Genomic DNA, 41,510 nt, shown 5'->3' on the forward strand with positions numbered 1-41,510 from the left:
GAACAGCGAGGCTGCGGTGACGAAGCGGACCTTGTTGGCCAGGCGTGGCTGCTCGGGCAGGTCGAGCTGCGCCGCGGGAGTGATGTCGTTCATGAGGGCAGGGTCCTTGTAGGCGGTGAGGACGGGTATGCCGGTACGGTATATGACGTTAACGTTAACGTCAAGGCTGTGGCGAAGCAGTGCGATGCGTTCGACCCATTTTTCAATTTGTATCCACGAAGCAACATTGAGTTCAAAGAATCAATCTACTTGATATACTCGAGCATTAGTGGCGCGGGGCGCCGGAATCCCATTCAGAAAGAGATACAAATGCTGAAGAAAGTGGATTCTTCACAGCTCAAGGTGGGCATGTTCATCCACGACCTCGATTGTGGATGGATGGAGCATCCCTTCGTGCGCAATCGCTTCCTGCTCACGGACGAGGAAGAGATCGGCAAGATCGTCGCGGCAGGCATTCGCGGCGTCGTGATCGATTGCAGCCGCGGCCTGGACGTCGAGGCGCCGACCCTGGCCGAAGCGGATGCCGCGACCGAGGCCGAAGTGGCGGCGCTGGCGTCCAGCGTGATCAGCCAGGTCCGCGTGCCGCTGGGCGAAGAGCTGCAGCGCGCTGCCAACGTGCGGCGCCAGGCCGTGGAACTGGTGCGCAGCGTGATGCAGGATGCGCGCCTGGGCAAGGCGGTCGAGCTGGGCGAGGTCGGCCCGGTCGTGCAGAACGTGACCGAATCGATCCTGCGCAATCCCGGGGCCTTGCTGAGCCTCCTGCAGATCAAGAACAAGGACGACTATACCTTCCTGCACTCAGTCAGCGTGTGCGCGCTGCTGGTCGCCTTCTGCCGCTCGCGCAGCATGGACGAGAACGTCATCTACCAGGCCGGGCTGGGCGGCCTGCTGCACGATACCGGCAAGGCGCTGGTGCCGGACGCCATCCTGAACAAGCAGGGACGCCTGAGCGACGAGGAATTCGACATCGTCAAGCGCCATCCGCGCGACGGCCACGACATCCTCATTCGCACACCAGGCATTGGACCGATCCCGCTCGACATTACCCTGCACCACCACGAGCGGCGCGACGGCAGCGGCTATCCGGACCGCCAGGGCGGGGACGCCATCAGCGAGCTTGCGCAGATGGCGGCCATTGTCGACGTCTATGACGCGATTACCTCCGACCGCTGCTACCACAAGGGCATCGCGCCGGCCGAGGCACTGCGCAAGATGTACGAGTGGAGCAAGTTTCATTTCAATCCCGCGCTGGCGCAGGAATTCATGCGTTGCGTCGGCATCTACCCGGTCGGCACCCTGGTGCTGCTGGAGTCCGGCCGGCTGGGCGTGGTGATCGAGCCTCACGAATCGAGCCTGCTCACGCCCAAGGTCAACGTGTTCTTCCACGCAAGGAAGCAGGTGTACATCCGGCCCGAGACGGTCGACCTGTCGCGCGGCCTGGGCTTCGGCGGCGGCGACAAGATCGTGCGCCACGAGTCGGCCGCCAGGTGGCGGGTCGAGCCGCAGCGCTTCATGCAGCTGGCAGGAGCCTGACTACAAGCCGCCGGCGCAGCGCAAGGCGGCGCGGTGACGTAGCTCGCCTGCGGTGACGGCAGCCACAGCACCGGTTCCGTGATTTCTTCCGGCGTCGTCAGGGGCCCATCGGGATCGTCGGCGCGACCCGTGCAGGGCTCCGGTTCGCTGGCCTGGACGTGGATGCCGGTCAGGGTCGGTCCGGGCGCCAGCGCGCGCTCGTGGACCGGGCCGGCGGCGAGGCCGCCAGGACCGCCCTGCGCGAGCAGACCGCGCCGGCGCGCCGGCTCGGCATCTTCGGCGGTCCCGGCGTCATCGTGGACGGCGAACTTTTCCGGGGCGACGACCGGCTCGAGGACGCGCTCGAGACGGCGCTGGCGGCGAGCGGGCGATGCGCCTGAACGCACTGGCGCCGCTCGACGCCCTGAACGCCTCGACCCCAGCGGCGACCCAGGGTGCGGTCGGGGCCTATGGCGTGTCGAGCGCTCTCTCGATGGCGGCCGGGATCGCTCCTGTGCGTGTGCGCGTTGGCGCCGACAATGTTCGGGCTGGTGTTCCCGGGTCACCAGGCAAGCAGCTTTTGCGAGTATGGCTGGGCGGCTGGTGTTCGACGCCACTGGTTCTGACGACCTGGTGCGGGGCGCTACCATCGCCATCAGGATGGCGGCGCTGCTGCACTGGCCGCTCGCGCGCATGCTTCGTCCCGAACCCGCCCTCAAGCTGCTCGGATGTTCGCGCTGTGCTAGCTTCAGCTTAAAAGAATTCGGCGGTGTCGTTGACCGCCACGGTCTGCAGCAGCCCGCCCTCGACCAGCTCTTCATAGTGGCACACGCGGTTGCGGCCATGAGCCTTGGCGTAATACAGGGCCTGGTCGGCTTGGCCCAGCGTGGCCACCGGTGAGTCGGCCGCGCTGACGCTGGTGAAGCCGATGCTGACTGTGACCTGGCCCACTTGCGGAAAATCGTGGTGCTCGACGTCGGCCCGGAACCGATCGATGATGCGGTGCGCATTGTCCAGGTTCGTCGAGCGCAGCAGCACCACGAATTCCTCGCCGCCGAAGCGGAACACCCGGTCCTGGGCGCGGAAAGATGATTGCAGCAGGTTGGCGATCAGGATCAGCACCTCGTCGCCGTACAGGTGGCCGAAGCGGTCGTTGACGCCCTTGAAATGGTCGACGTCGACCACCGCAAGCCATTGTTTATCCTCGCCGTTCGGATGGCGCCGCTCGGTCTCGCCGGGGGGTGACGTGTCGGTTTCGGACGCGTGCAGCATGCGCGCCAGCTGGTCGTCGAAGGTCTTGCGATTGAGCAGGCCCGTGAGCGAGTCGCGCTCGCTGTAGTCGAGCAGGTTCTGGAAGTTGCGGTAGACGCTGACGATCCCGTTGACCATGTACAGCGCTTCCGGCGTGAACGGGTTGGCATGCACGATCTCGAGGCAGGTGTCGGCCTTGTCGCCGAACCAGATCGGCAACCACAGGCGGCGCAGGCCGTCGGCGCCGGTGCTTTCGGCGCGCGCATCATGGCGCCGCAGGCTCGCCTCGAGTTCAGGATAGAGCGCGATCGGTTCGCCCGGACCGCTGTCTTGCGGCTCTTCGGGACAGGCCGCGCCGCCGGCGAGGATACAGGCGCGCGAGCGCACGAAGTACTGGGCGCCGACCTGCGCGATGGTGAGCACCCGGGTGCGGGCCGCGCCCGACAATTCCTGGACTGCCGAAATCACGGAGATGTCCAGCATGGTGTGATCGCGGTGGCCGGTCATGTCCACCATGTGTCGCAGCAGGGAATCCATGTCGTCGTTGTCAGGCCATGCAAGAAGGGTAACCGGAGAGAACAAGTGGACCGCACGGGGGGCGGACCGCGCCGAACGGAGCTGCAGCGCGCCAGTGGCGGCGGTGCCGTATTTTTCAGCGGTCAAGCAAAACAGCATAATGCTTTTTTGTATTAGCGGCAACTATTCTTAACAATATTTATGCATGCTTGCACGCCGTGTGACACATCCGCCGGAAGAGGTTTTTCCGCATCGGGACAGGAAGTTTCTCAATGGAAACTTGTGGGCGGTCAACTTGCTATTCGGCGCGATCGGTACAGTCAACCCACTGGCAAACGCAACACAGCAGTGGCGACTGGGCCCAGTCGCAGCCAGTATTTCCTCAACCATCAATAAGGAGTTTGTCATGAGCACGATTACCTCCGCCATCAAAGCCTTTCTGGCCGACGAAAACGGTGTGACTGCCATCGAGTATGGCCTGATCGCCGCGCTCATCGGTGTCGTGATGGCCGGTGTCGCTACCGAAGTGGGTGAAAACATCGAGGCGGCATTCGCCTACATCCGCGATCAGTTGGTCGTCCCGGCGTAATCTGCCTGGCCCCCCGCGACGCGCTTCGGTCCCGGGGGGCTTTTTCGTGGAGTCCGATCATGGCTGTCGCAACTTACCTCGATATGCTCCTGCTGCTGATGGTGACGGCGGCCGCGGTCAAGGACCTGGAGAGCCGGCGCATCCCCAACCGGCTGCTGGCCGCCGGCATGGCGCTCGCCCTGGTCCTGCACCTGCTGTCGCCGCGACCCCTGGCGGGGCTGCTCGCCTGGCTGGGCGGGGCGGCGACCGGTTTCGCGATCTTTCTACCCTTTTACCTGGTCCGCGGCATGGCCGCCGGGGACGTCAAGATGATGGCGGCGGTCGGCGCCTTCGCCGGTCCCGGCGACGCGCTGCGCATCGCCATCCTGGCCTGGTGCGCGGGCGGCGTGATGGCGCTTGTCGTCATCGTCGTCAAGGGGCGCCTGCGCATGGCGTTGTCCAATATGTGGTCGATCCTGAAACCCATGCTGCTGCGCCTGCCGCGCGGGCCTGAGCCCGCGATCGGCGATGCCGGCGGCCAGCCCAGCGCGGGATCGATTCCGTATGGCGTAGCGATCGCCGCCGGCGCCATTGCACTGCTGGCCGGCCGCTACGCCGACCGGCCGCTATTGTGAACCGCCGGTCGGGTCCTTGTCAGGCATCAAGTGCCTGATGAAGGACGCTCGTTAGAATCAAATCAAGGTTTTCCGAACCATTTTTCATGGGCAGGAGGCTTCATGATGGGAATGTTGTCGGCCACCACCGCTACGGCCGGAACGGATGCGCTGGCGTCCATGTCCGGCGCTGGAGCAGCCGCGACGGAGGGCGACGTAGCCGCCGTGCTGCCGCGCCAGCCGCGCACCGTGCGCGACACCGGGCTCGAATCACGCCTGGTGACGGCGCTGGTGCTCAAGGTCCTGCATGCGGGTGGCAAGACGCCGTTGTCGCTGCTCACCGGTCGCCTGCGCTTGGCGGTGGGCGTGGTGCGCGAAGTGCTGCAGGGCCTGGTCGCCGGCCAGCAGGCCGAAGTCGCCTGGTCGGGCGAGACCGATCTGGACGTGCACTACCAGCTGACCGCCGCCGGCCAGCGCGCGGCCGCTGAACACCTGGCCGAGTCGCGCTACGCCGGCCCGGCGCCGGTGACCCTGGCGGCCTGGCGTGCGGTGGTCGCCCACCAGTCGCAGCGCCGGCCTGACGCGCCGCGCCTGGCGCGCGCCGAACTGGAGGCGGTGCTCGATGGCGACGGCCTGGACGCCCCGCTGCGCGAACTGATCGGCGCGGCGCTGTATTCGGGCCGGCCGCTGTTGCTGTACGGCCCGTCCGGCAGCGGCAAGACCACCCTGGCGCGCAAGTTCGCGCGGCTGCGCCAGGATCCGATCGCGGTGCCGTACGCGGTGCTGGTCAACCACGAGATCGTCCAGCTGCATGACCCGGCCCTGCATCCATCGCCGCTGCAGCTGCGCGGCCTGGACGAACGCAGGAGTGTCGATGCGCGCTGGCTGCTGTCGCAGCGGCCGCTGGTGCACGTGGGCGCCGAGCTGGCGCGCGACATGCTGGAGCTGCGCGTGGACGCCGCCAGCGGCGTGCTGCGCGCGCCGCCCCACATCCTGGCCAATAACGGCCTGCTGGTGCTGGACGACCTGGGACGCCAGCGGGTGCCCGCCGGCGAGCTGCTGCACCGCTGGCTGGGCGCCCTGGCGGCGGGCCAGGACCATGTGGCGGTGCCGCACGGCCCGAGCCACGCGTTGCCGTTCGATGTCGACCTGGTGCTGGCCACCAGCCTGGCGCCCGAATCGGTGCTGGACGACGCCTGCCTGCGCCGCATCGGCTACCGGATTGCGGTCGGGCCGCTGTCCGAAACGAGCTACCGCGCGCTGCTGCGGCGCCAGGCGCGGCTGCGCCGAATCGATGTCGACGAGGCCGCGCTCGACTATCTGATCTGCGAACTGCATCGCCGTACCCGCCGTCCGCTGCTGGCCGCCTGGCCGCACGAGCTGCTGGGCCGGATCGCCGATTTCGCCGGCTTCGCCGGCCGCACGCCGCGCTGCGACGTGGATGGCCTGGTCCAGGCCTGGACCAGCCTGTTCGGAACCAGCGCCCTGCCGCCCGCGCTGCCTGCATCGACTCCATCGGCGGCGGACAGGGAAGTCAAGGGGGGAGAAGCGCGATGAAGAACAAGCGTGCCGTGATCATGATGGCACTGGCGGTGGCGCTGGGCCTGCTCGCAGTGGCGCTGGCCGCAAGCTGGCTGCTCAATGCGCCGAACGCGAGCGCCGGCCGGATCGTCGTCGCCAGGTCCGACGTCGACATCGGCCGGCGCCTGGCGCCCGAGATGTTCAAGCTGGTCGACTGGCCGGCCGGCAGCGTGCCCAAGGGCGCTTTCACCGATCCCTTGCCGCTGGGCGGACGGGTCCTGAAGACCAGCCTGCTGGCGGGCGAACCGATCAGCGAAGCCAAGCTGGCCCCGGCCGGCACCCTGGGCGGTTTGTCGGCCCTGATCGCCGAGGGCAAGCGCGCGATCACGGTGCGCGTCAACGACGTGGTCGGGGTCGCCGGCTTCACCCTGCCGGGCAACTATGTCGACATCATCGTCAGCACCGAGACCATGCCGGATCCGGACACGGCGGCGCGCGCACGCGCGCAGAGCATCTCGAAGATCGTGCTGGAAAGGATCCTGGTGCTGGCGGTGGCCCAGGAAGTCAGCCGCGACGAGACCAAGCCCAAGGTGGTCAATGCCGTCACGCTCGAGGTCACCCCGGCCGAAGCCGAAAAGCTGGACCTGGCGCGCAGCGTCGGCACCCTGTCGCTGGCGCTGCGCAACCAGGTCGACCCGGCCGCCGCCGCCACCCTCGGCGCGACCAAGGAAAACCTGCTGCCGCCACCGGCCGCCGCGCCGCTGCAGGTGGTGCGCGCTGCGCCGCGCCCACGGGTGCATCAGGTGCGCGCGCCGGCGCCGCCGAAGCGCGATTGCATCAGCGTCATCAACGGCCTGCACGCGTCGCAGGAATGCTTCTGACCACCGACAGGATCGATCATGAAACGACGTCTTCCGATCGCATTGCGCGCCGCCTGTTCCGCCTTGTTCGCGGCCGCCCTGGGCAGCGCCATGGCGGCGCCCGTCGCCGCGCCACAGCCGGCGCAGCCGACGCCGGCGGCGAAGAAACCCGCGGCCAGGAAACCGGCGCCGCTGCGGCCTGAATCCGAACCGACCGCACGCGCCATGGAAGGCTGCAGCGGCGAGGCGGCGCGGCCGGCCGCGATGGCGCTCCAGATGGGCAAGTCGACCATGCTGCGCCTGCCCGAGAAAGTAGTCCGGCGCAGCGTCGGCAATCCGGCCGTGGTGCAGGCCATGCTGGTCGCGCCCGATACCCTGTACATCGCCGGCGTCGACGTCGGCAGCACCAATATGATCGTGCAGGGTCGCAGTGGCTTGTGCAGCGTGATCGACATCACGATCGCGATGGACCCGGGCGGCCTGGAAGCCACGCTCAAGGCGGCGATGCCGGACGAGCAGGACATCCGGGTGTTGGCCGCCAACGACAGCCTGGTCCTGACCGGCAGCGTCAGCGACGCCGGCGCCGTGCAGCGCGCCGTGGAACTGGCCGGGGCCTATGTGCGCCGGCCCTTGCGCCAGCTGCCGGCGGCCGACCAGGACAACGAGACCGACGGCGTGATCGCGCTCGGCCGGAATGGCACGGGCGGCGCCGGTGGTGGTGGCGGGACCAATGCCGGGGCCCGGGTGGTGAACCTGCTGTCGGTCAGCGCGCCGCAGCAGGTGCAGCTCGAGGTCAAGGTGGCCGAGGTCTCGCGCACCCTGCTCGAGCGGCTCGAGACCGGCACCCGCTTCAGCTTCGGTTCCGGTAGCTGGACCACCACCCTGGCCACCGATTTCCTGACCGGCCTGGCGCGCGGCGGCCTGTCGGGTGTGAAGGCCAACGGCAACCGCTTCGGCATCGAGGCCGACAAGCTCGATGGGCTGGTGCGTATCCTGGCCGAGCCGAACGTGCTGGCCATCAGCGGCCAGGAAGGCTCGTTCCTGGCCGGCGGCAAGTTCTACATCCCGGTGTCGCAGGACGATGATCGCGTGACCTTGGAAGAAAAGGAATTCGGGGTCGGTGTGCGCTTCACCCCGACCGTGCTGTCGGGCGGTCGCATCAACCTGAAGGTGGCGCCCGAGGTGTCCGAGCTGTCGCGCGAAGGCATCGGCATCACCGCCAACGGCATCAGCGGCACCGCGATCATGCCGCTGGTGACCACGCGCCGCGCCAGCACCACGGTGCAGCTGTACGACGGCCAGAGCTTCGCGATCGGCGGCCTGGTGCGCAACAACCTGGTCGCCAACCTGAAAGGCTTGCCTGGCCTTGGCGAAGTGCCGGTGCTGGGCGCGCTGTTTCGCAGCACCGACTACCAGCAGGACCGCACCGAGCTGGTCTTCGTGATCACGGCGCGCCTGGTCAAGCCGCTGGCGGCCGGCAGCCACGCGCTGCCCACCGATGGCCACGTCATGCCGTCGCGCGCCGGACTGATGCTGGGCGGGCGGCTGGAAGGGGAGCGTTCCGCCATCGGCCCCGCCGCGGCGGGGCCGGCCGCCACACCACCCGCCGCGGTGCAGACAGCCAATGGATACGAACTGCAATAGGGGAAGAGCGATGCGAACCTACCTCACACGCCCGGCGGCGCTGGCGCTGCTCGCCTGCGGCGCAGCCGGATGCGTCTCGACCACGCCCGACTGGGACAACCATTTCGGCGCCGCCACCCGCGGCAACCTGGCGGCGCAGGTGCTCGACCCGGGCACCTGGGCCAACCGCAATCCCGCCCTGGGCCTCGATGGCCGCGCCGCGCGCTCGGCCATCGACAACTACCAGCGCTCGTTCGCCCGGCCCGAAGACCAGCCGGCGGCGATGGTGGACCAGTGATGGACGCGCGCGCAGCGATCATCGATTACCCGGGGCTGCCATGAGAGCGCTCCTGATCAGCCGCGACAGCCACCTGTACGCGGAACTGGCCTCGCAAGGCACCGCGCGCGTGCCGCCCCTGCACCTGGCCGCGACCCGCGCGAGCCTGCGCGAAGCGCTCGACCGCCCCGAGCCGGACACGCCGCACCTGGTGATCGTCGACGCCAGCGGCCTGGAGTCGTCGGAGGCCGCCCTGCTCGAACGCCTGGGCCGCCAGTATCCGGGTTCGCAGCTGATGCTGCTGACCAACCAGCACCAGCCCGACCTTTTGATCACCGCCATGCGGGCCGGCGTGCGCGAGCTGCTGCAACTGCCGTTGGTGCACCGCGCCTTCCATGAGGCGATGGACCGGATCGCCACCGCCGCCGGGATGTCCAGCCTGCGTGAAGGCAAGGTGCTGACCTTCATTGCCTGCAAGGGCGGCAGCGGAGCCACCTTCATCTCGGCCAATTTTGGTTATGCGCTGGCCACGCTGGCGGGCAAGAAGGTCTTACTCATCGACCTGCACGGCCAGTTCGGCGACGCCGCCCTGTACGTGTCGGACCAGAAGCCGGCCATGACGATGTCCGACGTGTGCGCCCAGATCGCGCGCGTCGACGGGCCTTTCCTCGAATCCTGCCTGGTGCACGTCACCCCGGGCTTCGGCGTGCTGGCCGCGGCCGACGACCCTGGGCACGCCAGGGAGGCCAAGCCGGAACACATCGACACCATTCTGCGCGTGGCGCGCCAGAACTACGACTACGTGCTGCTCGACGTCGGGCGCCAGATCGACGCGGTATCGCTGCGCGCGCTGGACGTAACCGACACCATCTATCCGGTGCTGCAGCTGGCGCTGCCCGACATCCGCGATGCGCGGCGTTTGCTGGATATCTTCCGCTCGCTCGGCTATGTGCTGGACAACATACGCCTGATCGTCAACCGCTATGAAAAGGGTGGCAAGCTGCGCCTGCAAGACCTGCACGCGGCGCTCGGCTGCGAGGTAGTGCATACCTTCCCCAACGACTATATCGCGGTGACCGATTCAGTGAACCAGGGCGTGCCGGTGTTGCAGCTGTCGCGCGCGAGCTCCGCCGCGCGCAGCCTGGCCGAGATGGTCGAGCTGGTGACCGCGCAGCGGATCCAGGAAAGCCGCGGCCTGCTGGACCGCCTGTTCGGGCGCCAGGACGCGGATTATTAGGTCAACCCACGCTGGAGCCGCCCATGTCCCTTCGCGAACGACTTGCGCTCACCGGCCAGGAGTCCATCCATGGCGCCGCCAGCGGCGCCGAGCTGCAGGATGCGCCGAACCAGGTCTACCAGGAACTCAAGAAGCTGATGCACCAGATGATCCTCGACCGGATCGACCTGGAGCGCCTGAAGCGCCTGACCGCCGAGCAGTTCAAGCACGAGCTGGCGCTGCTGGTCCAACGCATCATCGAGGACGAGCGCATCGTCCTCAACCAGCACGAGCGGCACCACCTGGTGCTCGACATCCAGCACGAGATGCTGGGCTTCGGCCCGCTCGAGCCGCTGCTGGCCGACCCCTCGATCTCGGACATCCTGGTCAATACCTTCAACAAGGTCTATGTCGAACGCCGCGGCCGGCTCGAGCTGACCGAGATTACCTTCCACGACAACGCGCACCTGATGAAGATCATCGAGAAGATCGTCTCGCGCGTGGGCCGCCGGGTCGACGAATCGAGCCCGATGGTCGACGCCCGGCTGCCGGACGGCTCGCGCGTGAACGCAATCATCCCGCCGCTGGCGGTCGACGGGCCGATCCTGTCGATCCGGCGCTTCGGCGGCAGCCCGCTGACGGTGCAGAACCTGCTCGACTACAAGAGCATGACCGCGCCCATGATCCGGGTGCTGGAAAGCCTGGGCACGGCCAAGGTCAACATCCTGATCTCGGGCGGCACTGGCAGCGGCAAGACCACCTTGCTCAACCTGATCTCGGGCTTCATCCCGGCCAGCGAGCGGGTGGTGACGATCGAGGACGCGGCCGAGCTGCAGCTGCGCCAGCCGCACGTGGTGCGCCTGGAGACGCGCCCGGCCAACATCGAAGGCAAGGGCGAGGTGCCGCAGCGCGCGCTGGTGCGCAACGCACTGCGCATGCGCCCCGACCGCATCATCCTGGGCGAGGTGCGCGGCCCGGAAGCGCTTGACATGCTGCAGGCGATGAATACCGGTCACGAGGGCTCGCTGGCCACGATCCACTCGAACACGCCGCGCGACGCGCTGTCACGGCTGGAAAACATGGTCAGCATGGCGGCGGTGAACCTGACGCCGCGCGCCATCCGCCAGCAGATCGTGTCGGCGGTGACGGTGGTGGTGCAGGTCTCGCGCCTGACAGACGGCACGCGCAAGCTGGTCAGCCTGCAGGAAATCACCGGCATGGAGGGCGAGATCATCTCGATGCAGGAGATCTTCCGCTTCGAGCAGCGCGGGGTCGACGTCGACGGCAAGGTATTCGGCCAGTTCAGCGCCACCGGCGTGCGCCCGCGCTTCGCCGACCGCCTCAAGCTGTTCGGGGTGCCGGTGCCGGACGACTCGTTCGACCCCGACCGCCGATATGACTGACCTGAGCGACTGAGCGACCGGAGCGCGCATATGGATGGCTTGTTCTATGGTTTCGTGGTGCTGGTGTTCGCGGCCGTGATCCTGGCGGTCGAGGGCTTCTACCTGTGGTGGATGAGCACCCACGGTGCAGCGGCGCGCCGTATCGCGCGCCGCCTGCAGATCATGTCCGGCGGCCTGCACAGCCGCGGCGGCGAACGGATCTCGATCCTCAAGCAGCGTCGCTACAGCCGCTTCCCGACACTCGACCGCCTGCTGCACGGCGCCCCGCTGACGCACCGCATCGATGCGCTGCTGGTGCAGGCCGGCGCTACCTGGTCGGTCGGCCAGTTCCTGGCCGTCTCGCTGGGTTGCATGGTACTGGCGCTGGTGCTCACTTCCGGCGTGGCGAGCGCGGTCGCGGTGCCGCCGCCGGCGCGCCTGCTGGCCTGCGCGGGCGGCCTTGGCCTGCCGTGGTGGTGGCTGCAGCGCATGCGCTTGCGGCGCCTGGTGCGCATCGAGCACCAGCTTCCCGAGGCGGCCGACTTCATCGCGCGGGCGCTGCGCGCCGGCCACTCGTTTATCAATGTGCTGCAAATCGTCGGCAGCGAGCTGCCCGAGCCGCTGGCCGGCGAGTTCCGCATCACGCGCGAGGAGATCAACTATGGCGTACCAATGAACGAAGCCCTGCACGGCCTGGCCGAGCGCATTCCGCTGACCGACCTGCGCTACCTGATCATCGCGGTGCTGATCCAGCGCGAATCGGGCGGCAACCTGGCCGAGATCCTCGGCAGCATCAGCCAGATCATCCGCGCCCGCCTGAAGCTGGTGGCGCACGTGCGCGTGCTGTCGGCCGAAGGCCGCATGTCGGCCTGGATCCTGGGTCTGCTGCCGTTCGGGGTGATGGGCGTGATGTTGATGAGCAGCCCGTCCTATGTAAGCATGCTGTGGACGGATCCATCCGGCGTGCGCCTGCTGTGGTACGGCCTAGGCATGATCGTGTTCGGCGTGCTGTGGCTGCGCACGACCATCCGCATCCGCGTATGAGGCCGTCATGACTTCTTCCCAACTCGTTTTCCTGCTGGTCGTCTTCGGCGTCGTCTGCCTGCTGGGCTGGGTCGCGCTGGCCCTGTTCGCGCCGTTGGCCCTGCGCGAACGGCTGCGCCGCTTTCTCGGCCAGCAGGGCGGCCAGGAGCCGGGCGTGCGCTGGGTCGAGCGCGTCGCCAGCGTTGTCCGGCCCCTCACCCGGCTGTCGATTCCCGAAGAAGGCTGGGAAAAATCGACCTTGCGCACCCGCTTCATGAACGCCGGCTGGCGCCATCCGTCGGCGCCCACCCTGTACTTCGCGTCCAAGACCGCGCTGGCGCTCCTCGCGCCGGCCTTGTGCGCGCCGTTCCTGGTGCTGTACGGCCGTGGCCTCGATGGCGGCAAGGTAATGGGTGTCCTGCTGCTTGGCGCCGCCCTGGGCTACTACGCGCCGAATGCGGTGCTCGAACGCCGCGTCAAGCGCCGCCGGCGCGAGATCTTCGAGACGATTCCCGATGCCCTCGACCTGCTGACCGTCTGCGTCGAAGCCGGCCTGAGCCTGGAGCGGGCGCTGGTCAAGGTGGCCACGGAGATCCACATCAAGAGCGTGGTGCTGGCGCAGGAACTACAGCTGGTGCTGATGGAAATGCGCGCGGGTTTCAGCAAGGAGAAAGCGCTGCGCAACTTCGCCCTGCGCTCCGGCGTTGAGGATGCCGACACCCTGGTCGCGATGCTGATCCAGTCCGAGCGCTTCGGCACCAGCATCGGCGACTCGCTGCGCGTGCATGCCGAGAACCTGCGCCACAAGCGGCGCATGGTGGCCGAGGAAACCGCGGCCAAGATCGGCCTCAAGCTGCTGTTCCCCCTGATCTTCTGTATCTTCCCGACCCTCCTGATGGTCTTGCTGGGACCGGCCGCGATCCAGATCTCGCGCACCCTGGGCGCCTTGCCCATCGGCCGCTGAAAGGAGCTTCATCATGGGACGCACCTTCGACATGACCAGGCTGGCCCTGCTGTGCGCCAGTCTGGCGGCCTGTTCGCCATTTGGCTGGCGCACCGCCCAGGATACCGGCGCCAGGGCCGAACAATCCTATCTTGCCGGCCGCGCGCACCACCTGGCGGCACGGCTGGACGCCGCGCGCACGGCCTACGACGCCACATTGCTGCTTGAACCCACCCATCCCGGCGCGCGCAACGGCGTGGCGACCCTGCATGCCGAAGGTCGCGAACCGGCGCCGGCGATCGCCATCTGGCACGAGCTGACCGCGCCAATCGGCCTAGACGCCGGGCCAGGCAAGGCCTACCTGTTCGCCAATTTGGGGCAGGCTCTTTTACTCAGTGGCGAGGATGAACAGGCGCGCGCCGCGCTGGAGCGGGCCTGCCTGCTCGATCCGCTCAATCCGCGCGCATGGGCGCTGTTGGGCGACGCCCTGGCGGCGCTCGGACAGGCAGAGCGCGCGCTGCAGATGCAGCGCCAGGCGCAAGCGCTGCGCCGGCATGATTTGCGCGCTGACTTCGCCGCGGCCAGCGGCGGCAAGAGCGGGGTGGCGGCGCTGGGCCAGGCCCTGGCACGGCCGGCGCCGCAGACCCATCCCGACTGGGCCCAGGCCTATGTCCACGTGGGCGTGAACGGCATGATGGAATTGCGGCGCCTGCCGGCGGCGCAAGCGGTGCAAGCGGCGCCGCGGTCGCAGTCGCATCCGATTGCGTTCGATGGCGAAGTGGCGCACCTCGAAATCCGCAACGGCAACGGCGTGACGGGCATGGCGCGCGCGCTGGCGCGCCGGATCGATGAACCCGGCATGCGGGTGACGCGCCTGTCGAACGAGCCGGGCTTCGCGGTGCGCCACACCCGCATCGAGTACGAGGCGGCCCATGCCGAGGCCGCGCGCAGGCTGGCGCAGCGTCTCGGCACTACCCAGCTACGGCAAGTCGACGCGCACGCGCCCGTCAACCTGCGCCTGGTGCTGGGCCGCGACCTGGCGCGCCGTGGCACGGCCTTGCACCTGGCGCCACTCGCGGGCCAGGCGCAACAGCTGGCTTACCGGTAGCGTTCCAGCCACCAGCCATATTGCGGCGGCAGGACGGCGAAGGGGTCTTCCACGCCCAGCTCCTTGGCTGCGCGGAAGGCGTAGTGCGGATCGGCCAGGTGTTCGCGGCCGATCATCACCAGGTCCATCTGTCCTTCGGCCACCGCCTCGTTGGCGACCTTCGGATCGCCGATATACCATGACGACGCCACCGGCAGGCCGGCTTCATCCCGCACGCGCTGGGCGATCGGCGCCAGGAAGCCCGGCCCCCAGGGAATCTTGACGTCGGGGACGGTGAAGTTGACGCTGACGTTCAGCATATCCAGGCCGGCGTCGCGCATGCGGCGGGTCAGTTCGATCGATTCCGCTAGCGTTTCCTCGTCGCGGCCGTCGAATTCGATCACGCCCATGCGCGCCGTCAGCGGTAGGTGTTCCGGCCATACTGCGCGCACCGCGGCCAGGGTCTCGAGCAGGAAGCGTCCGCGGCCATCGAGGTCGCCGCCGTACTGGTCATCGCGTTGGTTCGAGTGCGGCGACAGGAAGGACTGAGCCAGGTAGCCGTGGGCGAAGTGCAGTTCGAGCCATTCGAAACCGGCCGCCAGCGCGCGCCGTGCGGCGTCGACGAAGCCCTGGCGCACGCGGGCGATGTCTTCCAGGGTCATCTCGTGCGGCACTTTCGGCAGGTCGCCGCCGAAGGCGAGGGCGGACGGTGCGATGGTTTGCCAGCCATCCGTCGCCTCGTTCGGGATGTGCGCATTGCCGTCCCATGGACGGTTGGCGCTGGCCTTGCGGCCGGCGTGGCCGATCTGGATGCCGGCCACGGCGCCGGCGGCCTTGATGCCGGCGGCGATGGCGGCCATGCCGGCCACCTGCTCGTCGTTCCAGAGACCGGTGCAGCCCGGGGTGATGCGGCCTTCTGGCGTGACGGCCGTGGCTTCGACGATCACCAGGCCGGCGCCACCGCGCGCGATCGACGCGTAGTGGGCGCGGTGCCAGTCATTGGTGACGCCGTCGACGGCGCTGTACTGGCACATCGGCGGCACCGCGATGCGGTTGCGCAGGGTGAGGGATTTGAGGGTGAAGGGTGAAAATAATGCGGTCATTGGTGCTTTCCAGGTGATGCTTCAAGCCGCAACGGCGACGACGATGGCGCACCGGGCGGCGTGGCCGCTCGGATTTCTGTCGTCGCTGTGGAAGAGAAGATCGGGAGGTTGTCGAATCGGTCCTGGCATGCACCCTGTGTCAGGGTTGCGTGCCTGGGCCGTATTCTCGCACCGATGCGGATTGTTTGCAGGCGGCGGCCACGACTCCGGCGGCCCGGCGTGTCAAGCCGTCAAGGCATGGCCTTGCGGTACACCCGTACGTAATCGACCAGCATCTGGCGCGGGAACGGCGTGGTCGCATCCGGATAGCCCGGCCAGTAGCCCCCCACGGCCAGGTTGAGCAGCACGAAGAAGGGATGCTCGAACACCCACTCGCCCTTGACCGTCCCGGGCGTCGCGGTATGGTAGTGGACACCGTCGCGGTACCAGCGGATCTGCTCCGGTTCCCATTCGACGGCGAACACGTGGAAGTCGTCGCCGTATTCCGCGCCATTCAGGGCGATCGCCTTGCTGAACGCATGCTCGCCCGAGTAGCCCGGTCCGTGCAGGGTGCCATAGGCATTGGCCGGCTCCTTGCCGATGATCTCCATGATGTCGATCTCGCCGCTCTTCGGCCAGCCGACCTGGCCGATATCCGCCCCCAGCATCCAGAACGCGGGCCAGATGCCCTGGCCCTTCGGCACCTTGATGCGCGCCTCGTAGCGGCCATACTGGGTTTCCTTCAACCCGGCCGTCTTGAGCCGCGCCGAGGTGTAGTCCTTGCCTTCATAGCTTTCCTTGCGCGCCTCGATCACCAGGTTGCCGCCTTCCAGGCGCACGTTCTCGGGCCGGCCCGTGTAGAACTGCATCTCGTTGTTGCCCCAGCCATGGCCGCCGGTCTCGGTTACCCATTTGCCGCGGTCGAGCGCCGCGCCGTCGAACTCGTCGCTCCATGCGAGGGTCCAACCGGACGGGGTAGCGGTGGTGGTGGCAGTCTGCGTCGCGCAGCCCGTGCTGAAGGCCAGCGTGAGCAGCGCGGCCAGTGTGCTCAGAGTCTTCATGCGTCTCCTTATTGAGCCATCATCGCGCCGCGCGCATGGTTGCCCGCTGCTGCCTGACGTGCTTCATGATGTTGAGGAAGGTATCGGTCCAGTACTCATTGCGATGGGCGGCCAGGAAGCGCACCAGTTCTTCATGCGCCTGCGACGACACACTCAGGTGGTCGCCGCCGATGCCGTGGAAGGTGAACGCGATCATGGTGCCGCGCTGCGCCGCCTGCTTGACCAGCGCGATCAGCTCCGCGCCGCTCGCGCCCACCGGCGCGATCGAGGCCACGCGGTAGAGATCGACCGCCGCCATCGACAGCGGCACGCCGGGCCCGTTGCCGGCCTTGATCGCCACGAAATTCGCATGCAGCGGCGGCAGGTAGTCGCCATCCGCGGCCTTCACGTCGAAGCAGGGCGCGGTATACGTGCGCTCGTGGCGGCCGTCGATCGCGGCCAGCATCGTGTTGCCGAGCAGGACCTGGTCGCGCATCTGCTCGCGCGTGGTGGTGTCGAGATCACGGTGGGGCGCGACCCAGCTGCGGTCCGGGCCCGCGCCGGAGCATTGATGGAACAGGCTGTGGTTGCCCAGTTCATGGCCGTTCGCGGCTGCGGCGCGCCAGTGTGCCATCCGCGCGTCCACCGGAGGGCCGGACAGCTGCAGGTAGAAGGTGCCCTTGACGCCATGGCGATCGAGGGCGGGAATGGCGTTGTCGAGCTGGGAGTCAAGGGCGTCGTCATAGGCAAGACTGACCGCTGCGCGGGCGCCGCCGGGCCAGGCGAAGGGGCTGTCCGCCGCTTGCGCGGACGCCGTCATGGCGAGCGTGATACCGGCCGCCAGCAGGCCGGTCCCCAGGGTAAGACCAGCCGCAAGGCGGGCAAGAAAATGGTGCATCGATGCTCCAGTTTGGAAACGTTACCATAACGGCAAGCCGACTATAGCACCGCTAAAAATCGCGTGTCAACGAGCGAAACGACAAGAGGCAGCGCCGGACGCTCCCATATCGCACTCTGGGATTGCACCAAAGTGTTGCAAAACTACGTCACATACCCTCATGACGCCATGGAATATTCCATTGACAATTTTTTTTCCTAACCCTAATATTCAGACCACTGCATGGAAACGTTTCCATGTTCGGAACAAGTCAGCTTCGATCCCCGAATGGCACGGTCAGCCAGGAGCCGAGGACAAATGAACCAGCGCGACGCGCACACGCAATCCACGCAGCGAGGCTGCCGGCACCAGCCGGCCGGCTTCGCTTCGTCATTGGGCAGGGCGCGTCGGGATTGCCCGGGCGGCAGGTAACCGGGCAAGGGTGACTAGCAACGAGTAGCAACGGAAGTGCGGCGCAGCAGACGACGCGTCCGGTTGGCGGAGATACCGTGGTTAGGCGACGGTCATATTTATAAAAAGACAGGAGAAGACATGTACTACCCAAAGGCTAAACAGACCTTGATCAGCCTGGCAGTCGCCAGCGCCTGCTCGGCATTCATCCCGGCATTCGCGCAGGAACAGGCGACCCCGCCGGCCGACACCGCGACCAGCGCTCCCACCCAGGCGACCGACGCGGCCAGCAATCCGACCGGCTCGATCACCGGCCCGGCGCAACCGGGCGCCCAGACCGTGGTCGTGACCGGCCTGCGCGCCAGTCTCGAGTCGTCGATGAACCTCAAGCGCAATGCGCAGGGTTTTGTCGACGGCATCGTCGCCGAAGACATCGGCAAATTCCCGGACACGAACCTGGCCGAATCGCTGCAGCGCATCTCGGGCGTCTCGATCGACCGCGAAATCGGCGAAGGCTCGAAGATCACCGTGCGCGGCGTGGGCCCCGACTTCAACCTGGTGCTGCTCAACGGCCGCCAGATGCCGGTCTCGAACCTGGGCGACCGCAACGGCCGCGCCTTCGACTTCGCCAACATCGCCTCGGAAGCGATCTCGCAGCTGCAGGTCTACAAATCGAGCCGCGCCGAGACCCCGACCGGCGGCGTCGGCGCGACCATCAACGTGATCACCGCCCGTCCGCTGTCGCGTCCCGGCATGCAGGCCAGCATCGGCATCAAGGGCGTGCACGACACCTCGGCCACCAACCTGCCGGACGGTCTCCGGAGCGGCGACAAAGTGACGCCCGAAGTCTCGGGCATCTATTCCAACACCTCGGCCGACGGCCGCTTCGGCATCGGCATCTCGGCCAGCTACCAGGAGCGCAACCTGGGCTACAACCGCGCCTCGGTGCCGAATGGCTGGAAAGGCCCGTTCCGCGGCAGCGACACCCAGTGGGGCACGATCCCGCAACCGGATGCGTCGGGCGCGACCCCTGGCATCACCAACCGTCCGGGTCCGACCGACCTGTACCAGGTGCCGCAAAACCTGAACTACAACCTCTCCGGCGTGCAGCGCGAGCGCACCAACGGCCAGGTGGTGTTCCAGTTCGCCCCGACCAAGGACCTGACCACCACCCTCGACTACACTTATTCGGAAAACCGGATCCACACCCGCCGCAACGACATGTCGGCGTGGTTCAACTTCGGTGAATCGTCGAGCAGCTGGACCGACGGCCCGTTCGCAGCGCCGCTGACCTATACCGAGATCATCCCGCTCGGCGCCAACGATATCGCGATGGGCGCCTCCGACTTCGCGACCAAGAGCGAGAACAAGTCGCTCGGCTTCAACGCCGCATGGCGCGTGAACTCGGCCTTGCGCCTCGAGCTCGACGCCCACAGCTCGTCGGCCGAATCGACCCCGGACAGCCCATGGGGTTCGAGCAACGTGATCGGCACCGCCAGCTTCAGCCGCGGCAACACCACCGCCGACTTCTCGCAGGACTTCCCGGTTCTGAGCATCGAAGGCGCCGACTTCCTGCGCTCGCCGCAGCAGGTCACCGGCTCGGTGTTCGAGAACGGCTACATGAAGACTGAAGTCGACCAGGTGCAGACCCACGGCAGCTGGAAGGTGCTGGAGGCGTCCGAATTCAAGTTCGGCGTCGGCGCCACCAAGGTCAAGTACCGCTCGGCCTTCTCGGTCCAGCAGCGCGACACCTGGGGCGGCGCGACCCAGGCGTCCGACTACCCGGCCAGCCTGTTCACGCCGGATAGCCTCTCCAAATACTTCGACCAGATCGACGGCAGCGACAACCCGAACCTGTTCAACCGCTTCCACACCTTCAATTTCGGCCAGATCCGCGACATCGTGGCGCAGGCCTCGGGCCTGCCGCACCTGTACCTGCCGAAGACCACCTACGACACCGACCGCCGCACGGAAGAAAAGTCGAAGAGCCTGTACCTGCAGTTCAACACCGAGTGGGATACGCGCTGGCCGATCAATACCGCGCTCGGCGTGCGCTATGAGAAGACCGACGTCAGGTCGAGCGCGCTGGTGCAGGTGCCGACCGCGATCAGCTGGGTTTCGCAAAACGAGCTGCCGGTGGTGTTTGGCGATTCGGGCTTCACCACGCTGGACGGCAGCTACAACCACGTGCTGCCGAGCTTCGACGCCGACATCGCCTTCCGCCCCGACATCAAGGGCCGCTTCAGCTATGGCGAGACCATCGGCCGTCCGCGCTACGACCAGATCGCCGGCGGCCAGGTGCTCGACACGCTGGCGCGCGTCGAAGGAGGCACCGGCTCGCAGGGCAATCCGGCGCTGGAGCCGGTCAAGTCGAAGAACATCGACCTGGCGCTCGAGTGGTATTACGGCCGCCAGAGCTTCGTCTCGATCAACCACTTCCGCAAGCACCTGGACAACTATGCCGGCCAGTCGCAGATCATCGCCCAGCCGTTCGGCGTGCGTACCCCGGTGGGTGGTGCCTACTGGAACGCGGCGCTGGCCAACGGCTGCGTGGTGGCGGACACCACCTGCATCCGCAACTACATCTTCCGCAACTTCAACGGCCAGGAAGGCGTGGTGCGCGGACCCGACAACGCGACTGGCGACGCCACCGGCACCATCACCGCGATCGGCAGCGATCCGATCGCGGATTTCCGTATCACCTCGTACTCGAACCAGAAGAAGGCGCGCATCCGCGGCCTCGAATTCAATGTCCAGCATATGTTCGGCAACAGCGGCTTCGGCTTCCAGGCCAACTATACCTACGTCAATTCGGGCCTGAAGTACGACAACAGCAGCTTCGGCGAGCAGTTCGCGCTGGTCGGCCTGGGCGACTCGGCCAACCTGGTGGGTATCTTCGAGAACGACAAGTGGAATGTGCGCGCGGCCTATAACTGGCGTGACGAGTTCCTGTCGTCGACCTTCGACGGCCAGGGCCCGAACCCGAACTACGTCGAGAAATACGGCCAGCTGGACCTGAGCATCGGCTATAACGTCAACAAGAACCTGAGCCTGTCGTTCGAGGGCATCAACCTGACCGACGAGATCCAGCGCATCCACGGCCGCACCAAGAACCAGGTGCTGTTCGCGGTGCAGTCGGGTCCACGCTATATGGTGGCCGCACGCTACAAGTTCTGATCGGTGCTTTGCCTGCGCCGCCGTTCGGGAGTAGACTTCCCGGACGGCGGTAGTGACGGCGGGTCGGCAACAGCCGGCCCGCCGTTGTTGTTTTACCGCCTGACACCCAATACAAGATAACGAGACATCCATGCCCAACATCGCCCTGTTGAACAATATCGAGCACAAGGACCTGCGCATCATCTCAGGCCACCGCCCCGGCCTGGGCAGCGAAGTCGCCTGGGTGCCCACTTTCGCCGACGAATTCCGCTCGCTGCAGGCCCACTATCCGATCATCTTCCGCCAGCTCGACGACGGCGCCAACTACGAGGCGATCGCGCTGCTCGGCTTCAAGGAAGACGAGAACCTGTTCCTCGAGGACGGCCGCTGGGACGCGCCGCTGGTGCCCTGGCTGCACGAGCGCCTGCCGTTCTACATCGGTCGTAATGGCGACGAGCTGATGATCCAGGTCGACCTCGACCACCCGCGCATCAGCACGACCGAGGGCGAGCCGGTATTCAAGCCGCACGGCGGCAATACCGAGTTCCTCGAGAAGATGAGCGCGACGCTGTCGAACATCCACAACGGCGTGCAGGCCAATATCGGCTTCCTCGAAGCCCTCAAGCGTCACGAGCTGCTCGATGCCTTCGTGCTCGATATCGAGTTCGAGAATGGCGATAAAAACCGCATGGGCGGTTTCTTCACCATCCATGAAGAGCGCCTGGGTGCGCTGGACGGCGCGACGATCGCCGAGCTGCATGCGGCAGGCTACCTGGCGCCAATGTATTTCGCGCTGGCCTCGCTGTCGCACTTCCGCGACCTGATCGACCGCAAGAACCGCAGGAACAGCCGCGACAGTCATGAAACGGCCGGCCGCTAAACCCATGCGCGAGGTCGCCGGCTTGCGTCCGGCCGACCTCGGCCCCGATATCCTTGCCTCCACCGAGCCGCTGCTGCTGCGCGGCCTGGTGGCCGACTGGCCGATGGTGGCGGCAAGCCGCACCTCGCCGCGGGCCGCCATCGCCTACCTGCGCCGCTGGTACGTCGACGCCACCGTCAACGCCATGCTCGGACCGCCCGGGATCGACGGCCGCTTCTTCTACAACGAGGCGCTGGACGGCTTCAATTTCCAACCCAGGCGGGTGCGGCTCGACGCCGTGCTGGACGAGCTGGAAAAGCACCTGGCCACGCCAACGCCGCCAGCCATCTACGTCGGTTCGACCACGATCGACGGCGCGCTGCCGGGCTTTCGCGGCGAGAACGACGTCGACCTGGGCCCGCGTGACCCGCTGGCCAGCATCTGGATCGGCAACCGCACCCGTATCTCGGCCCATTACGATGTGCCGGACAACCTGGCCTGCGTCGCCGCCGGTCACCGCCGTTTCACCTTGTTCCCGCCGGGCCAGCAGCACAATCTGTATGTCGGTCCGATCGACCTGACCCCGGCCGGCCAGCCCATCAGCCTGGTGGATTTCGCGAGCCCTGACTTCGCGCGCTTCCCGCGCTTCGCCGCGGCGCTGGAGCACGCCCAGATAGCCGACTTGGAACCGGGCGACGCGATCTTCGTGCCCAGCATGTGGTGGCACCACGTCGAGGCGCTGGATGGCTTCAATGTGCTGGTCAATTACTGGTGGCGCCAGTCGCCGGACTGGATGGACACGCCCAACAACGTCCTGATGCACGCCCTGATGACGGTGCGCGACCTGCCGCCGGCCCAGCGCGCGGCCTGGGCCGAACTGTTCCGCCACTATGTGTTCGAGGCTGATGCCGATACCGCTGCCCACATCCCGCCGGCCGCACGCGGCGTGCTGGCGCCGTTCGACGACCATACCGCGCGCATGGTGCGGGCGCAGCTGCTCAAGCGCCTGAACCGATAATGAAAAAGGCCCGCAGCATGCTGCGGGCCTTGTCTCTTGCGCCGACGCCGATTACTCGGCAGCGATCTTCTCTTTGTGCAGGTTGGCGTATTTCACACCGTAGTACAGGATGAACAGGTAGCAGGCCGCCGGCACCATGAACGAGATCTGCAGGCCGATGGTGTCGGCCAGGATGCCCTGCACGAACGGCACCACGGCGCCGCCCACGATGGCCATGCACAGGATGCCCGAACCCTGACCGGTGAACTTGCCCAGGCCGTGCAGCGCCATGCTGAAGATGGTCGGGAACATGATCGAATTGCACAGGCCCACGGCCACGATCGCCCACATCGCCAGGCTGCCTTCGGTGAAGATCGCGGTCAGGACCAGCGCGATCGAGCCGAGCGCGGTCACGGCCAGCGACTTGCCCGGGCTGACATAACGCATCACGGCAAAGCCGATGAAGCGGCCGACCAGGGCGCCGCCCCAGTACATGCTGACGTAGCGCGCGGCGTCGGCATGCGACAGGCCGGCGATGTGCGGCTCGCCGATGAAGTTGATCAGGAAGCTGCCGATGCTCACCTCGGCGCCCACGTACAGGAAGATGCCCAGCGCGCCCAATATCAGGTGGCGATACGACAGCGCGCCGCCCTTGGCATCGACCGCCGCGGTGGTGGTGTCTTCGAACGCGATCTTCGGCAGGCGCGCCATCGCGAACAGCACCGCCAACAGCGCCAGCGCGGCGGCCAGGCCCAGGTAGGGGCCTTGCACGGCGGCCGCTTCCGCGGCCTTGTGCGCGGCCTGTTCGGCTGCCGGCAGCAGGGCCAGCTGGTCTGCCGAGAGGACCACGGTCGACAGGATCAGGATGCCGCCCAGCGCCGGCGCCACCGTGGTGCCGAGCGAGTTGAATGCTTGCGTCAGGGTCAGGCGGCTGGCCGCGGTGCGCGCCGGGCCCAGTGCGGTGACGTAGGGATTGGCCGCCACCTGCAGGATGGTGATGCCACTGGCCAGCACGAACAGGGCGAACAGGAACATGCCGTAGCCACCGTTCGAGGCCGGGTAGAACAGGGCGCAGCCGGCGGCCGCGATCAGCAGGCCGGTGACGGCGCCGTTCTGGTAGCCCAGGCGGCGGATCAGGGCGCCGGCCGGCAACGACACGATGAAATAAGCGCCGAAGAAGCAGAACTGCACCAGCATCGCCTGCATGTAGGTGAGGGTGTAGATCGACTTCAGGTGCGGGATCAGGACGTCGTTGAGCGACGTGATCAGGCCCCACATGAAGAACAGGATGGTGACGATGACCAGCGCACCGGTGTGCTGGTTGTGCTCCGCTTCCGTGGCGGCGCTGGCCACGGTCGGATTCTGGACTGGGTTCTGCATGGAGTCTCCGTTGTTATTGCAGAGTAGCGATATGAGCCGACAGCATAGCCGAAACCCCTCGCAATGCGGGGTATTGTTCGGTGATCAAGTAGGTCGGGATGCGTGCCAAATAACCATTCAGGCGCCCCTTGTCCTCGAAGCGCGCGCGAAACGCGGACTGCGCGAACAGGGGGCCAAGGCGCGGCACGATGCCGCCACCGATATACATGCCGCCGGTCGCGCCCAGGGTCAGCGCGACGTTGCCCGCCACGCTGCCCAGGATGGCGCAGAACACGTCGACCGACCCGCGGCAATCGCTCGATGACCCATCCAGCGCCGCGCTGCTGATGTCGGCCGCCTTGAGACGCTTGCCGGTGCGGGCCCAGTGGATCAGTTCCATGCCCATCCCCGACAGCAGGCGCTCGGCCGAGACGTGGCCGTATTCTCCCCACAGCGCTTCCAGGATCGCCACTTCGTCGCGGGTCACGGGCGCGAAGCTGACGTGTCCTCCTTCTCCCGACAGCGCGATCCAGCGCTCGCCGGCCGGCACCACCCCCGAGACGCCCAGGCCGGTGCCGGGGCCGACCAGGCCGATCGTCCGGTTCGGCAACTCGACGCCGCCGCCGATCTTCTCGCGCCCGTGCTGCGCCAGGTGCGGCAGCGACATCGCCAGCGCGGCGAAGTCATTCACCACCAGCAGCGTGGTCAGGCCCAGCTCGCGGCGCAGGGCCTCGATCGAGAACTGCCAGTGGTGATTGGTCATCCTGATCTCGTCGCCCTCGACCGGATTGGCGATCGCGATCGCCGCATGGCGGATGGTCTCGACGGCCAGCCCGCGGCCGCGGGCGTTCGCCAGATAAGCGCGCATCGCGTCGCCCAGGTCCGGATAGCCGGCGGCCGCCAGCACCTCGATGTCGTCGAGCTTCGGCCCCGTATCCGACTGGATGGCGAAGCGCGCATTGGTGCCGCCGATGTCGGCCAGCAGCCGCAGCTCCGCCGTCATTTCAGCTCGCCGCACTGCACGGAGCCTGCTTCCCTGGCGGCGCCGCCGGCAATCTCGATATTGGCGAAGGCCGCCGCGAAGGCCGCATCGCTGGTGACGGCGAACGGCGTATCGACCCTGGCCAGGTCGAGGCCCTTGGCCTGGAAGCAGGCCAGGGGGATCGACACGGTGTTCTTGGCGCCGATCGCCAGGCGCTTGAACAGGGCGGTCGCATCCAGGTCGACGCTGGTGGCGCCCTGGCGCATCGACAGTGTCACCTTGCCGGCCGGCGCCTGGGCGACGATGGTATCGAAGCGCAGCGCGCCATCCTTGACCGCCGCCGCCGGCAGCACGATGGCGCGCGGGCCGCGCGCTTCGAGGGTCGCCGGGCCGGTCCAGTCGCCGCGCTTGGCATCCTGCTGGGTATTGACCTGGGCGGTGGTGACGGTGATGCCAGGCAGCTTGAAGCTGGCGTTCAGGTCGGCGCCGAGCACAGTGGTTTGCGCGCCGCTGCGGATCGCCAGCGGGTAGCTGGTGCGGTCGGCCTGGCTGAACACCGGGAAGGTATTTCCGGCGCTGCAGCCGCCTTGCGGGATGGTTTCATCGAGCTTGCCCAGCCTGGAGCGGGTGCCGGCTTTCAGGCCATAACCGTAGGCGAACAGCGGCGCGTACTCCTTGTCGCCTACGTTCAGCTTGACCTGGCAGGCCGACTTCGGCCACGAGAACGGCAGAACGCCGCGGAAGTCGTAACGTTGCCGGCCTTCGATCAGCAAGTCCGACACACCCTTGCCTTCGGAGCCCGGCAACCAGGCCGAGATGAAGGTGTCCGAGAGGTTCAGCAGGTCGTTGGCATACACCGGGCGGCCGGTGACCATCACCGTGACCACTGGCTTGCCCTTGCCGCCGACCGCCTTCAGTACGGCCAGGTCTTCCGGATAGCGGCTGCTGTGGCGCAGCGTGCCCGAGGGGTGGATGTCGCCGTCGCCTTCGGCATATGGACGCTCGCCGATCACGGCGACGACGACGTCGAACTTCGACACGTCGACGCCTTTCGCATCCGGGCTGAAGGTCACGTTGTCCTTGCCGGCCGCGTCAACGATGCCGGCCAGGATGGTGTCGGCGTTCTTGAAGTCGGCATTGGTGGTGGCGGTGCCTTGCCAGGTGATCGACCAGCCGCCGCTCTGGTTCGACAGATCGTCGGCGCTCTTGCCCACTACCAGGATCTTCTGGTCGCGTTTCAGGGGCAGGGCCGGGCCTTCGTTCTTGAGCAGCACCAGCGATTCGCGCACCGCCCGGCGCGCCAGCGCGCGTGCCTGCATGGCGTCGTCCTTGCCGGCATGGGCGTTCTGCATCGGGCTCTTGTCGAACAGGCCGGCGCGCAGCTTGACGCGGATGATGCGTGACACCGCGTCGTCGATACGCGCCATCGGGATCTCGCCGCTTTCCACCTGCTTGATGGTATTGGCGATGAAGGCCTTCCAGTCGTCCGGCACCATGAACATGTCGTTGCCGGCGTTGATCGCCTGGGGGCAGCTGTCGTTGCGGCAGCCCTTCACTTCGCCGATGCCGTTCCAGTCGGTGACGATGAAGCCGTCGAAGCCCATCTTGACCTTGAGGATGTCGGTCAGCGCGTACTTGCTGCCGTGGAGTTTTCCGTATTCGGTGCCGCTCGCGGTATCGGTCCAGCTGTTAAACGACGACATCACGGTCTGGGCGCCCGCCTCCAGGGCCGGGAAGTAGCCGGCGCCGTGGATATTGATCAGGTCTGCTTGCGAGGCCTCGGTCACGCCGCGGTCCTTGCCGTTTTTGGTCCCGCCGTCGCCGATGAAGTGCTTGGCGGTGGCGATGGTGTTGGCGTCGTCCTTGAACACGCCCTGCATGCCCTTGACGTATTCGCCGGCATAGCTGCGCACGACCTCCGGATGCTCGGCATAGCTTTCATAGGTGCGGCCCCATCGGTCGTCGCGCACCACGGCCAGGGTCGGGCCGAACACCCAGGCGATGCCGGTTGCGCGTACGGCCCTGGCGGTGGCGGCGCCGATCTCGCGCATCAGTTGCGGATTGCGCGCTGCACCCAGGCCGATATTGTGCGGGAACAGCGTGGCGCCCGGCACGTTGTTGTGGCCGTGGACGGCGTCCGTACCCCACACCACCGGCACCTTGATCGCCATGTCGGTCTTCATCGAGGCCACGTGGTAGGCCTGGGCCAGCGCCAGCCATTCCTTGGCGTCGGCCGCCTTGTTATTGTTCGGCCAGCTGCCGCCGCCGTTGAGCACCGAGCCCAGATAGTATTTCCTTACGTCTTCCGGCTTGGCGGTCTTGATCTCGGGCTGGGTCATCTGGCCGACCTTCTGGGCCAGCGTCATCTTGCCGACGATTTCCTTGACCCGCTTCTCGATCGCTTCATCCTTCTTGATGGCGCTGGCTACGCGCGGCCAGTCGGCCAGGGTGGTATCGGCCGGGGCGGCGGCGCCGCAGAGCGCTGGCAGGGCAAGGGCGATGCAAAGGGCCAGCGTGGAAGGACGAAGCTTGATGATCATGGGTTGTCTCGCTTTATTGTTCGTTGAAGTCGTTTGAGTAAGGGATCATTCCTGGCGCAGGAAGGAACCGTACCATTTGCCGCTGTTCTTCAGGCGGCGCTGCTGTGTGGCGTAGTCGATGTGCACCAGGCCGAAGCGGCGCTGGTAGCCTTCGGCCCACTCGAAGTTGTCGAGCAGGCTCCAGGCGAAATAACCCCTGATCGGCGCGCCGGCGTCGATCGCCTCCTTCATGGCGGCCAGGTGGCGCATCAGGTAGTGACGGCGCTGGGCGTCGTCGATCTCGCCATCCGGGCCCACCACGTCCTCGAAGGCCGAGCCGTTCTCGGTCACGTACATCGGACCCGGGTGGTAGTCGTTCTCGATGCGGGTGAGAAGTTCAGTGAAGCCTTCCGGCGACACCGGCCAGCCCATTGCGGTGATTTCGCCGCTGGTGGTCGGCAGCACTTTCGCGTCGAGTGGCGCATGGGCGGCCTCGTGCTGGATGACTTCGGGGAAGTAGTAGTTGACGCCCATGAAGTCGGTCTTGACCGCGATCGCTTCCATGTCACCCGGTTCGATGTCGGGCGCGGCGGCGCCGAACCGCTCGCGCGTGGCTTGCGGATAACCGCGGCCGAACAGCGGGTCGAGGAACCAGCGATAGCGCATGCCGTCGTGGCGTTCCTTGGCCGCGATATCTTCAGGGCTGTCGCTGGCCGCGCGCAGCGGGTGCAGGCTGACCGCCATGCCCACCTCCGCATCCGGGACGTTGGCGCGGATCAGCGGCACCGCCTTGCCATGCGAGACCAGCACATTGTGCGCGACCTGCAGCGCGGCTTTCAGGTCGGTCTTGCCTGGCGCATGCCAGCCTTCGAAGTTGCCGATGATCGCCGTGCACCACGGTTCGTTGTGGGTGATCCAGTGCTTGACGCGGTCGCCGAGCGCGCGCGTCATGGCGTCGGTGTAATCGAGGAAGGCGTCGATGGTGGCGCGGTTTTCCCAGCCGCCTTCGTCCTGCAGCGCCTGCGGCAAGTCCCAGTGATACAGCGTGGCCCATGGCTGCAGACCGCGTTCGAGCATGCCGTCGATCAGGCGCGAATAGAAGTCCAGGCCTTTCTGGTTCGGCTGGCCCATGACGCCGGTGTAGATGCGGGGCCAGGCGAACGAAAAGCGGTAGGCGTTCAGGCCCATGCCACGCGCGATGTCGAAGTCTTCCGGCCAGCGATGGTAGTGGTCGCAGGCCACCAAACCATCCGAGCCGTCGCGGATCGTGCCGGGCGTGGCGGCGAAGCGGTCCCAGATCGATTCCACGCGGCCGTCTTCACGGCCGGCGCCTTCGATCTGGTATGACGAGGTGGCGCAGCCCCACAGGAAGTCGCGGGCAAAATCGCTGCGCTGCGGCGCGTGAGGCTCGGGTCGGTTGGCAGTGGTCATGGTCTCGCTTCAGGTAATGGAGGTATGTCGAATATCGTTTTCCGGAGAGCTTACCAAGTCATTGGAAAGCTTTCCAGTCTAGTCTCAAAAAAATGGCCGCAAGCGGCCCGCGGCGGCGCCGCTTGCGTGCCTCATGTCTTTTTATTGCCAACTTTGGTAGCGCGCTTGGGTTTCAAGGGCTTCGCGCCGCCGATCCTGGCCAGCGACGCACGCATGGTCACGCCGACCGGGAACTTGCGCGCCACCGGGCGCTTCAAGTCGTAGCAGCGGTTGAGCAGGGCGTTGACGCCGTTCTGCGTCATTTCGCGCCATGGCATGTGCACCGACGTCAGGCGCGGCGCCGAGAATTCGGCGCTGGGCGTGTCGTCGTAGCCGATCACCGACAGGTCGCGCGGCACGCTGATACCGGCTTCCTGGAAGTACGACAGGGCGCCCACCGCCATCTCGTCGTTGGCGCAGAACAGGGCGGTGCACGGCGTCTTCGATTCGACCAGGGCCTTGGCGGCATGCCAGCCACCCTGCGGCGAAAAGTCGCTTTCGACCAGCCACACCTTATCGGTGTCGACGCCGGCATCTTTCAGTTCGTGCATGAAGCCATCGATACGCGCCACGTTGTCGACTAGCGCGTTCGGGCCGGAGATGACGGCGATGTCGCGGTGGCCGTAATCGAGCAGCGTGCGCGCCGCCATGCGGCCGCCCTGTGCGTGGTCGACCGTGAAGCATTGTTCGGGGATCTCGCTGAAGGCGTGATTGAGCGCGACGATCAGGCGCTGCTTGCCGCCCAGGGCCGCGATGTCTGCGTCGAGTAGGGCGCTGGTCATCATGAGCAGGCCGTCGCAACCGCGCTCGATCAGGAATTCGATGCCTTCGATCGCCTGGTTGCGCGCGTCGCCCAGGCCGACGCCGAAGGCGACCACCATGTGCAGGCCGGCCGCGCGCAGCTCGGTGTCGATGATCTGCAGGATCGGCGTGTAGAAGGTGCCGGACAGGACAGGGATGTAGACGCCGACCATCCGGCTGGTGCCGGACAGCAGGGCGCGCGCCGCATGCGAGGGCCGGAAGCCCAGCTCGTCGATCGCCTTGCGCACGCGCTCGAGCGTGGCCGGCGATACCGAGCCCTTGCCGCTGACCACGCGCGAGGCGGTGCCGAGACCTACTCCAGCCAACCGCGCTACGTCCTTGATTGTCGCCACCGCGATCCCTATTCGTTAAATACGTTGATCAAACCAGCCGCCAAGCATACTGCATCCGCGTGCCGATGGCACCACTTGCTCAGAGCCGCTGCCCGCTGCGTGGATCGAACAACGACACGCGGCCGGTGTCGATCGTGAGGCGCACCGCCTGGCCGGACGCCAGCGGCCGCGCGTCGTGCACGAGGCAAGATAGGGCCTGGCCGGCGCAATCGAGCCACACCACCTGGTGGTTTCCCATCGGCTCGACCAGGGTGATCGTGGCCTGCATGGGACCATGGTCGTTGATGTGAATGTGTTCCGGGCGCGCGGCCAGTGTGACGGCGCCCGGTTGCGCGTCGTTCGCTAGCGGGAGCGTGAGCGCGCCGGCGCAAAAGGCTCCCTGCACATCGACGCTGCCCTCGATGAAATTCATCGAGGGAGAACCGAGGAAGCCCGCCACGAAGCGGTTGGCGGGCGTGTCGTAGACCTCGGCCGGGGTGCCGATCTGCTGGATGCGGCCCGCCTGCATCACCACGATGCGGGTCGCAAGCGTCATCGCCTCGGCCTGGTCGTGGGTCACGTAGACCATGGTCGAACCGAGCGTCTGGTGCAGCAGCTTGAGTTCGCGGCGCAGTTCGGCGCGCAGCTTGGCGTCGAGGTTCGACAGCGGTTCGTCGAACAGGTAGACGCCGGCTTCGCGCACCAGCGCGCGGCCGATGGCGACCCGTTGGCGCTGGCCGCCCGAGAGCTGGGACGGCTTGCGCTCCAACAGGGCGTCGAGCTGCAGCATCTCGGCCGTCTTGCGCACGCGGCGCTGCACTTCCGCCTTGGGCGTGCCGGCGATCTTCAGGCCGAACGACATATTCTTTTCGACCGTCATCGTTGGGTACAGCGCATACGACTGGAATACCATGCCGATCCCGCGCTCACTCGGGTCGGCGTGGCTCATGTCGCGGCCGCCGATCTCGATCGCGCCGCCCGACAGGTCGATCAGGCCGGCAATGCTGTGCAGCAGGGTCGACTTGCCGCAGCCCGAAGGGCCGAGCAGCACCAGGAATTCTCCCGGCTCGATTTGCAGGTCGAGGTCGCGGATGATCTGGTTGCTGCCGCGGGTGATGCACAGCTTGCGTAGGTGGACGTTCGACATAGGGTCAGCCTTTCACGGCGCCGGCGGCGATGCCGCGCACGAACCAGCGTCCGGAGATGAAGTAGATCGCCAGCGGCACCGCGGCGGTCAGGATGGTCGCGGCCATGTTGACGTTGTACAGGCGGGTGCCGGTAGTGGTGTTGATCACGTTGTTCAGCTGGACCGTCATCGGCAGGTTCTCGCGGCCGGCGAACACCAGGCCCAGGATGTAGTCGTTCCAGACGCCGGTGACCTGCATGATCGCGGCCACGACGATGATTGGCAGCGACATCGGCAGCATCACCTGCAAGAAGATGCGCCAGAAGCCGCCGCCGTCGATGCGCGCGGCCTGGAACAGCTCGTGCGGCACCGAGGCATAGTAATTGCGGAACAAGAGGGTCATGAGCGGCATGCCGAAGATGACGTGCACCATCACGATGGCAGGCAGCGAACCGAATACGCCAGCATGCGCCATCATCCACACCAGCGGATAGATCATCACCTGCACCGGGATGAAGGCGCCGGCCAGCAGCACGCCGAACAGCAGGTTGGCGCCACGCGGACGCCAGAACGACAGCGCGTAGCCGTTCACGGCGCCGAGCAGGATCGGGATCACGGTGCTGGGCACGGCGATCGCCACCGAATTCCAGAAGCCCTGGCTGACCGCGACCCAGGCCGCGCGCCACGGCTCGAGCGTGGCTCCATGGGGCAGGGCGAACACATTGCCCATCCTGATCTCGTCCATCGGCTTGAACGAGGTGATGATCATGACGTACAGCGGCAGCAGGAAGAACAGCGCGGCGCTGAACAGGAAGGCATAGACGCCGAGGCGCGCGGGCGTAAACAGGCGCTTGCGGCGGGCGGCGGCGGGGGCATGTGCAATCGGCATGGGCGGGGCGACGGCGCGCAGCTGGTTCATGCGTGCCCTCCAGCCAGGCGCGCGCGGCGGCTGCGGGCGTAGGCGTACGGCGCGAGCAAGGCCAGCACCGGGATCAGCAGCGTGACTGCGCCGGCCGAGGCCAGGCCGATGTTCGAACGCAGGAACAGGTGGTCCATGATGAACTTGGCCGGCACTTCGCTGGCAATACCGGGGCCGCCCTGTGTCATCGCGACCACGGCGTCGAACAGTTTCACTACCGCCGTAGACAGCAGCAGGAACACGGTGGCGACCGAAGGGCCGAGCATCGGCAACACGATCTGCAGATACACGCGCCAGGCCGGGACGCCGTCCAGGCGCGCGGCCTTGTAGATTTCGGGATCGATGCCGCGCAGGCCGGCCAGCATCAGGGCCATGACCAGGCCCGAGGCCTGCCACACGGTGGCGATCACGACGGTGTAGATGACCAGGTCCTGGTGCACGAGCCAGTCGAACGAAAAGTCTTGAAAGCCCATCCGGCGTACGGCGCCTTCGACGCCGCTGCCGGGCGCCAGCAGCCATTGCCATACCAGGCCGGTGGCGATGAAGGACATCGCGTACGGGTACAGGAACACGGTGCGCAGCAGGCCTTCGCCCTTGACGTTCTGGTCGATGAAGACGGCGAGCAGGAAGCCGATCGCCATGCAGGCCAGGATGAACGCGATGCCGTAGATGGCGAGGTTGTGCAGCGAGAGCAGCCAGCGCTCGTTGTCGAACAGGCGCACGTATTGTGCGGCGCCGATGAAGGTGTCGGACGGGAAGGTACGCGAGGCGGTGAACGACGTGCGCAGCGTCCACAGCGCGCCACCGATATAGGCGCCCAGCGCCACCAGCGCCAGCGGCAGGAGGGCAATGTGGGTAGCCAGTCGGACAGGGGGGCGTTTGGCGAGCATGGCGTCAGTACTTGAGGGCGTTGGCGATGCTGCGCTGGACCTTGTCCACCCTGATGTCCATGTTCCAGTAGGCGGTCAGGATATCCTGCATGGCGCCGTTCTGGTCGGGCGTCAGGTAGACCTCGGTGACGCCCAGCTGGCGCGAGCGGTCCTTGACGATCTCGATACCCTTCTGCGCGCAGATGTCCAGCTGCGACGCATCGGCGTCCAGGCGCACCGGGATCGAGCCTTTCAGCTTGCTGAAGGCTACTTGCAGCGCGGGCTGGGAGACGACGTCGGCCAACAGTTGCTGGGCCTTGATCGCGTCCGCCTTGTCGGTGCGCGGGAAAACGAAGACATCGCCCTGCATCAGGTAGGGCGTGTCGGGCTTGAGACCCGGGATGCAGCCGTAGTGCTGGCCCGGCAGCTGGCCGGCGTTGGTGAATTCGCCCTTGGCCCAGTCGCCCATCACCTGGAAGCCGGCCCGGCCCGCGATGAGCATCGCGGTGGCGTCGTTCCAGTTGCGCCCCGGCGAACCGGCATCGACATAGGACTTCATGCGCTTGAAGGCGAGCAGCACGTTGCGAAATCGCGGCGATAGGATCGTGGCCTGGTCGCGGTCACGGATCACCTTGAGGTACAGTTCGCGGCCGCCGATATTGGCCAGCAGGGCCGAGAACAGCACCGTCTCCTGCCACGACTGGCCGCCGTGGGCCAGCGGCACCAGGCCGGCGGCCTTCAGCTTGTCGAGGGCGGCGAACAGTTCGTCGATGCTGGCCGGTTCCTGGTCGATGCCGGCCTTCCGGAAGGCGGCTTTCGAATACCAGATCCAGGTCTGCATGTGGATGTTGAGCGGCACCGCATAGTAGTGGCCATCGTGCTTGATCACGTCGATCAGCGGCTCGGGCAGGATGCGGTCCCAGTCCTGAGCCTGGGCGACCAGGTCGACGTTGTTGAGCATGTCCTGCTCGATCACGTCGGTGAACTGTTTCGAGGTGTTGAACTGGGCGGCGGTCGGCGGATTGCCGCCGATGATGCGGTTGATGGTGACGGCGCGCGACTGGTCGCCGCCGGCGATGGCGCTGTCGATCCACACGCCGCCGGCGGCGCGATAGGCCTGGGCGACCTGCTTGACAGCGCTCGACTCGCCGCCGGAGGTCCACCAATGGATGACTTCCGCCTTCGGCGCGGCAGCATGCGCTGGCGCAATCGCCAGTCCAAGCGCATAGGCAGCGGCGCACAGCCGTGCGCAGGCTGTAGCCAGGGTGCGGGGTGTGACCATCGTGTCTCCATTCAACGCCATTATTTTTTTGGCACGTTGGAAACGTTACCATTGGCTTGGCCCGACTATAGCATCGGGGTCATGCAGGGTCAAACTAATCTTGCATTATGTCATTTTGACACGAATCTTTGGAGAAGCTTAAGGTCCTGCGTTGCTGAGGTCTGATATTTACATGGATACTCGCGAGGCATAGCGGGCCCGCCTTGTCGTGGGTCCGACACAACAATTATCCCCAGACAGTCCAATGCACGGCGCAATGGATACCACAGAAATCTTCCTGATCGCGATGCTGCTGATCTTTACCGTGCCCTACCTGATCTAGCGGCTCGGCAATACGGATTACTGGGCGCCACTGGTCATCGTGCAGATCATCACCGGTGTGCTGCTGGGACCTGGCGTGCTGGGCAAGGCGTATCCGGAATACTAGGGCTTCGTTTTCAATCCGCAGGTGATCCAGTGTTTGAATGGGATCGCCTGGTGGGCATTCATGATGTTCGTGATGCTGGCGGGGATCGAGCTCGATCTCAAGAAGGCGTGGGAGCATCGGCGCGAGAGTTCGATCACGGCCTGGCTGGCGCTTGGCATGCCGCTCGTCTTCGGCAGCGTGGCGGCGGCGGGCATGCTCGGCCATGCCGGCTGGATCGGTCCGGAGGCGCAAAGCGGGCAGTTCGGGCTGGGCGTGGGCATGGCGTGCGCGGTAACGGCGCTGCCGATCCTGATCGTCTTGATGGAAAAGCTGGACATCCTGCGCCAGCCCTGGGGCAGCGCATGCTGCGTATGCCAGCCTGGACGATGTCGCGATCTGGGGCGTGCTGGCGCTGATCCTGCTCGATTGGGAGCGGGTCGGGCGGCAATTGGGCTTCTTCCTGCTGTTTATCGTCGCGACCGGGCGGTTGCGCAAGCTGATGGTGAGCATTCCCGAGCGCGACCGCTGGTTCGCGATGCTGGTGTGGCTGGTGATCTGCGGTTTCGCGGCCGACTGGGCCGGCCTGCACTATATGGTGGGCGCGTTCCTGGCCGGCGCGGCGATGAATGCGGACTGGTTTGACCAGGAAAAGCTCGACTTCCTGCGCCATAACATGCTGCTGGTGCTGATGTCGGTCTATTTCCTGAGCATGGGCTTGAGGACGAACTGGGCGCTCGGTGGCGCGGCGGTATTCGTCGCGGCGGCAGCGCTGCTCGCCGCTTCGGTGTCGGGCAAGCTGGTGGGCGTGCGGATCGCCGGACGCGTTCTTGGCTGGAGCAGGGAAGAAGCCTGGTATCGGTTGGCAGGGGGCCGCGCTCATCCTCAAGGCCAGATAAGCATGTCAATACTGCCCCGGCATCTGGACCGCGGCAATGTGCCGCTGCGCTTTGCTGCGGCGCAGGAAATACCGACACTGGGGTCGAGAACATTCCAGGTATTCCAGTTGTGTGACTACTTCTAAATAAACGTCAATATCTTCGGGCTTTAGCATTTTTCGCCAAGCCGCGCATATTAGAAAAATTGATCAAGATTAACGTTTTGATCGAATTTTGCGAAATTGACAGCTTTGATCATTTTGCCATTTGTCAGTAGCTTACTCCCTAGCCGATAAAATCGATATTAATAATATATTTATTCGTACGATTCGGCTGATACCGAGGACTTAGACGCGTACCTGGACGCTCTTGCGTTAGTCAACCCAGGAAGTGGGTTGACGATGGTGGGCGGGATGGGTGGCGTAGACATAGCCGGCAATACTTGGGGCAGCGACTCGGACCACTAAAGGCAAAAAGCGGGACAGGGGCCCGCGAATAAGCACTGTTATTTTGGGTCAGAGCACTTCGAAACAGCTCACTTCTTTTTAACTCGGACCGCATCGAAAAACCAGCCCTGCCAGAAAATCACTAGATGGTTTGGTTTCGTGATGAATACCGACGTACAGCTCAAGTCAACGACAGTAACCGGGTTTGGCAAGCCGAGGTCTTTTGAGCTCGCGTGAAATTCTTCGCGCAAATGAAGCCGGGGTTCGACTTTTTGCGCTTCGAATTCCGTTTTCCCACAGTCCATTTTTCCGAATTTGACTTTATCTTTCCTTATCGTGAAAACTTGACCGAGAAGTTGCTTAGCCTCGCGTTCATCGAGAGAAGCTATCTCCGCACCGTCAAGTGCCGCAGTAAACAGCCAGTCGCCTGTTACCCGCCGTTCAATAGAGTCTGACGCATGCGCAGAAGGCAACGTAACGATAGCAACTGCAATAACGACTGACCAAGCATTAACGCGCTGAGCAAGAAGACGAAAAAAAGACATATCAATTCTCCTCATTTAGCAGCGGCGGTCGCCGCTTTGTCCTTGGCAAGAAAAGGGGCAGCTTCTTCAGCGCGGCGCTTGATTAGTCCGGGAGCAATAACGTATTTCTTCTTACCTTTTTCGACAACTTGAACTTTAATCATTAACGCCATGTTTGCGGCGGCTCCAGCAAAATCGCCGTTATTGACAAACGCGAACGTAGTGAAAGAGCCTTTCGCTCCCGCATTATAAGCTAAGCTGCATAGCGCATCGAACTGAGCTTGATTGAGCGGAACAGTGACATTGCGATGAACGATTCCTTCTGCCTTAGCAATCTGTCGCTCGAATTCCTGGTCAACCATCGCAACAGATACTTTCTTGCCTAACTCTTCTTTCGTGCAAACGCCTTTATGCGCGAGAATGCCAACGCCCCACGTGCAATGCCCCTTATTCTTGCCCATATCGTTATAGTAGCGATACACGGCCTTCTCAGTTGCCCGAAGGCGAGCACGACCCTCCGGCGACATTCTCATTTTCGCAGTAGGTTTTAAGAGCTTGGGATTGTTGCTAGTCATGTCTAGCTCCATAAGCGAGAGAAACAATCAATTTATCACTATGGAAGGCAGAGTTATTGATACCTCGCAAGCGGACTCTGCATTAGTTCAGGCAAGATAGTAAGCCCACAATACGGAGGATTTATGGCTATCGACGTGTATCTGCAAATCGACGGAATCAAGGGCGAATCGCAAGACGATAAGCACAAGGACTGGATTGAATGCGCAAGCGTCAATTGGGGGCTGATTCAGCCGCGCAGCGCAACAGCATCAACAGGCGGCGGGCATACGGCAGAGAGAGTGGAGTTGGAAGAGGTCACGTTCAGCAAAATGGCGGACTTGTCGTCGCCAATTCTCATGCAGACCTGCGCTATGGGGAAAACGATACCCAAAGCGAAATTCGAGTTTATGCGCGCGGACGGTAACGGGACGCCGATTAAGTATTTCGAAATCGAACTAGAAAACGTGCTCATCGGCGCAATCTCGCCTGGCATCGAAGCTGGTTCAATTCTGCATGAGCATGTCAGCTTAAAATTCTCAAAAGTGAAATTGAAATACACGCAGCAGAAAATAGGCGGCGGCGGTGGCGGCTCGACTGTTGGCGGCTGGGACCTTGCTGCAAATAAAGTTGCGTGAACAAGCGAATCGAAAAAAAGCGGGCCAAAAGGCCCGCGAATAAGTACAAATGGTGCCTGGTACTTAGTCTTCTGCTCGAATCAGGCAGAGTGACACATGCAAATGGTATTCACCGTTAGAACCACCCTCCGGGATACCGACATCGTAGGTGACGCTGAGGACGCGACCCACATCTAAACATTGTCCTACAGCCTGTATAGCAACATCGAGCGCATTTGCATCAGTGCGGGAGCATTGATTCGTTAAATGGCTCCCTGGCGTCGTTAAACGCGTCGTCCCACCCCTGAACCCACGCTGCAGCATACAGGTCAGAAAACGCCGGAACGCACCGCGGATAGCCTTCACGGAACGCGACAGCTAAAGTGGACCCGTCAGTCAAGACACTTTGCCGGTTAATTTAAGCTGTGCCCAGTTCCACTTCATCAGCTGCTCGGCGCTGTCCCGTCATACTCTTTCCCTGGTGCTCAGCGCCCTCGTCGCCGAACCTGTCGACGATCATCGCGCCGCCGCCAAGGCTTGTACGGTAGACGTGGTCAGGCGTCTGGTAGCCCAATGACTGGTGGGGCCGCTGCCCGTTGTAGAAGGCGAAATACTGCGCCAAGCCCACCGTCAATTCCGCCATGCTGGCGTACCCCTTCAAGTACACGTCCTCGTACTTCACGTTGCGCCATAGTCGCTCGACGAAGATGTTGTCCAGCGCGCGCCCACGGCCATCCATGCTGATCGTCACGTCTTCCCGCTTCAGCACGTCCGTGAAGGCCGTGCTGGTGAACTGCGAACCCTGATCGCTGTTGAACACCTCCGGCCGCCCATGATGGCGCAAGGCGTCCTCCAGGCAGTCCATGCAGAACGACGCGTCCATGCTGTTGCTGATGCGCCAGGACAGCACCTTGCGGCTGTACCAGTCGATGATGGCTACCAGGTACACAAAGCCACGCGCCAAGCGGATGTAGGTGATATCTGTCGACCACACCTGGTTGGGTCGTATCACTGGCACGCCCCGCAACAGGTACGGATTAGACCTTGTGCCGAGGATGCGCCTTGCTCGTATTCGGTCCGGGCGCCATGCCTGCCAAGCCCATACCGCGCATCAGACGCTGCACGCGCTTGCGGTTGACAGCGTGGCCCACTGCGCGCAGAAACACCACCATGCGCCTGCTGCCATAAAACGGCCGGCTGGTGTATTCTTCGTCGATCAGCGCACACAGCCCCAGATCGCTTTCGTCCTCGCATGCCTGCCGAGATGCTGCATCGATTCGGCGGTACACCGTCGCTCGCGGCACTCCTGCCAGCTCGCACTGGCGCGTCACCGGAAGCTTGGCGTGCTCGGGTTCGATCCAATCCAGACGGGCCTGCTGGCTCACGGCCCCAGCTTTTTTTTAAGCCAGTCCACTTCCATTTTCAGACGCCCGATCTCGCCATACAGCTTGTCCTCGGGGCTCGTTTCATCAATTGGCTTCGGCCCACGCTTGGCGTCGAACAGAACCCCTGCGTTCTCAAGGATCTCTTTTTTCCACTGGCCAACCATCACCGGATGTACGCCAAATTCCTGCGCAATCTCCGTCACCGTCTTCACACCCCGTACTGCCTCCAAGCCGACCTTCGCCTTGAATTCTGCCGTGTGCACCCTGCGCTTTTTGCCTTCGCTCATCTGCTGCCATCCTTTCACAGACAACAGCTTAAACCACCGTCTCAAATCCGGGGTCCACTATACGAAAAAGGGGACTACGTTTCCGTAATCCCCTGATTTTAAACGATAATTCTGGTGCCGACTGCAGGACTCGAACCCGCCACCTGATGATTACAAATCACCGGATATCGGTATTCATGAGTGTTGAGTGGTGTTGATTTGTTCAGTGCATATCTTTATTAATCAATGGCTTATACTGTTTTTGCTGTAGAGTTCATGTGGATAAGTGTTGATGAGTATGCTACCATTCGGGTTACATGGCGGTTACATGACGGTTACATGGTGGTTACGCAGAGCATCCTCGTGGAGTAGTAGTGAGAAAAGTAAAATTCGCGGCAGGCAGGGTGGAAGAGTTCATCTGCGAGAACGGGAAGAGTCAGTCATTCCTTTGGGATACAGCTTCACCAGGTCTGGGGTTGCGGGCAACGGCGAAAGGGGCCAAGTCCTATATTTTTCAGGGGAAGCTGGATGGCGTCACTATCCGGCTAACGATCGGTGACCCGCGCACATGGGACATCGGCAAGGCTCAAGCAGAAGCACGTCGCCTGAAAGTCCTGATTGATAATGGCCAGGACCCGCGAAAAGTGAAGGAAGATGTGTTAGCTGCAGAGAGATCGGCGCGCGCTGTGCAGCAAGCGGCGGTCGTAGCCGAACAGGAAAAACAGTTGCGCGAGTCCGTGAGCTTGGGCCACGTTTGGCCTGAGTACATCGCCGATCGCATCGCGACGCGAGAAGCGGGCTGGTCGGATCACCATATTGCCGCTCATCGCAAGATTATCCAAGAAGGTGGCCAGCCTCGGAAACGCAGTCCAGCGCTCACGAAGGCTGGTCCGCTCTGGTCTTTGTCGAAGCTGCGGCTCGTCGACCTGACGAATGAGCGGGTAGAAGCCTGGGCGAGGGAAGAGGCGAAGATTCGCCCCTCGAGCGCACGACTGGCCTGGAGGCTGCTCAAGGCGTTCATGAACTGGTGTGCTTCGCATAAAACGTATTCGATCCTGGTTCCCACCAATCCGACCAAGAGCGCGAGGACTCGCGAAAGCCTGGGTAAAGAGAAGCGGCGCCACGACGTTCTTCAGCGCGAGATGTTGCAGTCGTGGTTCAACGCGGTGCGCAAGATCGGAAATCCGGTGATTGCAGCCTACCTTCAGGTTCTGCTGGTCACCGGTGCCCGGCGCGAGGAACTCGCTGCACTGAAGTGGGCAGACGTGAACTTCCAGTGGGGCAGCATCAAGCTCTCGGACAAGGTCGAGGATTTTCGGATGGTTCCGTTGACGCCTTTCGTTGCTGAGCTTCTGACCAATCTGCCGCGTAGGAACGCCTATGTGTTCTCCAGTCCGACGTCAGCATCGGGACATATCGCAGAGCCACGAATTGCTCATAACGAGGCGGTTGCAGTGGCCGGTTTGCCGAAGCTTACGCTGCACGGCTTGCGACGGTCGTTCGCAACCCTGAGCGAGTGGGTCGAAACGCCAAATGGTATCGCCGCACAAATTCAGGGGCATGCGCCCCAAGGCGTACGTGAGCAGAACTACATCCGTCGGCCGCTTGATTTGCTGCGAGTCTGGCATATGAAGATTGAGGCGTGGATACTCGATCAGGCTGGGATCGCCGTAGCACCGACACAACCAATATTGCGCGTCGTGGCTTCTTGAAGACATGCGTTGGAAACCAGTCGAGTGCAAGCCGACCGAGATAAGTTTCATCTGTGTGTTCCACTTACTGGTTCGAACTGTACTGGGCCGGCGTGACAAGGTCGTGGGGAAAATCGCCTCGCTTTGATAGAGCACCGTAAGCGTCCAACCGCCCCACCTTCACAGCGGAATCAGGTCGGCGTAGAGTCCGGAAATGGCAGCAGCGAATCGATTCGGCTGTTCGGGCAGGTAGGCAGTTTCTCGAGTGTCTCAG

General features: G+C 64.8%; 36 protein-coding genes, 1 tRNA gene and 1 pseudogene (1 of these 38 cut by a window edge). 19 read left to right on the plus strand and 19 right to left on the minus strand.

Features of this window, described 5'->3' with window-relative positions; all coding sequences use genetic code 11:
• Positions 1-93, minus strand: partial view of a fused isobutyryl-CoA mutase/GTPase IcmF gene (gene icmF, locus AC56KW_RS12450; RefSeq protein WP_497171043.1) — the 5' portion only. The gene continues 3,207 nt to the left of window position 1, outside the view; 93 of the gene's 3,300 nt are visible here — the first part of the coding sequence; the start codon lies at positions 91-93; its stop codon lies off the left edge, out of view.
• A 216-nt stretch (positions 94-309) separates the two neighbouring features.
• Here icmF and AC56KW_RS12455 point away from each other — a divergent pair, with 216 nt between their 5' ends.
• Together AC56KW_RS12455 and AC56KW_RS12460 are read left to right on the plus strand one after the other, a co-directional pair.
• Entirely contained in the window at positions 310-1,533 is a 1,224-nt protein-coding gene (locus AC56KW_RS12455) for an HD-GYP domain-containing protein (protein ID WP_497171044.1), read from the plus strand.
• A gap of 158 nt (positions 1,534-1,691) precedes the next feature.
• Entirely contained in the window at positions 1,692-1,913 is a 222-nt protein-coding gene (locus tag AC56KW_RS12460) for a DsbA family protein (RefSeq protein ID WP_497171045.1), read from the plus strand.
• 352 nt (positions 1,914-2,265) lie between these two features.
• On the opposite strand, the gene AC56KW_RS12465 is transcribed toward AC56KW_RS12460, so the two are convergent.
• On the minus strand, positions 2,266-3,300 hold the full coding sequence (locus AC56KW_RS12465) for a GGDEF domain-containing protein (protein ID WP_497171046.1): 1,035 nt from the start codon (positions 3,298-3,300) through the stop codon (positions 2,266-2,268).
• Positions 3,301-3,685: 385 nt separating this feature from the next.
• Between AC56KW_RS12465 and AC56KW_RS12470 the strand changes: the two genes are divergently transcribed.
• The 11 genes from AC56KW_RS12470 (at position 3,686) to AC56KW_RS12520 (ending at position 14,414) form a co-directional block, all read left to right on the plus strand.
• Positions 3,686-3,868, plus strand: coding sequence for a Flp family type IVb pilin (locus AC56KW_RS12470; protein ID WP_497171047.1), 183 nt, complete (start codon positions 3,686-3,688; stop codon positions 3,866-3,868).
• 59 nt (positions 3,869-3,927) lie between these two features.
• Entirely contained in the window at positions 3,928-4,482 is a 555-nt protein-coding gene (locus tag AC56KW_RS12475; protein ID WP_497171048.1) for an A24 family peptidase, read from the plus strand.
• A gap of 102 nt (positions 4,483-4,584) precedes the next feature.
• Complete coding sequence (locus tag AC56KW_RS12480; RefSeq protein WP_497171049.1) at positions 4,585-6,018, plus strand: ATP-binding protein; 1,434 nt, start codon at positions 4,585-4,587, stop codon at positions 6,016-6,018.
• A complete protein-coding gene (gene cpaB / locus AC56KW_RS12485; protein WP_497171050.1) occupies positions 6,015-6,863 on the plus strand; it encodes a Flp pilus assembly protein CpaB in 849 nt (282 codons plus the stop codon). Before AC56KW_RS12480 ends, cpaB begins: the two co-directional genes overlap by 4 nt.
• 18 nt (positions 6,864-6,881) lie before the next feature.
• Positions 6,882-8,486 (plus strand): type II and III secretion system protein family protein, encoded by a 1,605-nt coding sequence (locus tag AC56KW_RS12490; RefSeq protein ID WP_497171051.1) that lies wholly within the window; start codon positions 6,882-6,884, stop codon positions 8,484-8,486.
• 10 nt (positions 8,487-8,496) lie between these two features.
• Entirely contained in the window at positions 8,497-8,763 is a 267-nt protein-coding gene (locus tag AC56KW_RS12495; protein ID WP_497171052.1) for a hypothetical protein, read from the plus strand.
• 40 nt (positions 8,764-8,803) lie between these two features.
• Entirely contained in the window at positions 8,804-9,979 is a 1,176-nt protein-coding gene (locus tag AC56KW_RS12500) for a CpaE/TadZ family protein (protein WP_497171053.1), read from the plus strand.
• A gap of 23 nt (positions 9,980-10,002) precedes the next feature.
• Positions 10,003-11,361: a TadA family conjugal transfer-associated ATPase gene (locus tag AC56KW_RS12505; RefSeq protein WP_497171054.1), complete on the plus strand. Its 1,359-nt coding sequence runs from the start codon at positions 10,003-10,005 to the stop codon at positions 11,359-11,361.
• Positions 11,362-11,391: 30 nt separating this feature from the next.
• On the plus strand, positions 11,392-12,384 hold the full coding sequence (locus tag AC56KW_RS12510) for a type II secretion system F family protein (protein ID WP_497171055.1): 993 nt from the start codon (positions 11,392-11,394) through the stop codon (positions 12,382-12,384).
• 7 nt (positions 12,385-12,391) lie between these two features.
• Complete coding sequence (locus AC56KW_RS12515) at positions 12,392-13,327, plus strand: type II secretion system F family protein (RefSeq protein WP_497171056.1); 936 nt, start codon at positions 12,392-12,394, stop codon at positions 13,325-13,327.
• Between the two features lie 13 nt (positions 13,328-13,340).
• The gene (locus AC56KW_RS12520) at positions 13,341-14,414 is read left to right on the plus strand and encodes a LytR C-terminal domain-containing protein (protein WP_497171057.1); all 1,074 of its coding nucleotides are present in this window, start codon (positions 13,341-13,343) and stop codon (positions 14,412-14,414) included.
• Here AC56KW_RS12520 and AC56KW_RS12525 read toward each other — a convergent pair.
• From AC56KW_RS12525 to AC56KW_RS12535, 3 genes are all read right to left on the minus strand, one after another.
• The gene (locus AC56KW_RS12525) at positions 14,405-15,496 is read right to left on the minus strand and encodes an NADH:flavin oxidoreductase/NADH oxidase (RefSeq protein WP_497171058.1); all 1,092 of its coding nucleotides are present in this window, start codon (positions 15,494-15,496) and stop codon (positions 14,405-14,407) included. The genes AC56KW_RS12520 and AC56KW_RS12525 overlap by 10 nt on opposite strands.
• Before the next feature lie 230 nt (positions 15,497-15,726).
• Positions 15,727-16,536, minus strand: coding sequence for a glycoside hydrolase family 16 protein (locus AC56KW_RS12530; RefSeq protein WP_497171059.1), 810 nt, complete (start codon positions 16,534-16,536; stop codon positions 15,727-15,729).
• 19 nt (positions 16,537-16,555) lie between these two features.
• Positions 16,556-17,413 (minus strand): polysaccharide deacetylase family protein, encoded by an 858-nt coding sequence (locus AC56KW_RS12535; protein ID WP_497171060.1) that lies wholly within the window; start codon positions 17,411-17,413, stop codon positions 16,556-16,558.
• Positions 17,414-17,944: 531 nt separating this feature from the next.
• On the opposite strand from AC56KW_RS12535, the gene AC56KW_RS12540 reads away from it, so the two are divergent.
• The 3 genes from AC56KW_RS12540 (at position 17,945) to AC56KW_RS12550 (ending at position 22,836) form a co-directional block, all read left to right on the plus strand.
• On the plus strand, positions 17,945-20,980 hold the full coding sequence (locus AC56KW_RS12540) for a TonB-dependent receptor (RefSeq protein ID WP_497171061.1): 3,036 nt from the start codon (positions 17,945-17,947) through the stop codon (positions 20,978-20,980).
• 130 nt (positions 20,981-21,110) lie between these two features.
• Entirely contained in the window at positions 21,111-21,839 is a 729-nt protein-coding gene (locus tag AC56KW_RS12545) for a SapC family protein (RefSeq protein ID WP_497171062.1), read from the plus strand.
• Entirely contained in the window at positions 21,820-22,836 is a 1,017-nt protein-coding gene (locus AC56KW_RS12550; RefSeq protein ID WP_497171063.1) for a cupin-like domain-containing protein, read from the plus strand. The genes AC56KW_RS12545 and AC56KW_RS12550 overlap by 20 nt, the downstream gene beginning before the upstream one ends.
• A gap of 51 nt (positions 22,837-22,887) precedes the next feature.
• On the opposite strand, the gene AC56KW_RS12555 is transcribed toward AC56KW_RS12550, so the two are convergent.
• The 10 genes from AC56KW_RS12555 to AC56KW_RS12600 form a co-directional block, all read right to left on the minus strand.
• The gene (locus AC56KW_RS12555; protein WP_497171064.1) at positions 22,888-24,195 is read right to left on the minus strand and encodes a sugar MFS transporter; all 1,308 of its coding nucleotides are present in this window, start codon (positions 24,193-24,195) and stop codon (positions 22,888-22,890) included.
• Positions 24,196-24,208: 13 nt separating this feature from the next.
• Entirely contained in the window at positions 24,209-25,177 is a 969-nt protein-coding gene (locus AC56KW_RS12560) for a glucokinase (RefSeq protein WP_497171065.1), read from the minus strand.
• The gene (locus AC56KW_RS12565) at positions 25,174-27,696 is read right to left on the minus strand and encodes a glycoside hydrolase family 3 protein (RefSeq protein WP_497171066.1); all 2,523 of its coding nucleotides are present in this window, start codon (positions 27,694-27,696) and stop codon (positions 25,174-25,176) included. The genes AC56KW_RS12560 and AC56KW_RS12565 overlap by 4 nt, the downstream gene beginning before the upstream one ends.
• Positions 27,697-27,741: 45 nt before the next feature.
• The gene (locus AC56KW_RS12570; protein WP_497171067.1) at positions 27,742-29,106 is read right to left on the minus strand and encodes a GH1 family beta-glucosidase; all 1,365 of its coding nucleotides are present in this window, start codon (positions 29,104-29,106) and stop codon (positions 27,742-27,744) included.
• A gap of 131 nt (positions 29,107-29,237) precedes the next feature.
• A complete protein-coding gene (locus AC56KW_RS12575) occupies positions 29,238-30,299 on the minus strand; it encodes a LacI family DNA-binding transcriptional regulator (protein ID WP_497171068.1) in 1,062 nt (353 codons plus the stop codon).
• A gap of 79 nt (positions 30,300-30,378) precedes the next feature.
• Positions 30,379-31,425 carry an ABC transporter ATP-binding protein gene (locus tag AC56KW_RS12580; protein WP_497171069.1) on the minus strand — a complete coding sequence of 349 codons (1,047 nt, stop codon included), beginning with the start codon at positions 31,423-31,425 and terminating at the stop codon, positions 30,379-30,381.
• A gap of 4 nt (positions 31,426-31,429) precedes the next feature.
• Positions 31,430-32,293: a carbohydrate ABC transporter permease gene (locus AC56KW_RS12585; RefSeq protein WP_497171083.1), complete on the minus strand. Its 864-nt coding sequence runs from the start codon at positions 32,291-32,293 to the stop codon at positions 31,430-31,432.
• Between the two features lie 26 nt (positions 32,294-32,319).
• On the minus strand, positions 32,320-33,213 hold the full coding sequence (locus AC56KW_RS12590; protein WP_497171070.1) for a carbohydrate ABC transporter permease: 894 nt from the start codon (positions 33,211-33,213) through the stop codon (positions 32,320-32,322).
• Between the two features lie 4 nt (positions 33,214-33,217).
• On the minus strand, positions 33,218-34,474 hold the full coding sequence (locus AC56KW_RS12595; protein WP_497171071.1) for an ABC transporter substrate-binding protein: 1,257 nt from the start codon (positions 34,472-34,474) through the stop codon (positions 33,218-33,220).
• Between the two features lie 226 nt (positions 34,475-34,700).
• Entirely contained in the window at positions 34,701-35,105 is a 405-nt protein-coding gene (locus AC56KW_RS12600) for a hypothetical protein (protein ID WP_497171072.1), read from the minus strand.
• 178 nt (positions 35,106-35,283) lie between these two features.
• Here AC56KW_RS12600 and AC56KW_RS12605 point away from each other — a divergent pair, with 178 nt between their 5' ends.
• The gene (locus AC56KW_RS12605; protein ID WP_497171073.1) at positions 35,284-35,901 is read left to right on the plus strand and encodes a cation:proton antiporter domain-containing protein; all 618 of its coding nucleotides are present in this window, start codon (positions 35,284-35,286) and stop codon (positions 35,899-35,901) included.
• A 389-nt stretch (positions 35,902-36,290) separates the two neighbouring features.
• Here AC56KW_RS12605 and AC56KW_RS12610 read toward each other — a convergent pair whose 3' ends face one another.
• Both AC56KW_RS12610 and AC56KW_RS12615 read right to left on the minus strand, forming a co-directional pair.
• Positions 36,291-36,746: a hypothetical protein gene (locus AC56KW_RS12610; protein WP_497171074.1), complete on the minus strand. Its 456-nt coding sequence runs from the start codon at positions 36,744-36,746 to the stop codon at positions 36,291-36,293.
• 11 nt (positions 36,747-36,757) lie between these two features.
• A complete protein-coding gene (locus AC56KW_RS12615; protein ID WP_497171075.1) occupies positions 36,758-37,300 on the minus strand; it encodes a lysozyme in 543 nt (180 codons plus the stop codon).
• Positions 37,301-37,423: 123 nt separating this feature from the next.
• Here AC56KW_RS12615 and AC56KW_RS12620 point away from each other — a divergent pair, with 123 nt between their 5' ends.
• On the plus strand, positions 37,424-37,915 hold the full coding sequence (locus AC56KW_RS12620; protein ID WP_497171076.1) for an Hcp family type VI secretion system effector: 492 nt from the start codon (positions 37,424-37,426) through the stop codon (positions 37,913-37,915).
• A gap of 397 nt (positions 37,916-38,312) precedes the next feature.
• On the opposite strand, the pseudogene AC56KW_RS12625 reads toward AC56KW_RS12620, so the two are convergent.
• Positions 38,313-39,566 (minus strand): annotated as a pseudogene (locus AC56KW_RS12625) (IS3 family transposase).
• Between the two features lie 112 nt (positions 39,567-39,678).
• Positions 39,679-39,796: transfer RNA gene (locus AC56KW_RS12630), tRNA-Thr, on the minus strand.
• 123 nt (positions 39,797-39,919) lie between these two features.
• Between AC56KW_RS12630 and AC56KW_RS12635 the strand changes: the two genes are divergently transcribed.
• Positions 39,920-41,257, plus strand: coding sequence for a tyrosine-type recombinase/integrase (locus AC56KW_RS12635; RefSeq protein ID WP_497171077.1), 1,338 nt, complete (start codon positions 39,920-39,922; stop codon positions 41,255-41,257).
• The last annotated feature ends 253 nt before the right edge of the window (positions 41,258-41,510 follow it).

Source organism: Telluria sp. RT2P19 (assembly GCF_059685725.1).

Bases quoted from the DNA above. Each gene is read 5' to 3' on its own strand.
- AC56KW_RS12455 (WP_497171044.1), top strand. From the start codon at position 310: ATGCTGAAGAAAGTGGATTCTTCACAGCTCAAGGTGGGCATGTTCATC.
- AC56KW_RS12465 (WP_497171046.1), bottom strand. From the start codon at position 3,300: ATGGATTCCCTGCTGCGACACATGGTGGACATGACCGGCCACCGCGAT.
- AC56KW_RS12470 (WP_497171047.1), top strand. From the start codon at position 3,686: ATGAGCACGATTACCTCCGCCATCAAAGCCTTTCTGGCCGACGAAAAC.
- AC56KW_RS12475 (WP_497171048.1), top strand. From the start codon at position 3,928: ATGGCTGTCGCAACTTACCTCGATATGCTCCTGCTGCTGATGGTGACG.
- AC56KW_RS12480 (WP_497171049.1), top strand. From the start codon at position 4,585: ATGATGGGAATGTTGTCGGCCACCACCGCTACGGCCGGAACGGATGCG.
- cpaB (WP_497171050.1), top strand. From the start codon at position 6,015: ATGAAGAACAAGCGTGCCGTGATCATGATGGCACTGGCGGTGGCGCTG.
- AC56KW_RS12490 (WP_497171051.1), top strand. From the start codon at position 6,882: ATGAAACGACGTCTTCCGATCGCATTGCGCGCCGCCTGTTCCGCCTTG.
- AC56KW_RS12495 (WP_497171052.1), top strand. From the start codon at position 8,497: ATGCGAACCTACCTCACACGCCCGGCGGCGCTGGCGCTGCTCGCCTGC.
- AC56KW_RS12500 (WP_497171053.1), top strand. From the start codon at position 8,804: ATGAGAGCGCTCCTGATCAGCCGCGACAGCCACCTGTACGCGGAACTG.
- AC56KW_RS12505 (WP_497171054.1), top strand. From the start codon at position 10,003: ATGTCCCTTCGCGAACGACTTGCGCTCACCGGCCAGGAGTCCATCCAT.
- AC56KW_RS12510 (WP_497171055.1), top strand. From the start codon at position 11,392: ATGGATGGCTTGTTCTATGGTTTCGTGGTGCTGGTGTTCGCGGCCGTG.
- AC56KW_RS12515 (WP_497171056.1), top strand. From the start codon at position 12,392: ATGACTTCTTCCCAACTCGTTTTCCTGCTGGTCGTCTTCGGCGTCGTC.
- AC56KW_RS12520 (WP_497171057.1), top strand. From the start codon at position 13,341: ATGGGACGCACCTTCGACATGACCAGGCTGGCCCTGCTGTGCGCCAGT.
- AC56KW_RS12525 (WP_497171058.1), bottom strand. From the start codon at position 15,496: ATGACCGCATTATTTTCACCCTTCACCCTCAAATCCCTCACCCTGCGC.
- AC56KW_RS12530 (WP_497171059.1), bottom strand. From the start codon at position 16,536: ATGAAGACTCTGAGCACACTGGCCGCGCTGCTCACGCTGGCCTTCAGC.
- AC56KW_RS12535 (WP_497171060.1), bottom strand. From the start codon at position 17,413: ATGCACCATTTTCTTGCCCGCCTTGCGGCTGGTCTTACCCTGGGGACC.
- AC56KW_RS12540 (WP_497171061.1), top strand. From the start codon at position 17,945: ATGTACTACCCAAAGGCTAAACAGACCTTGATCAGCCTGGCAGTCGCC.
- AC56KW_RS12545 (WP_497171062.1), top strand. From the start codon at position 21,111: ATGCCCAACATCGCCCTGTTGAACAATATCGAGCACAAGGACCTGCGC.
- AC56KW_RS12550 (WP_497171063.1), top strand. From the start codon at position 21,820: ATGAAACGGCCGGCCGCTAAACCCATGCGCGAGGTCGCCGGCTTGCGT.
- AC56KW_RS12555 (WP_497171064.1), bottom strand. From the start codon at position 24,195: ATGCAGAACCCAGTCCAGAATCCGACCGTGGCCAGCGCCGCCACGGAA.
- AC56KW_RS12560 (WP_497171065.1), bottom strand. From the start codon at position 25,177: ATGACGGCGGAGCTGCGGCTGCTGGCCGACATCGGCGGCACCAATGCG.
- AC56KW_RS12565 (WP_497171066.1), bottom strand. From the start codon at position 27,696: ATGATCATCAAGCTTCGTCCTTCCACGCTGGCCCTTTGCATCGCCCTT.
- AC56KW_RS12570 (WP_497171067.1), bottom strand. From the start codon at position 29,106: ATGACCACTGCCAACCGACCCGAGCCTCACGCGCCGCAGCGCAGCGAT.
- AC56KW_RS12580 (WP_497171069.1), bottom strand. From the start codon at position 31,425: ATGTCGAACGTCCACCTACGCAAGCTGTGCATCACCCGCGGCAGCAAC.
- AC56KW_RS12585 (WP_497171083.1), bottom strand. From the start codon at position 32,293: ATGCCGATTGCACATGCCCCCGCCGCCGCCCGCCGCAAGCGCCTGTTT.
- AC56KW_RS12590 (WP_497171070.1), bottom strand. From the start codon at position 33,213: ATGCTCGCCAAACGCCCCCCTGTCCGACTGGCTACCCACATTGCCCTC.
- AC56KW_RS12595 (WP_497171071.1), bottom strand. From the start codon at position 34,474: ATGGTCACACCCCGCACCCTGGCTACAGCCTGCGCACGGCTGTGCGCC.
- AC56KW_RS12600 (WP_497171072.1), bottom strand. From the start codon at position 35,105: ATGGCCGAGCATGCCCGCCGCCGCCACGCTGCCGAAGACGAGCGGCAT.
- AC56KW_RS12610 (WP_497171074.1), bottom strand. From the start codon at position 36,746: ATGTCTTTTTTTCGTCTTCTTGCTCAGCGCGTTAATGCTTGGTCAGTC.
- AC56KW_RS12615 (WP_497171075.1), bottom strand. From the start codon at position 37,300: ATGACTAGCAACAATCCCAAGCTCTTAAAACCTACTGCGAAAATGAGA.
- AC56KW_RS12620 (WP_497171076.1), top strand. From the start codon at position 37,424: ATGGCTATCGACGTGTATCTGCAAATCGACGGAATCAAGGGCGAATCG.